At 62.1% G+C, this 54,987-nt stretch carries 61 protein-coding genes and 1 pseudogene; 36 read left to right on the forward strand and 26 right to left on the reverse strand.

The genetic code is table 11. The features are described 5' to 3' along the window. Nucleotides 1-159 (forward strand): catalase (peroxidase I)-like protein (locus BA190_RS36865; protein ID WP_202908481.1); only part of this gene is annotated, 159 nt, incomplete at its 5' end. A gap of 76 nt (nt 160-235) precedes the next feature. Here BA190_RS36865 and BA190_RS17315 read toward each other — a convergent pair. From BA190_RS17315 to BA190_RS17340, 6 genes are all read right to left on the reverse strand, one after another. Further along, nucleotides 236-2,290: a sigma-54-dependent Fis family transcriptional regulator gene (locus BA190_RS17315; protein WP_082979816.1), complete on the reverse strand. Its 2,055-nt coding sequence runs from the start codon at nt 2,288-2,290 to the stop codon at nt 236-238. Between the two features lie 173 nt (nt 2,291-2,463). After that, nucleotides 2,464-2,937, reverse strand: a complete 474-nt coding sequence (locus tag BA190_RS17320; protein WP_068290090.1) for a hypothetical protein — start codon at nt 2,935-2,937, stop codon at nt 2,464-2,466. A 405-nt stretch (nt 2,938-3,342) separates the two neighbouring features. Then, the gene (locus tag BA190_RS17325) at nt 3,343-4,311 is read right to left on the reverse strand and encodes a dihydrodipicolinate synthase family protein (RefSeq protein WP_068290092.1); all 969 of its coding nucleotides are present in this window, start codon (nt 4,309-4,311) and stop codon (nt 3,343-3,345) included. Between the two features lie 165 nt (nt 4,312-4,476). Next, nucleotides 4,477-5,835 (reverse strand): MFS transporter, encoded by a 1,359-nt coding sequence (locus BA190_RS17330; RefSeq protein WP_245314781.1) that lies wholly within the window; start codon nt 5,833-5,835, stop codon nt 4,477-4,479. Nucleotides 5,836-6,095: 260 nt separating this feature from the next. Continuing rightward, nucleotides 6,096-7,502 (reverse strand): FAD-binding oxidoreductase, encoded by a 1,407-nt coding sequence (locus BA190_RS17335; RefSeq protein ID WP_202908482.1) that lies wholly within the window; start codon nt 7,500-7,502, stop codon nt 6,096-6,098. Next, nucleotides 7,492-8,319 carry an HpcH/HpaI aldolase/citrate lyase family protein gene (locus BA190_RS17340; protein ID WP_068290095.1) on the reverse strand — a complete coding sequence of 276 codons (828 nt, stop codon included), beginning with the start codon at nt 8,317-8,319 and terminating at the stop codon, nt 7,492-7,494. Before BA190_RS17340 ends, BA190_RS17335 begins: the two co-directional genes overlap by 11 nt. A gap of 221 nt (nt 8,320-8,540) precedes the next feature. Between BA190_RS17340 and BA190_RS17345 the strand changes: the two genes are divergently transcribed. Further along, nucleotides 8,541-9,248: a GntR family transcriptional regulator gene (locus BA190_RS17345; RefSeq protein ID WP_068290096.1), complete on the forward strand. Its 708-nt coding sequence runs from the start codon at nt 8,541-8,543 to the stop codon at nt 9,246-9,248. A gap of 136 nt (nt 9,249-9,384) precedes the next feature. On the opposite strand, the gene BA190_RS17350 is transcribed toward BA190_RS17345, so the two are convergent. Beyond that, nucleotides 9,385-10,290, reverse strand: a complete 906-nt coding sequence (locus tag BA190_RS17350; RefSeq protein WP_068290098.1) for an SMP-30/gluconolactonase/LRE family protein — start codon at nt 10,288-10,290, stop codon at nt 9,385-9,387. A 144-nt stretch (nt 10,291-10,434) separates the two neighbouring features. Between BA190_RS17350 and BA190_RS17355 the strand changes: the two genes are divergently transcribed. The 4 genes from BA190_RS17355 to BA190_RS17370 are packed head-to-tail and all read left to right on the forward strand — an operon-like array spanning nt 10,435 to nt 14,867. Continuing rightward, complete coding sequence (locus BA190_RS17355) at nt 10,435-11,454, forward strand: ABC transporter substrate-binding protein (RefSeq protein WP_068290100.1); 1,020 nt, start codon at nt 10,435-10,437, stop codon at nt 11,452-11,454. Between the two features lie 30 nt (nt 11,455-11,484). Next, nucleotides 11,485-12,945, forward strand: coding sequence for a sugar ABC transporter ATP-binding protein (locus BA190_RS17360; RefSeq protein ID WP_068290472.1), 1,461 nt, complete (start codon nt 11,485-11,487; stop codon nt 12,943-12,945). Further along, on the forward strand, nt 12,942-13,907 hold the full coding sequence (locus tag BA190_RS17365) for an ABC transporter permease (protein WP_068290102.1): 966 nt from the start codon (nt 12,942-12,944) through the stop codon (nt 13,905-13,907). Before BA190_RS17360 ends, BA190_RS17365 begins: the two co-directional genes overlap by 4 nt. A gap of 3 nt (nt 13,908-13,910) precedes the next feature. Beyond that, nucleotides 13,911-14,867 carry an ABC transporter permease gene (locus BA190_RS17370; RefSeq protein ID WP_068290104.1) on the forward strand — a complete coding sequence of 319 codons (957 nt, stop codon included), beginning with the start codon at nt 13,911-13,913 and terminating at the stop codon, nt 14,865-14,867. Here BA190_RS17370 and BA190_RS36590 read toward each other — a convergent pair. After that, nucleotides 14,840-15,064, reverse strand: a complete 225-nt coding sequence (locus BA190_RS36590; protein ID WP_068290107.1) for a hypothetical protein — start codon at nt 15,062-15,064, stop codon at nt 14,840-14,842. The genes BA190_RS17370 and BA190_RS36590 overlap by 28 nt on opposite strands. A gap of 43 nt (nt 15,065-15,107) precedes the next feature. On the opposite strand from BA190_RS36590, the pseudogene BA190_RS35335 reads away from it, so the two are divergent. Beyond that, nucleotides 15,108-15,351: pseudogene (locus tag BA190_RS35335) on the forward strand (FAD-binding protein); the annotation flags it as partial. Nucleotides 15,352-15,446: 95 nt separating this feature from the next. Here BA190_RS35335 and BA190_RS17385 read toward each other — a convergent pair. Beyond that, nucleotides 15,447-16,322, reverse strand: coding sequence for a DeoR/GlpR family DNA-binding transcription regulator (locus BA190_RS17385; protein ID WP_068290111.1), 876 nt, complete (start codon nt 16,320-16,322; stop codon nt 15,447-15,449). An 864-nt stretch (nt 16,323-17,186) separates the two neighbouring features. Here BA190_RS17385 and BA190_RS17395 point away from each other — a divergent pair. From BA190_RS17395 to BA190_RS17415, 5 genes are all read left to right on the forward strand, one after another. Further along, nucleotides 17,187-18,470 (forward strand): ABC transporter substrate-binding protein, encoded by a 1,284-nt coding sequence (locus tag BA190_RS17395; RefSeq protein ID WP_068290115.1) that lies wholly within the window; start codon nt 17,187-17,189, stop codon nt 18,468-18,470. 64 nt (nt 18,471-18,534) lie between these two features. Then, on the forward strand, nt 18,535-19,476 hold the full coding sequence (locus tag BA190_RS17400) for a carbohydrate ABC transporter permease (protein ID WP_082979818.1): 942 nt from the start codon (nt 18,535-18,537) through the stop codon (nt 19,474-19,476). Then, entirely contained in the window at nt 19,473-20,306 is an 834-nt protein-coding gene (locus BA190_RS17405) for a carbohydrate ABC transporter permease (RefSeq protein ID WP_068290119.1), read from the forward strand. Before BA190_RS17400 ends, BA190_RS17405 begins: the two co-directional genes overlap by 4 nt. Nucleotides 20,307-20,309: 3 nt before the next feature. After that, nucleotides 20,310-21,398 (forward strand): ABC transporter ATP-binding protein, encoded by a 1,089-nt coding sequence (locus tag BA190_RS17410; RefSeq protein WP_068290121.1) that lies wholly within the window; start codon nt 20,310-20,312, stop codon nt 21,396-21,398. Nucleotides 21,399-21,473: 75 nt separating this feature from the next. After that, complete coding sequence (locus BA190_RS17415) at nt 21,474-22,202, forward strand: SDR family oxidoreductase (RefSeq protein ID WP_068290123.1); 729 nt, start codon at nt 21,474-21,476, stop codon at nt 22,200-22,202. 124 nt (nt 22,203-22,326) lie between these two features. Here BA190_RS17415 and BA190_RS17420 read toward each other — a convergent pair whose 3' ends face one another. From BA190_RS17420 to BA190_RS36485, 3 genes are all read right to left on the reverse strand, one after another. Next, nucleotides 22,327-24,612 carry a hypothetical protein gene (locus BA190_RS17420; RefSeq protein ID WP_068290125.1) on the reverse strand — a complete coding sequence of 762 codons (2,286 nt, stop codon included), beginning with the start codon at nt 24,610-24,612 and terminating at the stop codon, nt 22,327-22,329. A gap of 613 nt (nt 24,613-25,225) precedes the next feature. Beyond that, complete coding sequence (locus BA190_RS17425) at nt 25,226-25,888, reverse strand: hypothetical protein (RefSeq protein ID WP_156771561.1); 663 nt, start codon at nt 25,886-25,888, stop codon at nt 25,226-25,228. A gap of 264 nt (nt 25,889-26,152) precedes the next feature. Beyond that, the gene (locus tag BA190_RS36485) at nt 26,153-26,362 is read right to left on the reverse strand and encodes a DUF2171 domain-containing protein (protein ID WP_162275131.1); all 210 of its coding nucleotides are present in this window, start codon (nt 26,360-26,362) and stop codon (nt 26,153-26,155) included. 277 nt (nt 26,363-26,639) lie between these two features. Here BA190_RS36485 and BA190_RS17435 point away from each other — a divergent pair, with 277 nt between their 5' ends. Both BA190_RS17435 and BA190_RS17440 read left to right on the forward strand, forming a co-directional pair. Continuing rightward, entirely contained in the window at nt 26,640-27,035 is a 396-nt protein-coding gene (locus BA190_RS17435; RefSeq protein ID WP_068290474.1) for an avidin/streptavidin family protein, read from the forward strand. Between the two features lie 51 nt (nt 27,036-27,086). Next, nucleotides 27,087-27,878 (forward strand): Ku protein, encoded by a 792-nt coding sequence (locus BA190_RS17440; RefSeq protein WP_068290131.1) that lies wholly within the window; start codon nt 27,087-27,089, stop codon nt 27,876-27,878. Nucleotides 27,879-27,904: 26 nt separating this feature from the next. Here BA190_RS17440 and ligD read toward each other — a convergent pair whose 3' ends face one another. From ligD to BA190_RS36490, 3 genes are all read right to left on the reverse strand, one after another. After that, nucleotides 27,905-30,442: a DNA ligase D gene (gene ligD / locus BA190_RS17445; protein ID WP_068290133.1), complete on the reverse strand. Its 2,538-nt coding sequence runs from the start codon at nt 30,440-30,442 to the stop codon at nt 27,905-27,907. A gap of 1 nt (nt 30,443) precedes the next feature. Further along, nucleotides 30,444-31,328 (reverse strand): Ku protein, encoded by an 885-nt coding sequence (locus BA190_RS17450; RefSeq protein ID WP_068290135.1) that lies wholly within the window; start codon nt 31,326-31,328, stop codon nt 30,444-30,446. Nucleotides 31,329-31,487: 159 nt separating this feature from the next. Beyond that, nucleotides 31,488-31,679 (reverse strand): hypothetical protein, encoded by a 192-nt coding sequence (locus BA190_RS36490; protein WP_162275133.1) that lies wholly within the window; start codon nt 31,677-31,679, stop codon nt 31,488-31,490. Between the two features lie 118 nt (nt 31,680-31,797). Here BA190_RS36490 and BA190_RS36495 point away from each other — a divergent pair, with 118 nt between their 5' ends. Beyond that, the gene (locus BA190_RS36495; protein WP_068290139.1) at nt 31,798-32,043 is read left to right on the forward strand and encodes a DUF982 domain-containing protein; all 246 of its coding nucleotides are present in this window, start codon (nt 31,798-31,800) and stop codon (nt 32,041-32,043) included. A 75-nt stretch (nt 32,044-32,118) separates the two neighbouring features. Here BA190_RS36495 and BA190_RS17465 read toward each other — a convergent pair whose 3' ends face one another. After that, entirely contained in the window at nt 32,119-32,622 is a 504-nt protein-coding gene (locus tag BA190_RS17465) for a sigma-70 family RNA polymerase sigma factor (protein WP_068290141.1), read from the reverse strand. A 199-nt stretch (nt 32,623-32,821) separates the two neighbouring features. Here BA190_RS17465 and BA190_RS17470 point away from each other — a divergent pair, with 199 nt between their 5' ends. Both BA190_RS17470 and BA190_RS35960 read left to right on the forward strand, forming a co-directional pair. Continuing rightward, the gene (locus tag BA190_RS17470; RefSeq protein ID WP_068290143.1) at nt 32,822-33,718 is read left to right on the forward strand and encodes a DUF72 domain-containing protein; all 897 of its coding nucleotides are present in this window, start codon (nt 32,822-32,824) and stop codon (nt 33,716-33,718) included. A gap of 40 nt (nt 33,719-33,758) precedes the next feature. Further along, a complete protein-coding gene (locus BA190_RS35960; protein ID WP_156771563.1) occupies nt 33,759-33,914 on the forward strand; it encodes a hypothetical protein in 156 nt (51 codons plus the stop codon). 128 nt (nt 33,915-34,042) lie between these two features. Here the strand turns inward: BA190_RS35960 and BA190_RS17475 are convergent, their stop codons facing one another. After that, nucleotides 34,043-34,249, reverse strand: coding sequence for a CsbD family protein (locus BA190_RS17475; protein ID WP_068290145.1), 207 nt, complete (start codon nt 34,247-34,249; stop codon nt 34,043-34,045). A gap of 62 nt (nt 34,250-34,311) precedes the next feature. Then, a complete protein-coding gene (locus BA190_RS17480; protein ID WP_068290147.1) occupies nt 34,312-34,587 on the reverse strand; it encodes a hypothetical protein in 276 nt (91 codons plus the stop codon). Between the two features lie 226 nt (nt 34,588-34,813). On the opposite strand from BA190_RS17480, the gene BA190_RS35345 reads away from it, so the two are divergent. After that, nucleotides 34,814-34,969, forward strand: coding sequence for a DUF3309 family protein (locus tag BA190_RS35345; protein WP_082979822.1), 156 nt, complete (start codon nt 34,814-34,816; stop codon nt 34,967-34,969). Nucleotides 34,970-35,378: 409 nt separating this feature from the next. Then, nucleotides 35,379-36,380 (forward strand): DNA topoisomerase IB, encoded by a 1,002-nt coding sequence (locus tag BA190_RS17485; RefSeq protein ID WP_156771564.1) that lies wholly within the window; start codon nt 35,379-35,381, stop codon nt 36,378-36,380. On the opposite strand, the gene BA190_RS17490 is transcribed toward BA190_RS17485, so the two are convergent. Continuing rightward, on the reverse strand, nt 36,381-36,944 hold the full coding sequence (locus tag BA190_RS17490) for a DJ-1/PfpI/YhbO family deglycase/protease (RefSeq protein WP_068290151.1): 564 nt from the start codon (nt 36,942-36,944) through the stop codon (nt 36,381-36,383). It abuts the gene before it with no gap. 169 nt (nt 36,945-37,113) lie between these two features. On the opposite strand from BA190_RS17490, the gene BA190_RS17495 reads away from it, so the two are divergent. The 4 genes from BA190_RS17495 (at nt 37,114) to BA190_RS17515 (ending at nt 39,841) form a co-directional block, all read left to right on the forward strand. Beyond that, on the forward strand, nt 37,114-37,428 hold the full coding sequence (locus tag BA190_RS17495; RefSeq protein WP_068290475.1) for a plasmid stabilization protein: 315 nt from the start codon (nt 37,114-37,116) through the stop codon (nt 37,426-37,428). A 224-nt stretch (nt 37,429-37,652) separates the two neighbouring features. Further along, the gene (locus BA190_RS17505; protein WP_082979823.1) at nt 37,653-38,342 is read left to right on the forward strand and encodes a UdgX family uracil-DNA binding protein; all 690 of its coding nucleotides are present in this window, start codon (nt 37,653-37,655) and stop codon (nt 38,340-38,342) included. Between the two features lie 226 nt (nt 38,343-38,568). Continuing rightward, nucleotides 38,569-38,847 carry an aa3-type cytochrome c oxidase subunit IV gene (locus tag BA190_RS17510; RefSeq protein WP_068290155.1) on the forward strand — a complete coding sequence of 93 codons (279 nt, stop codon included), beginning with the start codon at nt 38,569-38,571 and terminating at the stop codon, nt 38,845-38,847. Nucleotides 38,848-38,875: 28 nt separating this feature from the next. Continuing rightward, nucleotides 38,876-39,841, forward strand: coding sequence for a DUF6328 family protein (locus BA190_RS17515; protein WP_068290157.1), 966 nt, complete (start codon nt 38,876-38,878; stop codon nt 39,839-39,841). Here BA190_RS17515 and BA190_RS17520 read toward each other — a convergent pair. The 5 genes from BA190_RS17520 to BA190_RS17535 all read right to left on the reverse strand — a co-directional run bounded on the left by BA190_RS17520 (nt 39,823) and on the right by BA190_RS17535 (nt 44,324). Continuing rightward, the gene (locus BA190_RS17520) at nt 39,823-40,680 is read right to left on the reverse strand and encodes an alpha/beta fold hydrolase (protein ID WP_068290159.1); all 858 of its coding nucleotides are present in this window, start codon (nt 40,678-40,680) and stop codon (nt 39,823-39,825) included. The two genes, BA190_RS17515 and BA190_RS17520, sit on opposite strands and share 19 nt — an antisense overlap. A 132-nt stretch (nt 40,681-40,812) precedes the next feature. Continuing rightward, on the reverse strand, nt 40,813-41,073 hold the full coding sequence (locus BA190_RS17525; protein ID WP_068290161.1) for a PepSY domain-containing protein: 261 nt from the start codon (nt 41,071-41,073) through the stop codon (nt 40,813-40,815). 81 nt (nt 41,074-41,154) lie between these two features. Further along, on the reverse strand, nt 41,155-42,702 hold the full coding sequence (locus tag BA190_RS17530) for a PAS domain S-box protein (RefSeq protein WP_082979824.1): 1,548 nt from the start codon (nt 42,700-42,702) through the stop codon (nt 41,155-41,157). A gap of 253 nt (nt 42,703-42,955) precedes the next feature. Beyond that, complete coding sequence (locus tag BA190_RS35965; RefSeq protein WP_156771565.1) at nt 42,956-43,117, reverse strand: hypothetical protein; 162 nt, start codon at nt 43,115-43,117, stop codon at nt 42,956-42,958. A gap of 79 nt (nt 43,118-43,196) precedes the next feature. Further along, nucleotides 43,197-44,324, reverse strand: coding sequence for an ROK family protein (locus BA190_RS17535; protein ID WP_245314787.1), 1,128 nt, complete (start codon nt 44,322-44,324; stop codon nt 43,197-43,199). A gap of 207 nt (nt 44,325-44,531) precedes the next feature. On the opposite strand from BA190_RS17535, the gene BA190_RS17540 reads away from it, so the two are divergent. The 8 genes from BA190_RS17540 to BA190_RS17570 all read left to right on the forward strand — a co-directional run bounded on the left by BA190_RS17540 (nt 44,532) and on the right by BA190_RS17570 (nt 49,868). Further along, entirely contained in the window at nt 44,532-44,798 is a 267-nt protein-coding gene (locus BA190_RS17540) for a hypothetical protein (protein WP_068290166.1), read from the forward strand. Nucleotides 44,799-44,832: 34 nt separating this feature from the next. Beyond that, a complete protein-coding gene (locus tag BA190_RS17545) occupies nt 44,833-45,270 on the forward strand; it encodes a CBS domain-containing protein (RefSeq protein ID WP_068290168.1) in 438 nt (145 codons plus the stop codon). A 164-nt stretch (nt 45,271-45,434) separates the two neighbouring features. Then, entirely contained in the window at nt 45,435-45,824 is a 390-nt protein-coding gene (locus BA190_RS17550; protein ID WP_068290171.1) for a response regulator, read from the forward strand. A gap of 187 nt (nt 45,825-46,011) precedes the next feature. After that, nucleotides 46,012-46,614: a response regulator gene (locus BA190_RS17555; protein ID WP_068290173.1), complete on the forward strand. Its 603-nt coding sequence runs from the start codon at nt 46,012-46,014 to the stop codon at nt 46,612-46,614. A 120-nt stretch (nt 46,615-46,734) separates the two neighbouring features. Beyond that, nucleotides 46,735-46,881 (forward strand): hypothetical protein, encoded by a 147-nt coding sequence (locus BA190_RS35970; RefSeq protein ID WP_156771566.1) that lies wholly within the window; start codon nt 46,735-46,737, stop codon nt 46,879-46,881. A gap of 229 nt (nt 46,882-47,110) precedes the next feature. Continuing rightward, nucleotides 47,111-47,323 carry a hypothetical protein gene (locus BA190_RS17560; RefSeq protein WP_068290175.1) on the forward strand — a complete coding sequence of 71 codons (213 nt, stop codon included), beginning with the start codon at nt 47,111-47,113 and terminating at the stop codon, nt 47,321-47,323. 744 nt (nt 47,324-48,067) lie between these two features. Beyond that, entirely contained in the window at nt 48,068-49,387 is a 1,320-nt protein-coding gene (locus BA190_RS17565; protein ID WP_068290177.1) for a S41 family peptidase, read from the forward strand. 118 nt (nt 49,388-49,505) lie between these two features. Then, on the forward strand, nt 49,506-49,868 hold the full coding sequence (locus BA190_RS17570; RefSeq protein ID WP_068290180.1) for a hypothetical protein: 363 nt from the start codon (nt 49,506-49,508) through the stop codon (nt 49,866-49,868). 33 nt (nt 49,869-49,901) lie between these two features. Here BA190_RS17570 and BA190_RS17575 read toward each other — a convergent pair whose 3' ends face one another. Both BA190_RS17575 and BA190_RS17580 read right to left on the reverse strand, forming a co-directional pair. Then, the gene (locus tag BA190_RS17575) at nt 49,902-50,135 is read right to left on the reverse strand and encodes a cold-shock protein (RefSeq protein WP_068290182.1); all 234 of its coding nucleotides are present in this window, start codon (nt 50,133-50,135) and stop codon (nt 49,902-49,904) included. A gap of 741 nt (nt 50,136-50,876) precedes the next feature. Continuing rightward, nucleotides 50,877-51,038 carry a DUF1328 family protein gene (locus BA190_RS17580; RefSeq protein ID WP_068290184.1) on the reverse strand — a complete coding sequence of 54 codons (162 nt, stop codon included), beginning with the start codon at nt 51,036-51,038 and terminating at the stop codon, nt 50,877-50,879. Between the two features lie 307 nt (nt 51,039-51,345). Here BA190_RS17580 and BA190_RS17585 point away from each other — a divergent pair, with 307 nt between their 5' ends. The 5 genes from BA190_RS17585 to BA190_RS36500 all read left to right on the forward strand — a co-directional run bounded on the left by BA190_RS17585 (nt 51,346) and on the right by BA190_RS36500 (nt 53,878). Then, nucleotides 51,346-51,648 (forward strand): YMGG-like glycine zipper-containing protein, encoded by a 303-nt coding sequence (locus tag BA190_RS17585; RefSeq protein WP_068290186.1) that lies wholly within the window; start codon nt 51,346-51,348, stop codon nt 51,646-51,648. 294 nt (nt 51,649-51,942) lie between these two features. Next, complete coding sequence (locus tag BA190_RS17590) at nt 51,943-52,917, forward strand: ABC transporter transmembrane domain-containing protein (protein ID WP_068290188.1); 975 nt, start codon at nt 51,943-51,945, stop codon at nt 52,915-52,917. Between the two features lie 108 nt (nt 52,918-53,025). After that, a complete protein-coding gene (locus BA190_RS17595; RefSeq protein WP_068290190.1) occupies nt 53,026-53,253 on the forward strand; it encodes a DUF982 domain-containing protein in 228 nt (75 codons plus the stop codon). Nucleotides 53,254-53,313: 60 nt separating this feature from the next. Continuing rightward, complete coding sequence (locus tag BA190_RS17600) at nt 53,314-53,556, forward strand: DUF982 domain-containing protein (RefSeq protein WP_068290191.1); 243 nt, start codon at nt 53,314-53,316, stop codon at nt 53,554-53,556. A gap of 76 nt (nt 53,557-53,632) precedes the next feature. Then, nucleotides 53,633-53,878, forward strand: a complete 246-nt coding sequence (locus BA190_RS36500; RefSeq protein ID WP_068290194.1) for a DUF982 domain-containing protein — start codon at nt 53,633-53,635, stop codon at nt 53,876-53,878. Nucleotides 53,879-54,987: the final 1,109 nt, after the last annotated feature.

A 54,987-nucleotide genomic window follows, 5' to 3' on the forward strand; every position in this document is an offset into this window, starting at 1 on the left:
TGGACCGGCACCCGGGCCGACCTGGTGTTCGGCTCCAACTCCCAGCTGCGCGCTCTGGCCGAGGTCTATGCCAGCGATGATGCCAAGGCCCAGTTCGTGACCGACTTCGTCGCTGCCTGGACAAAGGTCATGAACGCAGATCGCTTCGATCTCGCTTGAGCGCAAGCAAAGGCGGCGCTTGGATACACATCAAAGCGCCGCCTCTTCCCTGCAGACGGTATAGCCTCAGCAGAATTCAGACGAAACCGCGGCGGATGCCATACTGATCGAGCTTGCGGTAAAGAGTGGGACGGGAAACGCCAAGTCGACGCGCCGCCCGGCTCAGATTGCCGTCCTCGGCGGCCAGGACCTGGCGGATCGCCTGTCGTTCGGCTTCCTCCAGCGTTCCCGAAACCACCGGCAACGACGAGGCCTGGGCATGCCCATCGCGGCACGTCGAGCGGATGATCTCCGCCGGCAGGTCGGCAAGCCCGACGCTGCCGCCATTGCCGAGCACATGCAGCTTCTCGACCAGATTGCGCAACTCGCGCACATTGCCCGGCCAGCAATAGGCGATGAGATGGTCCAGCGCCTGCGGCGTGAATGCCAGCGGCTCCATCTGCATGCGGGCTGCGATCTTCTGATTGAAGTGATCGAGCAGCAGCACGATATCCTCCCCGCGCTCGCGCAGGGGGGGCACACGGATCGAGACCGTGCTGATGCGATAATAGAGATCCCGGCGGAAGCGCCCGGCCTCCACCTCCTGCTTGAGCTCGCGATTGGTCGAGGCCACCAGCCGCACGTCGACCGGTCGACGCCGGCTGTCGCCGATGCGCGTCACCACGCGATCTTCCAGCACGCGCAGCAGGAAAGGCTGGATATCCAGCGGCATTTCCCCGATCTCGTCGAGGCTGAGCACGCCCCCATTCGCAAGCTCGAACACACCCGGCTTGCCTTCGCGGCTGGCGCCGGTAAAGGCGCCGGGTGCATGTCCGAACAGCTCGCTGCCGAACAATTCACGGGTGATCGCCCCACAATTGAGGGCAATGAATGGAGCGCTCGTGCCCGCGCGGCTGCCTTGCTGGAGCAGCCTGGCGAACAGCTCCTTGCCGACGCCGGTCTCCCCTTCGATCAACAGGGAGGTGACGTCATTGGATTGCGACACTCGGCAAGCGATGTCGACGGCTGCCCGCAAGGCGGGGCTTTCGCCGACGATGGCAGCCCGAGCTTCGTTGAGACGCGTGGATGCCGGATTGACGGCCGGCACCAAGCTCGGTGCCGAGACGGGCGGAAACACCAGTGCCGCCCCTCGCAGATCTCCATCCAGCTCCAGCCGATTGACATGGCAGGTCTGGAATTCCTGCGGCAGTTGATTGACCAGTCCATCCAGGCTGTCGGCCGCCGTCAGTTCAACCAGCCTCCGGGCAGGAGCCCCCGAGAAGGAGGCGAGAAAACCGCCCTCGATCGGCCTGGGCAGATTGGCCTTGTAGATCACCCGGCCATGGCGGTCGACGATCATCAATCCGTCGGACCGGCGATAACGCGGCGCCGAGGTGATGAAGGCTTCGAGCAGGCGTGTACGCTCCTCGCTCTGCTGGTCGGCCAGGGCCTTCTCGATTTCCCGGGCCGCTGCCGCGACCAAAGCGGTGTTGTGCGGCCTGAAGATGTCGGGATGGCCGGATAGGTCGACCACGCCGATGATGCGCCCGTCGAAGGGATCGCGCACCGGGGCACCGGCACAGGTCCAGGCCTTGATGCCTGCGCAAAAATGCTCGGCCGCATGCACGAAGACCGGTTCACCGGCCCAAAGCGCGGTGCCGATGCCGTTGGTACCCACGACATCCTCGGTCCATTTGCCGCCGACCGCCAGATGGATATCCATGCCGTCGTGCAAGGTGCGTTCGTCCCCGACCGCATCGATGAGAGTGCCCTCGCCATCGGCGAGAACCAGCATGGCACCGGTGCCCTCGAGCAATCGGCCAATCGTGAAGAAGGACCGGCGCGCCGCTTCCAGGAGCTCCCGGTTGAGATAGGCCAGATGCTCGACCTCGTCCCGCCCTCCCCTCAGGGGAGCCTCATTCTGCTGGGCGTCGATGCCGCCGGTGGCGCAGCGGTGCCAGGAGTCGTGGATGAGGGAGCGAACCGGCGAACGCGCACGATCCTGATCCGAAGCACCGGAGAGCAGGTTCTCCCAGGCCCGCATGGTTCGTCGTTCGTCGTAGTCGAGGCTCGCCATGGACAGGTTTTGTGCCTGTCGACCGGGTTGGGCAACGCTGGTGCGGATGTCGTCCAGATCGATATCGCGTGTCATGCGTGCTTCACATTGCTTCCTCGAGTAGCATCTCTAGTTCATGGGAGTTCCAATCGGGCGGCGGCGATCATGCGAAACGCAGAATGCCGGCGCCATGCAGCAGGCGGAAAGATCGTCGTGAATGCGCCACCCTCGCAAGGTCCATCGACATGGCGAGAGTGAAGCTCCGGCGTTCATTTGAGATCCAGCCGGCGGCCGATCTCGGCAATGAGCCACTCTTCAGTATGGACGCCGGATACGATCTGGTTGTCGAGATCGGCGAGCAGCGTCGCGATCGGCTCGTCGAGAGGAGCAAAGAAACCATTCTCGCTCGTCGCCAGCACGAAGGTCTCCTCGCCGTCCCGGGCCGTGATCTGGCCGAGATGATGGAGCTGGCGGCTGGTGTTTTCATCCACCATGATGACGCGGCCGTTGAGGCTGACGCGTATGCGGGCGAGCGGCTCCCCGGCGGGAGCGCTCGTGCTCATGTCGTGGAAGATGAGCCCCTTGGGCTGCGGTTTCGGCTTGTGCGCCTTGCTCGCAGAGTAGCTGCCGCCGCTGAACTGATCGGCAAGACGCGTGATGGTCGCACGGTTTTCCGAAAGAAGCCTGCGGAACGCAGCATCCTCCCGGCGTGGGCCATCCCGCTTGGAAATGATCTCGACCACGAACTCCTCCCAGATTTCATTGGCCAGAACGGCGGCATTTCATGCTCTGTCGCGAGCATATTCTTTTTCCAGCCACCTCACCAGCATGACCTTATAGGCCCGATTTTCTGGCTTGGGGTAGTAGAGGAGTACGACAAAGACCGGCAGGTTCGTGCTGCGACATCCAGGGCGGGCTCGCTTCCAGCGCGGACACCTTCGGCAAGCCGGCAGCATTGGAAGACACCCCGACATGCGGAGCGTTCACATCTTCAAAGACCGCTTTCGTCAAAGGCCACGCGCCGGGCCGCCAGGCCGGATTCCTTTGGAAACCGAAAGGATGTTGCAGCCTGGCGACGACGAGGCCGAGAAAGCCGGACGCACGACTATATTCGTGTATGAACCGCGTCGGGCCAGATGCCGTGAAGGTCAGGAACGCGCGTCGCTCCCAATCCCGTCTTGAAGAAGCTCGGCCGCCGCAATACGCCCGCGGTAATGTTCGGTCCCCTGGACGATTTTGTCCATAAGCGCATCCAGCGCCCAGAATCGCTCGCGAATATCGAAAGTCACGGTCCGGCTATCGGTACAGGAGAAAGTACCAATGCGCTGATGATAAAGCTTTGCCAGTTTTGGATACCCCATCGACTCGGCCATCGCGGCAAGTGCGAGATAGACCGAGAGCTCATCGGCGAGGGCTGGATCATCCGAGCTCTTGGTCAGCAGCCATTTGTAGAGATCGGGATGGAAATTGGTAAAAACCCCGGTGAAACCGCGCGAGCCAGCCTTGATCGCGTCGAAAGCAATCGCTGCATTGGCATTGATGACGGAGAGCGGCGTATCTTTGGTGAGCTCGATGCGCCGCCTGACCGTATCCAGGTCGCATGACACGTCCTTCAAGATGACAAATCTGCCGCTATTGGCGCAGAAGATCAGCTCATCATCCGTCAACAGACGGCGATAGGGTGCAGGACATTCGTAAAGACCCAATGGCATGTCCTTCGGCAGCCGGAGCAACAGCCAATTGAGATCGTCGACGAATTTCGTGCCGCCCTCCTTCTTGGCATCGAGGCGGTTTGTGACGAGAACGATGCCGTCGACCCCCGTGGCCGCGATCGCGGTGAGTTCGGTGAGCTGATCATCGAGATCTTCGCTCACATGGCCCGAGGCGATGACGGGGATCCGGCCTGAAGCCGCCTTCTTGATGAAGGCTGCGAGCTCGACACGCTCCTCCAGGCTCAGGAACTGCATTTCGCTGGATTGGCAAACGGCAAACAGGGCATCCGAGCCGTTTGCGATATACCATTCCACCAGATTGGCCACGCCCGCATAGTCGATCTTCCCGCTCGAAGTGAACGGTGTGATCATCACGGGAATGATGCCCTCGATTTTCTTCATCATCGTGTGTCGGCCTGAGTGTTTATCTTGGAATCAACGAAATTGAACGGCCATCCTGGTCGTCCGGCAAGCCGGCGGTACGGCCGGCGGGCACGAGCGACGCAGCTTCCAAACGGCGCGGCGTCGGCGGCATGCGGTGAGAACTGTTCAGTCTCCCGGCTGTCTCGTTCACGTCCGAACAGGGGAGATCGTCGCGCTGAGCGGCTGGCTGCCCGATACCCGTTTGATGAACAGCACCAGGACGAAGGCAAGAAACGCGGCTGCAGCGATGGCATACAGGCCGTAAGCGTCGATGCCGGACCAGGTGATCGCACCAGTGCGGATGTTGGGGGCGACGAAGCCGCCCAAGGCGCCCAGGGAATTGATCACCGCAAAGCCTCCGGCTGCCGCCGCGCCTCCCAGATATTGCGTCGGGAAGGTCCAGAAAATCGGCTGCGCCGTCATGATGCCCATGGTGACGAAGCAGAGCGCGGCAATCGCCAGTGCCGGGCTGGCATGTGCGGATGCGACCAGGCCGAGCGCGATCGCAGCCAGGGAAAACAACAGACAGATCTGGCGCCGGCCGGAGCGCACCGCCCAGTCCGGATAGAAGAAGCCCGCGATCAGGGCACAAATCCACGGAATGGCCGATATGCATCCCACCAGCAGGCCGACCTTGACGCCGAGCAGGGCCGCAACCTGCGTCGGAAGATAGAAGGCCACACCCAGGCCGGTGATCTGGATCAGGAAATAGATGGCGGCAAAATAGAACAGGCGCGGATTGCGAACGGCACGCGCAAAGTCGATCTCCCCGCTATGGGCCTTTTCGGACTGCTCGGCGGCAAGCGCAGCCGTCAGGGCCTGGCGCTCGTCGGCAGGCATCCACTTGGCGTCGGCCGGCGTGTCGGTCAGATAGAAATAGGCCCAGACGCCGACCAGAACGGTGATGCCTCCCTCGATGAGGAACATCAATTGCCAGCCATGGAGCCCGAACAGGCCGTCCAGGTCGAGAAACAGGCCGGAAATCGGCCCACCAAAGATCAAGGCGAGCGGACTGCCGAAATAGAAGATCGCAAGGATTTTTCCGCGGACTTCCTTGGGAAACCAGAGCGTCAGATACAGGATGGCGCCAGGGAAAAGGCCGGCCTCGGCAGCGCCCAGGACGACGCGGATCAGCGAGAAAGTCGTGTCGTTGTAGGCAAACATCATCAGCGCGGAGATGACGCCCCAGGTCACCATGATGCGGGCCAGCCACCTGCGAGCCCCGACCTTGTGCAGCATCAGGTTACTCGGCAGTTCGAAGAGGGCATAGGTGAGGAAGAAGACACCCGCGCCAAAGGCGAAGGCCGCTTCGGTTACGCCCGTGGTGGCCTGATAGGATTGCTTGGCGAAGCCGATGTTCACGCGGTCGAGATAGGCCAGCAGATACATCAGGATCAAAAACGGCAGGATGCGCCATTTCGCCCGAGATACAGCGCGATCGAGCGATGCCCGGGCGGCCCCGTCGAGGTCGGCCAGGCGGGCCTGGCCATTGTTGATGGTCATCATAGTCTCCGTCCCATTGGCCTTTCCCATCTGGCCGGTTCTGTCTTAAGTCGGGTGATCTTCCGAAGGTCTGTTTGGGGGCCACCCTGTCAGGATGTGCGGTCTGGCCCTTCCCTTCAGCCAGACGCTCCACGACTGGAAAGGGTTAAGGGCGGCCGTTCGCTTCGGCCGCAACCCAATCACCGCCTCGCGCCCCGTCCGACGGATGGGACGCGTGCGAAGCGGCAACCCTCGTGGCTGCCACGGTCCGGTTTCGCCGGGCCTCAAACAACCTTTCCAGGGTTCAGCAAACCGCGAGGATCGAGAGCTGCCTTGATCGAGCGCATGAGCTCGAGCTCGACCGGCGAGCGCGTATAAGGCAGGAACTTCTTCTTTTTCAGGCCAATACCGTGTTCGGCTGAAACGGTACCGTCGTGGCTGCGCACGAGGTCGTAGACGATGTCGTCGATCGCGTCATAAGGCTGCTGCGGCGCGCCGGGAACGCAGGCGATGATGTGCATGTTGCCGTCGGCAATATGGCCGTAGAAATAGCTTTCGCACCCCGGCAACTCACGCGCCAATCGCGCGCGGCACGCGCGGGCATAGATATCCATGTCGGCAACCGGAAGGCCGATATCGAAGGAACTGTGCGGCCCCAGCACCTGCCTGAATTCGGCCGCCGCGTCTCGCGCGCCCCAGAATGCCTTCACGTCGCCCAGCGATTGCGCCACTGCCGCATCTTCGATGACGCCGGCTTCCATCTGGTTCTCGAGCAGGGCATCGAAGCGCGCTCTTTCGTCCTCATGGGTGCCCATGCCCTCGACGAGCACGTAGAAGGCATGCTCGCCGGAAATCGGACGGCGGATATTGGGAACGCGCTGGGTCGCCACCTGCCAATAGTCTGGCCACATCACCTCGAAGGCCGACAGGGTCGGCCCCAGCCAGCGACGGGTGCTGGCCAGAAAGGAGAGAACCTTGTCGTAGCTGCCAAGGCCGCACAGGGCTGCCATGACGCAATTGGGCTTGGGATGCAGGCGCAGCACGGCCCGCGTCACGATGCCGAGAGTGCCTTCCGACCCGATGAAGAGCTGCTTGAGATCGAAGCCCGCATTGTTCTTGATCATCTTGTTGAGGCTGGTCATCAGCGTGCCGTCCGGCAGCACGACCTCGAGCCCGAGCACCATGTCGCGAGTCATGCCGTAGCGGATGACGCGGTTGCCGCCGGCATTGGTACCGATATTGCCGCCGATGGCGCAGGACCCGCGGGCCCCGAGATCCAGGGCAAAGAAGAAGCCGGCATCGTCGGCCGCCCGCTGGATCGCCTCCAGCGTGGTGCCGGCTTTCACGGTCATGGTCGCGGCCGCAGGATCGATCTCCTCGATGCCCACCAGCCGTTCGAGCGACAGGGCGATGGCACCGTCGACAGGGCGGCTGCCGCCGGCCAAACCGGTGAGCCCCCCTTGCGGCACGACTGCCACGCCGTGACGAGCGGCAATCCGCATCGCCGTCGCAACGCCCTGGGCGTCGGACGGCCGGACCACGGCAAGCGGGCGGACGGGGCCGAGCGTGCTCCAATCCTGGAGATTGCGTTCGGGAATATCGGCCCCCGCAAGCACCGCGGCAGGACCGAGTGCCTCCTCCAGCGCACGGATCGCCTCTGCGGAGGTATTTGTCGACATCTCAGTAAGCATGGGCCCTATCCATCGGCAGGGCGGAGTGAACCGCCGCGCCCGTCCGCTCCTCGCGGAATTTCACCTGTTCGCGCACCACCGCCAGAGCGGCGTCGCGCATCAGGCCGACATCGCTCGCCACCGGAACAAGCCGATAGCCGGCATGGATGAGCGACTGCCAATCCGCACCGGCGCTCGGCACGGTGCCCATCGGCTTGCCGCTGGCAAGCATCGCCTTCTCCGCTTCACCCACCAGGGCGCGCACTTCCGGCCGGTCGAGCTGCTCCAGCATGCCGATCGAACCGGCCATGTCGTTGACGCCGAGGAACGGCACGTCGACGCCCTCCACGGCACAGATCTCGGCGGCACGGCGCACGGCATCGGCGGACTCGAGTTGGATGACGATCAGGAGCTCCTCATTCGCCCGCGTCATGTAGTCGGCAGCCTTGCCGAAGGTCGAGGCACGCACCAGCGGCGCCGCATAGCCGCGCCGTCCCTGCGGCGGGTAACGGCAGGCGGCGACAGCTGCCCTGGCCTCCTCGGCCGTTTCGACCGATGGGATCATCAGGCTGTTGGCGCCGGCGTCGAGCAGGCGCTTGAGGATGATCGGATCGTTCCATGGCACGCGCACGATGCAGGGCGTGCCCCCTTCGGCCGCTCGAAGCATGTCGACGGCATCGCGCAACTCGCCCAGGCCATGTTCGAGATCGAGGATGAGAAAGTCGAAACCCTGATGCGCCAGGATTTCGACATTGGTGGCGCTTCCCGTCTCCACCCAGGCACCGAACAGGGCATCCCCTGCTGCGAAGCGCCGCTTCAGCTGATTTGGCTTGAACACTTCCCCCTCCCGTCGGGTGGCACGAGGCCTGTCGATGGCCTGGCTTCCCGGATGCTGAGCCCACCAAGGCTGCCCGCAACTTAAACGCCTCCCTATCTGAAGTACAGTACTTCAGATATTTTTCTTGCCTGCGCATGCATCTCGGGGAAATTCACTCCCCATTGCCGGTTCGAGCTGTATCTTGCATACTGGAAAGCTGGAATCTGGGAGAACCGCCCATCGTGTCGCTCGCTTCATCCTCAGCCCTGTCGATCGACCGACCGCGCTCGCTGACGACCACCGTGGCCGAAAGGTTGCGCCAAGCCATCATCGATTCTGAATTGCCGCTCGGCAGCGAGCTTTCCGAACTCGGCCTCGCCGCCAAGCTCGGCGTCAGCCGCACGCCGGTGCGCGAGGCGCTCTCGATGCTGCAGCTGCAGGGAATGGTGAACATCGTGCCGCAGAAAGGCAGCTATGTTTTCTTCCCCACGGAGCAGGACCTGGTGGACCTTTGCGAATATCGCATCCTGCTCGAATGCCGCGCCGTCAGTTTCGCGCTGGCCCGCCGCCGTGCCGAGACGATCGAGATGCTCAATGGCGCCAAGGCTGCCATGGACGAGGCCAGGGCCAAGGCCGATCCTGTGGCTTATTCGCGGGCTGACACCGTGTTCCACGAGGCGTTCATCCGCAATTGCCGCAATCGCTTCATCGAGGATGGTTACGCCCTCGTCTCCGGTCCCATTGCGACGTTGCGCACCCATCTTTCGGTGCCGCTCGCCGGTGTGCAGGACCGCTCCTATATCGAGCATCAACAGATGATGTCGGCCTTCGAGAGAGGCGACCTGGTCGAGCTCGATTCGATCCTGGTGAACCACATCCTCAACACGCGGCACTCCTATGTCCGTGCTTTGCAGGAGGGGCTGATCGGCACCGGCGCCCGACACGAATAGGGCGCCGGCCACCCATAGCGTTTTGCGATTTGACCGAGTCACCAAAAATCGCAAAGACGCTCGAGCCAATCCTTCGGATTGGCTTGGAAACAAAGAGTTAGAGCAAATGAGCGTTCACACTTGAACGCGTTTTACTCTAGAACGTCTTGTCGCCGTTGACCGGCAGGCGGACGCCGTAGAGCGACGTCGTCCCGCAGATGTAGAGATAATTGCGCTTCGGCCCGCCGAAACAGACATTGGCGACCACCTCCGGCACGAGGATCTTGCCGATGAGGCTGCCGTCCGAATCGTAGCAATGCACGCCGTCGCCGGCGCTGGTCCAGATGCGGCCCTGCGTGTCGAGACGCAGACCATCGAAGAAGCCGGCCGTGCAGTCGGCAAACAGCCCCTTATCGACGAGCGCCCCCTTCTCGCCCACGGCGAAACGGCGGATATGGGCCGGACCATCCGGCAGATGGCTGCGGCCGGTGTCGACGATATAGAGCAGCTTTTCGTCCGGCGAGAAGGCGAGACCGTTGGGCTGGACGAAATCGTCCGCCATCACGCTCAGCTTGCCCGACGCATCAAGGCGGTAGACCCGGTTGGCGCCCTGCTCGCTCTCGGCCTGGTGGCCTTCATAGTCGGAATCGATGCCATAGGTGGGATCGGTGAACCAGATATCGCCATTGGACTGCACGACCACATCGTTGGGGCTGTTGAGGCGCTTGCCGTCATAGTGGTCTGCCAGCGTGATCACGCGGCCATCGATATCGGTGCGCGAAACGCGGCGCCCGCCATGCTCGCAGGTCACCAGCCGGCCTTGCCGGTCCACGGTGTTGCCGTTTGAATGGCCGGCAGGATGGCGGAATACCGAGACCGAGCCATTGCATTCGTCGAGGCGCAGCATGCGATCGTTCGGGATGTCGGACCAGACCAGCGAACGGGCCGCCGGGAAATAGGCCGGCCCCTCGGCCCAGCGGCAGCCCGTATACAACCGGTCGAGCTGCGCGGTGCCCACGAACAGGCGCCGGAAACGGTCGTCGAGACTTTCGAAGCAGGACATCGTCACAGTCACCTCCGCTAGGGCGCCACCATCGCGTTGTGGCTGGGCGCTTGACCACGTGACATATTGTACCTTAGGTTCATCATCAAGCAGCCTGCGCTGGCGGGCAAGAAAAACATCAGAGCACCGAACCGGAGGATTCCCATGAACTCGAAACTGGCCTTTGCCATCGCGCCGATGCTGGCGCTCCTGATGGCGAGCCCCGCCCTTGCCGAAACGTCGGGCAAGAAGATCGCCCTTTCCAACAATTATGCCGGCAATTCCTGGCGCCAGGCCATGCTGCAGAGCTGGGACAAGGTCGGCAAGAAGGCCGTCGCCGACAAGCTGATTGCCGCCGCAGACGCCTTCACCACGGCCGACAAGGAAGCTCCGACCCAGGCCGCCCAGATCCAGAATCTCATCCTGCAGGGCTATGATGCCATCGTCATCGATGCCGCCTCCCCAGAGGCCCTAAACGGCGCGGTCAAGCAGGCCTGCGACGCCGGCATCGTCGTCGTGGCCTTCGACGGCCTCGTCACCGAGCCCTGCGCCTACAAGGTGACGGTGGACCTCGCCGAGACCTATGGCGCCGAGCAGGTCCGCCAGGTTGCCAAGCGCCTGCCCAATGGAGGCAACGTGCTCTATGTGCGTGGCCTCGCCGGTACGAGCATCGACGCGGATATTTCCAAGGGCGTGGAAGCCGAAATCAAGAAGCACCCGAACCTCAAGATCGTTTCCGAGGTCAACGGCAACTGGGACCAGACCACGGCGCAGAAGGCGGTGACGACGGTCCTGCCCTCGCTGCCCCAGATCGCTGCGGTGATCGACCAGGGCGGCGATGGCTACGGCACAGCGCAGGCCTTCAAGGCCGCCGGCCGGCCCCTGCCGCTGATCATGCTCGGCAACCGCCAGGACGAGCTTGCCTGGTGGAAGGAGCAGGGTGGTGCCAGCGGCTATGATACTTGGTCGGCCTCCGAAGCGCCGGGCATGGTGACCTTCGCCTTCTGGGTGGCCCAGCAGGTCCTCGACGGCAAGAAGGTTCCCAACGAGGTACCGATGGGCATCCTGACGATCGGAGCGAGCGAGCTCGACAAGTATCTCGCCGATACGCCGGCCGGGGGCGTGGCCAATCGCGAATACGGCCAGGACGAAGTCGCCAAGGCCATCGAGGCAGCCGCAAAGTAAGCGGCCGCGATGCAGGGCGGAGATTCATCGGTGACGCAAAGGCCTTCCGATATCGTTCGCCTCGACGGCGTGACCATGCAGTTCGGCACTGTACGTGCGCTCGCCGGGGTCGATTTCACTGTCACCCCCGGCGAGTGTGTCGGGCTTGTCGGCCATAACGGCGCCGGCAAGTCGACGCTGATGAACGTGCTGGCGGGTACCTTGCCGCCCACCTCCGGCACCATCCGGATCTCGGGCCGGCAGCAGAGCAGCTATACGGTGGCGGCCGCCAATGCGCTCGGCATCCGCTGCGTATTCCAGGAATTGTCGCTCTGCGCCAATCTCACCGTGGCCGAGAACACCCGCGTCAATCACGGCGCGCTGCGCGGCCTGGGTTGGCGACGCCGGGCCGGCGCCCTGATCAAGGCCAAGCTCGACGAGATCTTTCCCGGCCATGGCATCGCCGCCGGCGACGTGGTGGAGGATCTCTCGATCGGCCGGCGGCAGATGGTGGAAGTGGCCCGCGCCTTTACGGTGACGGACGCACCGCTCCATCTCATCATTCTCGACGAGCCGACTTCCTCGCTCGACAGCCACACGGCGGGCCAGCTCCTCGCCTATATGCGCGCCGCAGTGGCAAGAGGCCTGAGCTGCATCCTGATCTCCCACATGCTCGGCGAGATCCTCGACAATGCCGACCGCATCGTGGTCATGCGCGACGGCACCGTGGTCGCGAATGGCCCGGCCGGCGAATTCAGCCGCGACAAGCTCGTCAATGCCATGGGAGCGGAGCATCGCGAGAGCGGCGCCAGGATGCAGACAGCGACCGAGCACGGCGAGATCTGCGTACACGCCCGGCCTGCGGGTGCGGGATCGGCCATCGAGTTGGTGGCACGCCAGGGCGAGATCGTCGGGCTTGCGGGCCTGGCCGGACACGGCCAGACCAAGATGCTCATCGACATCTTCGCGGCGGGACGCCGGCGTAAACCCGGGATCGAAGTCACCGCACCGGCCGCCCTGGTCGCGGGCGACCGGCAGCGCGACGGCATCTTTCCGCTCTCCTCGATTGCTCGCAATATCGCCATCGGCTCGATGCGTGCCCTCAAGCACGGCCTGCTGATTTCCCGCCAGAGCGAAGCCGAACTCGCCGAGACCTGGCGCAAACGCATGCGCATCCGCACGCCGGCCATGACCGATAACATCCTGACCCTCTCCGGCGGCAACCAGCAGAAAGCCCTGTTCGCGCGGGCGCTCGCCTCGGATGCCCGGATCGTATTGATGGACGATCCCATGCGCGGCGTCGACATCGCCACCAAGCTGGAAGTCTACGATCTCCTGCGCGAGGAGGCTCGCAAGGGGCGCACCTTCCTGTGGTACACCACCGAAACGGAGGAACTCGAGAACTGCGACCGGGTCTATGTCTTCCGAAACGGCAGCATCGTCGCCGAACTCGCCAGCCACGAGATTACCGAAGAGAAGGTCATCCAATCTTCCTTCACGGAGGCCGCATGAGCCTTGCCTCCCCTGCCCCCGCTCCGGCCCGCATTGCCGGCTGGCGCCCGCTCCTGCGGGCAGTGCTGCCCGCGATCTCCCTCATGCTCGTGCTCGGTGCGATCGGCTGGCTGAACCCGCGCGCCATCAGCTATCTCGGCTTCAACCTGATGTTGAACCTAGCCGTGCCGCTGGTACTCGTCACCATCGGCCAGATGTTCGTGATCACCGTCAACGATCTCGACCTGTCGCTCGGCTTCTTCGTCAGCTTCATCGGCTGCGTCACCGCCACCTGGCTGGTGCAGACCCCCTTGCTGGGTGCCGTCGTGATCACCGGCGCCGTCGTCGTCTATGGCTTGATCGGTGCTCTCATCCATCTGCGCAACCTGCCGTCCATCGTGGTGACGCTCGGCATGAGCTTCTTCTGGCAGGGCGCGGCCATTCTGCTGCTTCCCACGCCAGGTGGTAAGGCACCCGACTGGCTCCATGCAGCGATGACCATCAAGACGCCGTACGTGCCGATGCCGATCGTCGCAGCTGTCATCATCGCCCTCATCGTGCATTACGGGCTGAAGCGCACCGCCTACGGCGCCATCCTGCGCGGGGCCGGCGGCAATCCCGCTGCCATCCGGCGGGCGGGCTGGTCGCTTCTGAAGATCAAGGTGGCGGCCTTCATGCTGGCGGGCGTCTTCGGCGTGCTCTCGGGCTTTGCGCTCGTCGGGCTGTCGACGGCCGGCGATGCCAATATCGGCAATGGCTACACCCTGCTCTCGATCGCCGGCGTCATCCTCGGCGGCGGCGAATTCGTGGGCGGTCGCGTCTCGCCCATCGGCGCAGTGATCGGCGCCCTGACACTCTCTCTCGCCTCCTCCTCGCTGCTCAGCTTCATGCATGTCCCGCCCGATTGGCAGGTCGGTGCCAACGGCGCCATCCTGATCGTCATTCTGGCGGCGCGCGCGCTCATCGCGAAACGGGAGAACTGAGCGATGGACCCGGTCCGCAAGCTCTTCACCCTGCCCTGGATCTGGTCCTTCATCGGCGCCGGCCTCGTCTATGCCGTCACCATCCTCGCCACCGGCGGGGGCGGCGCCGCCGGCATGCTCGACGCTGCCTTCTCGCTGGCGGTATTCACCGTCGTGGTCGGCATCGGGCAGATGTTCGTCATCACGCTCGGCCCCGGCAATGTCGACCTGTCGCTGCCGGCCAATATCGGCCTGGCCAGCGCCGTTGCGATGAAAGTGATGGGCGGCTCGGATGCCATGATCCCGCTCGGCCTGTGCGCCGCGCTCGCCTGCGGCACCGCCATCGGCGCGCTCAACTATCTCCTGATCGCAGCCCTGCGGATTCCTCCGATCATCGCCACCCTCTCGGCCAGCTTCGTCATCCAGTCCGTCGACATCAGCTATGGCCGCGGCCTGCAGATCAAGCCGCCGCCCGCCTTTGCCGCCTTCACGGATCTGCGCCTTGCCGGCCTGCCCCTCTTCGTGCTTGCCGCGGTGCTCGTCAGCATCGGCGTCGCGGTGCTGCTGCACCGCTCGATCTTCGGCTACAGCGTCACTGCCATCGGCCAGAACCAGCGGGCCGCCTGGCTGGCTGGCATACCGGTCGTCGCCATCCGCTGCCTCACCTACATGCTCTGCGGCGGCCTGGGCGGCCTCAACGGTGCCTTGCTGGCTGGCTATTTTCGCGGTTCTTCGGTCGACATCGGCAATGAGTATCTGCTTGCCTCTATCGCGGTGGTGGTCATCGGCGGCACCGCCGTGGGCGGCGGCCAGGCCAGCGTCGCGGGTGTGTGGGGGGCATCATTGTTCCTGGTGTTTCTGCAGATCATGCTCAACACGCTTGGCGCCGACGCGGGGATGCGTCTGATGGTGACCGGGCTCGTCATCGTCGCCGTGATTGCCGTTGCAGGCGGTCAGGCCAGCACCGGTCCACGGCGCTGAAGAGACATATGCCCTCCCGGCGCCTTGTCGCGTTGTCCACCGTCGGCCCGCGGCGAAGCTTGCAGCATGGGACAGCCGGCGTCCTCGGATCGGAAACGGGGTGTCCTGGCTTCGACCGCCGCGCGGAAGGGTTCGGAATTGTCGAGCAGTACGAAGCCAAAATGGTCGGCGCCACTGTTGTCGACCATCTTGACCATATTGTCGGAAATCCCGAACGAGATGGTGTGGCCGACGCGCGGCGCCGCCGTCGATGCGGGCTATGCCCCCAATGACTGGCAAGTCGACCAGATCGGCAAGGTGGTCGCCCCCGCGACCTCTACATCGCCGTCGGCATCTCCGGGGCCATCCAGCATCTGGCCGGCATGAAGGATCCGAAGGTCATCGTCGCCATCAACAGGACGAAGAGGCCCCGATCTTCCAGGTCGCCGATCTCTATATCGCCCTGCCGGAGCTCAAGGACGAACTCGCCAAGCTCGGCAAGTAGGGAGAACGGGCGGCATGGCTGATTGATCGAAACAGCCATCCCTGCATATGACGCGATCCCCCTGAAGATGGAGAGGCCCTCTTCTCGGACGTTCTCTACCGAAAAGTTGGCGCTGCCATCGCTTCGCTCATCACACCGCCGGCGCGACGAAGGGGCCTGCCGTCCAAGCGTTGCACCGGTACCAGCGTTACCGGTTTCTCGGCTGTGCGCAGCGGCGCCAGGGCTTCATCGCCAACCGCGTCATCGGTGATGATTTCGTCGATCTCCGAAACTTCGCAAAGAGTGCAGAAGCTCGGCGAGGTAAATTTGGAGCTGTCCACGAGCAGGATCTTGCGCCCCGCCGAGGCAATCATGGCGCGCTTCAACGACGCCACTTCCAATGACGCCTCGGTCAAGAGGGTGCCGGTGACGGCCGATGCCCCCATGAGACAAAGATCGGCGTGCAGCGTGCGAATGAAGCTCTCCCCTGGCTCTCCGGCAAGGTGCCTGTAGCCGGCGCGAATGCTTCCGCCAGGCATGATCGTCCGCCAGGACCTGATGTCAGCGGCGAAATCCGCGATTTCGAGGCTATTTGTCACGATCGTCAGCGGTAGGTCACGCTCGGCCGCAGCCCGCACAGCCTCCATCACCGTCGAGGAACTGTCCAGGATGACGCTGTGTCCGGCGCTCAGCCGCGATGCAGCCTCCCGCCCGATTGCCAACTTCTCGGCGCGTTGCAGCTGAGCATTGAGTGAATTCTCGCGCTCGAAGGTTGCTCGCGCCGGCTGAACCAGATGGGCGCCGCCATGGGTTCTCTCAAGGTAACCCTTTTCCATCAAATATTCGAGATCGCGCCGTGCGGTTGATTGGGATCCGCCCGTCGCATCAGCCAATTCCTGTACGCTGGCTGCACCATTCGCCCGCAAATGCTCCAGAATGATCGCCCTGCGCTTTGCAGGAACCATGTCCACTCGTTTGGTCGCTGATTCCATGGCTCTACCTTGGTTATTCCTGCCGCCTTCCGACAAGCGCGCAGGCATGCGTGCTTGTCGCTGCCACCATCAGATCACGTACCTGCAATCTACGATCAGACCAGATCCGGTCACTGCGCTCGATCCTTCAATTTCTATCATTATCGATCAACTGGGCAATCGAACTCTCGTCTACGATATCGCCGTCTTTGGCGGAAACGCAATAATCTGGGTCATTTGATCCGACGCGCATGCTTTTTATCGCTATTTGATCATGATTTTCTGAAGATGGGCAAAAAACACATAGTCAAAAATGGAGATAGCTCCGAAGCCGAATTGACTCTGGAGAGAGCGAGGCATCGGCGAATTCATTAAATTTTGCTCCAAACCACCGGAAAACATTGAAGGATGTGGCCGCATTCAATAGCTCGGGCGCGAAGCTCGCTCAATCTTTCTGCGCTAATTAGATAGAGATTGACAGAGTTTGGAATTTTGCTTTTATGACGAGCAAGCCAGAGCAATGCCCTCCAACGAGGTCCATCCGGTGTCAACCAGACTCGATCAGAAACCGGCAAATCACCGCGCTGGCTGCAACAAGGACCGCGATGTCGGCGCGGACGCGCGAGACATCGTCGACATCATCCCAGTCTCTCAATCGGGCTTGGAATGGCTGGCCGAACAAGAGGCATTCGCCTGCAATCCTAAGAGGCCAGTTGATCAGGCCATGCGTGAGACTGGGCCGGACCGAGTGTTCGACCAAGCACCGGCACTGCAGCGCCCTCGCTCCCTTGTCTTGATACGACCATAGCGAGGGAGGTTTACGCGCAAATACAGCGCAGCGCGTGCGCACCATAAACATAAAAATATCCAGGAGGAGGAGACGTTATGCGACGCAGAGCATTTCTTGGCACAAGCATGCTTGTGCTTGCCTTGTCGACGGTGTCGGCGTTTGCACAGCAAAAGGAAGTCACGGTATGGTCCTGGTTCATCCAGAGCACCATGCAAAAGTCCATAGATGCCTTCGAGAAGGCACATCCCGGTGTCAAGATAACCTATACCTACTATAATTACTCACCAGAATACATAACGGCGCTCAAGGCGGCTGCGGCCTCCAACAGCCTGCCTGACGTCATTGGCCTGCAGCCGGGCTCCCTGACCCAGCAATACCGCGACAATCTGGCCCCGGTCGACGAACTCGCAGCAAAGACATGGGGCAAGGACTGGAAGGACAAGGTGTTCTCTGTCAATCGCAAGCAGATGCAGATGGGAAATCCGGCGGGAGACAACAACACCTACATCGTACCCCAGGAATCACAGGTTCTTTGCATTTGGTACAACAGAAAACTCTTTGAAAAACTCAAGATCTCAGTTCCCAAGACATATGCCGATCTGAAGGCAGCTTCGAAGGCCCTCACCGATGGTGGCTACATCCCGATGTTCCAGGGAGCTGCCGACGGCTGGCAGAACGAGAACGTATTCCTGATGCTCGCCAATCAATTCTCACCGGGGATCGTCGACAAGGCCCAGGCTGGCCAGATGCCCTGGTCGGCACCTGAACTGGTCTCCGCGATGAAGGCCTGGAAGGGCCTGTTCGACGACGGCATCTTCCAGCAGGGTGCCCTGGGCGCGCATGCCTATCCCACCGGTGCCCAGTTGTTCGCACAGGGCCGCGTCGGGATGATGGCACTGGGTTCGTGGTGGATGCAGGAAAGCAAGTTTCCGCCGCCGCTTTCCGAATATGTCCAGAACATGGATGGCTTCGACTATTTCTATCTCCCGCCTGTCAAGGACGGCGGCTCCGCAAGCCCGCCGATCGGGGGCATCGACATCGGCTATGGCCTGACGAAGAACGGCGCGAAGAATCCCGAGGCCTGGACCTTCCTCTCCGAGCTGACCAATGGCGTCGGCCTGCAGCAGGCGTTGAACGATCTCAACGACCTGCCGGCTTTCGAGGGGCATGAACCCAAGGGCGACATCACCGATCACGTCAAGCAGATGTCGGCCCGGTTCATGGCCGATCTGCCAAAGGCCGAGAACCAGCGTTTTGCCTCGCCCGCCGTCGCCGAGGCTTTGGACAATGCGCTCGCCGGCGTTGCGGATGGCAGTGTGCAGCCGGAGGCGGCATTGGCCTCCGTGCAAGCCGCGACGGACAAGGCGCTCGGCAAGTAACCCGGCAAGTCAACAGCTGAGGGGGCCGGGTGCGGTGCACCCGGTCCTTCCCGGAGAAGAAGACATGGCAGTAGGAACCGGGATGGCTGGACATGCGATCGCGACGACGAAATATTCCTCCTCGAGGAGAGCTCTGGGTCGCTACGGCTTCGTGATCCCGGCAGTGGCGTTGTTCATCGTCTTCATCGCCTATCCGATCCTCTGGGTTCTCGGCCAGAGTTTCTATACCAAGGATGCGGCTGGCGCACCCTCGCTGAGCCTGTCGGCAAACTACATCGGCGTACTGCGCGACCCGACATTCTGGGTGGTGGTGCGCAACATGACGCTCTGGGCCGTGATCACCATCCCGGTGCAGATGGTGATTGGCGGCTTGCTCGCCTATTTCATCGAACGCCATACCCATCGTTTGCGCGGCTTTTTCCGCACGATGTTCTTCCTGCCCGTGGTGACATCGGTTTCCGTCGTCAGCCTCGTCTGGGTCCAGATCTACGCGCCTTACTACGGCATTGCCCAGGAATATCTGAAGCATGTCGGAATCGTGATGTCGACCTCGCCCATCGGCGATGCCAAGACGGCGATCTATGCCCTCATCATCGTGAATATCTGGCAATGGACCGGATTTTCGATGCTGATGTACATCGCCGGCATTGCGAACATGCCGAGCGAAATCCTCGATGCGGCCCGTATCGACGGCGCCACCGGCTGGCGTCTGGCCGTGAATGTCGTGATACCGATGCTCGCGCCGGCGACCAAGTCGCTGTTGTTGCTCGGCATCATCGGTACGCTACAGACCTTCCCGATCGTCCATCTGATGACCGGCGGCGGGCCCAACCACGCAAGCGAAGTCTTCGGCACCTATATTTTCAAGCAGAGCTTCATCCTCAACGACAGCGGAGGCGGAGCGGCGCTCTCGGTTGTCGTCCTGCTGCTCGCCCTGGCGCTTTCGCTGATCCAGATCGTTCTCCTCGGCACCCGCCTCACGCCAGCGTCGAAGGAAGGATCATGACCAGCCTCACGCGAAACCAGGTCCGCTCGTTCATCATCCACCTCGTGCTGTTCATCGTGCTGGCGCTCTGGATGGTTCCGCAGATCTACATGCTCTCGATCGGATTGCGGACCCCGGCCCAGGCCTTCGATGCGTCTCTCATCACCTGGCCCGTCACCTTCGACAATTTCGTGACGGTGATCCGGGACAATCCTCTCAGCAGGATCTTCCTGAACAGCCTTATCGTCACGGTCGCGACCGTGGCGATCGTCGTGGCGATCTCTTCGCTCTTTGCTTTCGCCTGTGCTGTGCTGCGCCTGAGGGGGACGCTTTTCATCTATACGGCTCTCTTGACCACGCTGATGGTACCCCTCGCCTCGCTGGTTCTGCCCCTCGCCATCCTTCTGAAGAATTTCGGCTGGATCAACACCTATATCGGCCTGATCATGCCCTATGCCGCGCTTGGCGTGCCTTTTGCGATGGTGATCCTCAAGGCCTTCATGGAGGATTCGCCGCAGGAGCTCTTCGAAGCGGCGCGCATTGACGGGTGCACTCCCTGGCAGACCTATTGGCACGTTGCCCTGCCGCTGGTGCGCCCGGCCCTGGTCTTCGTGACCATCTGGCAATTCATCGTGACCTGGAACGAATTCTTCCTGGCCCTGATCGTTCTGACCAAGGCCGAAATGAAAACGCTTACCATCGTTCCAATGCAGTATTCCGGCCTCTACATGGCCAATCCGGGCGCCTTGTTCGCGATCCTCACCTTGATCGCTCTTCCCCTGATCTTCCTCTACGTGCTGGTACAGAGAGCCTTTGTCCGAGGTCTGCTGGCCGGCGCGGTGAAAGGCTGAGGCATGGCCACGCTATCGATCGACAACATTACCAAGCGGTTCGGAAACTACTCGGTCATACCGGAGCTTTCGCTGACCATACCCGATGGGGAGTTCTGCGTGCTCGTCGGGCCCTCGGGCTGCGGGAAGTCAACCCTGTTGCGGATCATTGCCGGGCTCGAGCCGATCTCCTCGGGCCGGATCCTCATCGACGGTACCGATATGAGTGCGGCCGAGCCGACGGAGCGCGGCGTGGCGATGGTCTTCCAGTCCTACGCACTCTACCCGCACATGGATGTCAGCCGGAACATCGGCTTCGGGTTGGAAATCGCCCGCACGCCGCGCAGCGAGATCTCGGAACGGGTCGCGACGGTGGCCGACAAATTGCGCCTGTCCACCTATCTTCGCCGCCGGCCACGGGAGCTCTCAGGGGGCCAGCGCCAGCGCGTGGCGATAGGGCGGGCGATTACGCGCAAGCCCAAGCTCTTCCTCCTGGACGAGCCCCTGTCGAACCTCGATGCGGCGTTGCGTGTCGGCATGCGGCTCGAGATCGCCCGGCTCAAGGCCGAACTCGCATCCACCATGATCTACGTCACCCATGACCAGGTCGAGGCCATGACTTTGGCTGACCGCATCGTGGTGATGAATGCCGGCCGCATCGAACAGGTGGGCCCGCCGCTGGAGCTCTATGAGAAGCCAGCCAATCTCTTCGTCGCGGGTTTCATCGGCTCACCTGCCATGAACCTGCTGAAAGGCAGGGTCGAAACCGTCGACGGCGGACACCTATCCATTGGGTTGGAAATCGGGGCTCATATGCGCGTTCCCCTCGCCACGGGGCTGAAACCCGGAGATGCGGTTACCCTGGGCATCAGACCGGAGCATGTGACCTATTCCCTCGACGGGGGACCTGCCGATTACGTCGGCCAGGCCCACATGGTCGAGATGTTGGGCAGCGACACTTTCATTCATCTGCGTTGCAACGACGAAGCCCTGGTTATCCGCGACAGTGCCGGCCGGCGCGCCCGGGCGGGGGACCAGGTTGCTTTGTCCTTCCCCAGGCAGGCCTGCCATTTGTTCAACGCGGAAGGCCTGCGCGTTTCGCAGGCGAACTGACGAACCGGCTTCGGGCTGCCTATGACACCGCGCAGACACCTCGGACACCACAAAGACTTGCAAAGGAGACGACAAATGACCGACTTCAACGGGCGCACCATTCTGGTCACGGGCGGCAGCGGTGGCATCGGAGGCGCCACTGTACGCCATCTCGTCAAGGCCAATGCCAAGGTCATCGCGAGCGGACGTTCGCAAAGTGCGCTGGACGCCATCGCGGAGGAAACAGGCTGCCGCACCCTGGCGTTCGATCTTGCATCCGAAGAGGAGATCCGAAACGCGCTGGAAGGGCTCGACCTGTGGGGCGTCGTGAATTGCGGCGGCTTCGGCGGGGAGATCGCCACCCCGATGGACACCGATATCGCTATTTTCGACAAGGTGATCAGCATCAACGCCCGTGGGGCCCTGATCGTCACCAAATATGCCACGCAGTCGATGGTTCGGCTCGGCAAAGGCGGCGCGATCGTCAACGTTTCCAGCCAGGCGGCCCTGGTGGCTCTCGACGGTCACATCTCCTATGGCTCATCCAAAGCAGCGCTCGACAACATCACGCGTGTCTCGGCGCTCGAGCTCGGCAAATACAATATTCGCGTCAACAGCGTGAACCCAACCGTGGTCATGACGCCGATATCTTCAGGACATTGGAGCCAGCCCCACGTCGCCGAACCCTTCCTGAAGAACATGCCACTGGGCCGCTGGGCAACGGAGGACGAGATTGCTGCCCCCATCGTATTCCTGCTGAGCGATGCGGCATCGATGATCACCGGCGTCTCGCTACCCATCGATGGCGGCTATACCTGCAGATAGGGTGAAAGAGACCGTACAAATGAGCGCGAGGGCCAGCCACGCCACGGCCACGTCGAAATCTTGCCAACGTGACACTGTTCCCCGCACTCATCTTAATTCCATCGCCAGCCTTGCCTGAATTCCGTCAGCAGGTCCGGGCCACCGCAATCTGCACGGAGCCGGAATAGGTCTGGCCCATGGACCCCTCGTAGCAAACCGGCGCGGTCAGGGTGTAGTTGCCGGCCTGATTCAGGCCATCGGCCCAGACATCGCCGACGACGATGCCGCCGGGATGCTGGTGCGTCGAAAACTGGGCGACGAAATCGCCCGCAGTCGGGCCGGCGGACGGATCATAAAGCGTGAAGGTGATTGCCTGCCCCTTGAGATTGCTGAGGCACTGTCCCAGCAGCAACACGGTACTGTATGGCGCCAGTACGGTGTTGGCCGGGGAGAGCAGAGAACCTTCCGTGCAGTCGGCCGTGATCGTCAGCATGTTGGGCGTGAGGTTGGTGATCGCCACCGCCAGGATGTCGAAGGGCGGGGCGCCGGCCGGTTCGTAGACGGCCTTAGGCAGCCCCCAGCCATTATTGCCGGCGAAGAAGTCGTTTTGCGGCACGCCTGCGCCCCAGATGACATCCATGGCCTGGCTGGACGGATAAGTGCCATAGTCGTTCGCGTCGGCGATCCAATAGCAAACGCTGCTTCCATCGGGCTGGGACGATGCGTATTTGCCGTAGCTCGGAGCATCATCATACTGGCTGGCAAAGCCCGATCCGCTCGCATTGCTCGTCGAGTATTGATAGATGCGGAATTTGGCCTGCAACAGCATCTGCATCACCGAGGCGACGTAGCTCGGCTTGGCCTGCTTGACGAGTTCCGCAGTCGTGAGGGGCGGCCACGCCAGCCCATTTGGGGCAAACGATATGCCCAATTTGGCCGTCGCCTGGAGCTTGGTCCAATCGGTGAGGATCGTGGTTGCCATATCCCCGACCGTCGTCAGCAGGGTTTCGAGGGAATCGCTGAGCTGGCCCGCAAGTTGGGCGGCGGTGACCTGGAACGGGCTTGCGGTAATGCTTTGCGTACCGACATCGCTCGCTGCCAGGGCAACATTCACCGCGCTTTGGATGATATTGGCCGCCACCGCGGTTGCCGGGTCCGCCGAGAGCACGGTGTACACGATCGAGGAGAGGATATTGATGATGACGCCCCAGACCCCCGTGGTCTGATCGTCCCCGGTCTCGAAACCGGCCAGGGCCGTGAGTTCGGACAGCAGGTCGCTCTGATCCGCAAAGAGAGCGTTGTGGAAGGTGCTATAATTGTTGAACAGGTTGTGCACGACGATGACAGCCGTCATCTCACGATTGAGCTGCTCGACAACCGGCTTCCAGACGTCAGGGTCGAAGGAGTCGAATCTCATCCCGAGTACGCTGGTTTGATAGCTGCCGATGGCAGCATTCAAATTGGTGTACTGCTCCCGCAAGGTCGAAGGCGCAAGGTTCAGCCGCTGGTTGATCACGGCATAGACTTGTTGCTGCTCCGTCGTGAAAGCCGGAAAGGACGGGTTTGCCGGGGGCAGCGCGATGACCGCCTGCAGCGGATTGGCCGGCATCAGGAACCATTGCCGCGCATCCGCACCAGTAAGCGATTGCAGTTGCACTGATGTGCAGTCGCTGCCGACGCCGAGGACCAGGCCTGAATCCAGGGCCGTGATGGAAGCAGCCTCCAGCGCGCTGCTGAAGACCCAGATCTGCGCGCCCGCAGGGGGCATGGTCTGGGTGGCGAGGACCAGGCTGGCCGAGCCGTCGCTGGCGGTCTGCTGGGTCAGCACCTCGCCTCCCAGCAAGCCGCTGAGCAAGCGCCCGTCAGGGGTGAACTGCCACATCTGCGAAGGCGCCGCCGTCTGCGCCGGGGTAAGCGTCAGGCCGCCGCTGCCTGCGGTAAGGACCAGGGGCGCCTGCCCTTGCTCGGACAGACTATACTGGATGTAGCTCCAATTCGACTTGGGCCAGACCTGGCTGTCATTCGTATACGTTGCCCATAGCGCCGTGAGCTGCGCGGAGTAGAGCACCAGGTTGCCGTCGTTCTGCACAGTCAGATTTGCCGCTGGGAGACCGACCGTGCCGGACGACCAGACCGGGGAACCGTCACCGTCATAGACAACCAGGTTACCGTCCATCTGGACGGAGAAGGTCTTGCCGCCATTGGCGTCGGTGCCGGTCCACCACAGCGCGAAGCCGGTAAAGCTCCCCCCGCTCTCCGGAGGTGTGCCGATTACCTGGTACAGCACGAGATTGCCATCCGTCTGCATGGTCAGCAGGTAGGTATTGGCCGTGCTGATGACCCATTGACCTTCGGTCAGGGTGGTCCCGACCGGAATATTGCCGCCGGAGACCTCGACCTGGTCGCCGACTATCACAGGAACGTAGCCCATTTCTTGCTCCTCATGGCCGGGAGGGAGGTTGAGTGGGCGAGAGTTTGCCGCACCGCACCGTCCAACGGAGTCACCTCAATGCCCCCGGCGGCTGTCGACAGATTATTGGAGATCAGGACCGGTCATGGCTGTGCCGGCCGCTGACAAAATCCACGCGCTGCATCGCGGTGGATGAGCAGCAACATTCCCAATAAATCTTCAGCTGACTATTACCCAAAGGGGTATGATTGCATCGGCATTCAGATTTATCACTACGAACTACTGCAGATAATAAGTTCTTCAATTGGTGAAGCGACACGAAAACTGAGATCGTGCCCTAAATTTTCCCGCAAGATCCCACGGGCCTGGACAGGGGCAGCGAGTTCGATACTGAAATCATGCATCTCCAAAATCATGCATCTCCAAGAAGCGGAGCCGAATCTGCAGACGCGTCCCACTTCATTGCCCCATGCTTTTCTGATCGTCCTGGACCGACATGCGGCCGCATACCAGCCGAACTTGGCATCGTCGTTCAGGCAAGACGGCCAAGCACAAAAATGGCTTCGTTGTCGTTTCGACTTCTCGACATGCGGCGCTGCGGCGTTCGCCAGGTCGGCGCGCCCTTCACAGCCTCTCAATCTGCCAGCATGTAATCCGCCACGCTGTAGCAATGGCTCGCCTGGTAGGCGTTCCGACCCCGGTTCATGTGCGTCAGGTTGAACGCCCGAATGGCGCGCAAGACGCGGCTGTTCGCGAGAAACTGGCGTATCGAGGCGGAGCTGCGCACATTGATGCCGAACATGTCCGCGCCACGCGGGAAGAAATAACTGACGTCCTCCGGCGCCGCGACGCTTTGCTCGAGCAAGGGTTCGTCCACCTGGCTCGGCGTGGCGGAACGATCTTTGGTGAAATCCGAAAGATGCACGATGAATCTGGCGCGGACGTCCTCGCCCTGGGCATAGAGCGTAAAAAGCTCCATCCAGCTCGCATTGACGCGTATCAGCGGTTTGTCAGAGGTCGACGGCAGACAGGAAACCGACCAGTAGTAACGCTCGGTCTTGCGCAGGATCGGAATACAGTTTGGACCGTATAGCCTGAGAATCTCCAGCACTTCCTTTGCCTGGGGACGGCAAAGCAGCTTTGCAAAGCGCGCAGCATATTTGAATCGATGCTCCAGGGACTCCGAGCGATCGGCTGTGTCCGGCAAGTCGATTCTGCCCTCTATCCATTCGCGCTGCTGCTCAAGCTCAAGGAATTGCCGCAAGCCAGTGGTTCGCAGGCGAGGCATAGGGCCCATGTCAAGCATCCTGTAAAATTCGCATGCTCGGCATCGGCCGGCTCCTATGGTCTTGCTCGAGCGGTCCCGAGTGCTGGCACCGCCCGATGCACCTGCGAATGATATGTCGCAGACGAACAATTGAGAACATCTCGGCTGTCGCGAGGAGAAACAGCTTCACCATGCGCCGTCGGAGGCACTGAAAATACCATGGGAGCCTCTCGCGACCTCCCGTCGCTCGCGGAAAGCAAAGGGCTTCACTTGACGCCTCGCCCCTTTGAGCATCTATCCCTCGGAAGACAGGAAAGCTCGCGTCGAAACAGCCGACACCTTCTGCCGCAACTTCACCTTGTTGCCATCGACGGCGGAAACTTGAGACATGTCGAGAAAGGGCTTCCGGGGATCCAGCATTTCATGGCTGCTCAACTTGATCGAGGTGCCTTCCACCTTTTCGACGATACCGACATGTTGGTCATTGGCATCGACGACTTCCATATTCTCTCGGATATCCATCATTGGGTGCGCTCGCGTTAAAAACGAGCCCCTAACCACCGGGCAGATGCGAAGTTCCTTCAGTATCGCGGACCGAAGACATTGGCTGGCCCGTCGATGCCCGCCCGGAGGCAGCATGAAACAATCCTTGTCCAGTCTGGTTCTCCTTCAGGAGAGATTTTTCGCAGGCGTGCCGAACGCACGCCATCCCGCCGGCATGGCGCTCTGCTCTCAGCGGGACTGCGCCGGCGGCAGCGGAAGGGCCAATATGGAGGATGGCATGAGCTGGGTAGGAAAATGGAAAAACCAGTATGGCTCGATCCTCACCATTACCGAGGACGGGGATGGCCAGGTCACCGGCACTTTCAAGACGGCACTGCTCGATAGCGGTTTCTACGGTACCGAAATCGCGGTCTGCGGCATTCATCTGGGACATTGCATCAGCTTTGCCTTTACGTCTTCAACCGCGGGCGGGGACCTGTTGTGTTCCTATAGCGGATTGTTGCGCGACGACCGCCTCCACACGGTCTGGCACGTCATCTCCGACGGCCGGCTCGATCCGGACGCCCGCATCGCCGAGCGCCCCTGGCCGCATGCCGTGACGACGAACGCCGATACCTTCCTTCGGGAGGCCCAGGATGAGCCCGACGTGAAGATCGGTCGGGACAGAATGTAGGAAAAAACAGGCGTCCTGGCATGAATGTGCCCGCCTTCAGGAGAAAGCCCCATGGTTTCTCGTCCGTTCTGGAAAGGTTACCTCAAGCTCTCGCTGGTCACCTGCCCTGTGGCGTTGACGCCGGCGACCTCGGAAAGCGAGAAGGTCCGTTTCCACACGCTCAACCGGGCAACCGGCAATCGCATCGTCAGCCAATATGTCGATGCGGTCACCGGCAAGCGCGTCGACGAGGAGGACGAGATCAAGGGCTATCAGCGCGGCGAGGACGATTATGTCATGCTCGATGACGAGGAGATCGAAGCAGTCGCCCTGGAGAGCACCCGCACCATCGACATCGACCTCTTCACCCCGCATGACGACATCGAATGGATCTGGCTGGACAAGCCGCATTATCTGACGCCGGACGATCCCGTCGGCGAAGAGGCTTTCGCGGTCATTCGCGACGCCATGGTCACCACGAAGATGGTCGGGATCGCCCGCCTGGTGATGTATCGGCGCGAACGCGCGGTGATGCTGGAGCCACGTGGCAAGGGCATCGTCGTATGGACACTGCGTTTCGGTGACGAGGTCCGTGACCCCCACGCCTATTTCGGCGAGTTCGGCGATATCAGCCCTGATCGCCCCACGATGCAACTCATGCAAAAACTGATCGACGGGCGCACCAGACCCTGGAACCGGAACATGGTCCGCGACCCCGTGCAGGAGCGCCTTCTCGAGATTATCGCCGCCAAGAAGAAAGGACGGCGTCGGCCCGCGGCCCGGCGCAAGAGCGAGGAGCCCGGCAAAGTCGTCAGTATCATGGATGCCCTGCGCAAGAGCCTGGCGCGCGAGGCACGGCACTGATTCCAGCAGGTATGGCGCTCGCCTGGTCAGGCTGCCTTGCGCGCCGCGCGGGCCTCGAATGGCACGGCCGCCTCGCGGAAATGCGCCCAGGGATCAGCGGCAAGCGCCGATAGGCGCGTCGGCGTGTTCGTCACCGTGAAATAGGCAGGGCCTATCGCCGGCGCCAGTTCCTCCCAGGCAATCGGCATGGAGACGGCGGCACCGGGCCGCGCCCGCGTCGAATAGGGCGCAACCGCCGTGGCGCCGCGCTGGTTGCGCAGATAATCGATCAGGATCTTGCCATGGCGCTTGGCCTTGGTGATGGTCGAGACGAAACGATCCGGACTGTCGGCGGCCATGGCGTCGGCAAGGGCCTTGGCGAAGGCCTTGATCTTCGGCCAACTGGCTTTCGGCTTGAGGGGAGCGACCACATGCAGCCCCTTGCCGCCCGATGTCTTCACGAAGGCGGCAAGCCCGGCTTGTTCGAGGCGCTCCTTCACCTGTTCAGCCGCTGCGATCACCTCGCTCCAGGCGACATCATCGCCCGGATCGAGATCCATGGTGATCATGTCCGGCCGCTCCCAGTCGGCGAGCGTCGATCCCCAGGGGTGGATCTCCAGGACGGCCGCCTGGACCAAGCCGATCAGGCCGTCGAGATCCTCGATCGCGATCAGGGGCTCGCCATCCCGGTCCTTGGGATCGCTCACCTGAAGGATGTGTTCGTTCACACCCTTCCAGGCATGCTTCTGGAAGAAGCGCGGCCCGTCGATGCCATCAGGGCAGCGCAACAGGGCGAGCGGCCGGCCGACGACGAAGGGCGCCATGACGCGCCACACCTCGGCGTAATAATCGGCGAGTCCTTCCTTCGTCACGCCTTGCTGGGGCCAATAGAGCCGGTCCGGATGGGTGAGCTTCACGGTACGGCGCGGTGCTGCAGCCATGGTTCCTGCCTTTTTCCTGGTCTCCCTGACGACCTCTCTCGCCGGCTTGTCCTCACGAAGACCGCGAAAGGCAGCATGGCGCAGATGACGATCGGCCGTCCAGGCCCGGAACTCCACCTCGGCCACCAATTCCGGACGCGTGAAGCGCACCTGCCGGCCTTCCTCGGCCGTGAGCGGCCGGCCGAACGGGCTTTGCTTGATACGCATGCCCTCCAGCCGCCGGAACAGGTCTTCGGCGACCGAACGGGTGAAACCGGTGCCGACACGGCCGACCGGCTCCAGCTCGTCGCCCTGATAGACGCCGAGGACGAGCGATCCGATCGCCATTCGGGACGTAGTGGACGGGACATAGCCGCCGACCACGAACTCCTGCCGCGCCGAGCATTTGGACTTCACCCAACTCCGGCCGCGCCCCGACTGGTAGGGGGCGGAGCGAAGCTTGGAGACGACGCCTTCGAGGCTCAACCGGCAGGCATGACGCAGGACCATGGCACCGCTTTCCTCGAAATGATCGGAAAAGCGAATTTCCTTTGCGGCCTGAGCCAGCAATTGCTGCAGGAGCGCCTTGCGCCGAATGAGCGGCAGGGTCCTGAGATCATAGCCGTCGAGATAGAGGAGATCGAAGCCGTAATAGACAAAGCGGTCAGAGCGGCCTTCGCTCAGATCCGCCTGAAGGGTGGAAAAATCCGAAGCGCCCGTGCCTGTCTCGACCACCAGTTCGCCGTCGAGGAGTGCCGAACCTGCCGGCAAGGCCTGCAACGCCGCGCCCACCGGTTCGCCGAACTTTTCGGTCCAATCGAGCCCGCTGCGGGTCAGAAGCTTCACTCGCTTTGCCTCGATGCGCGCCTGGAGGCGGTAGCCATCGAATTTGATCTCGTGGATCCAATCGGAACCTGCCGGCGCCTTGGCGACCAGCGTCGCGAGTGTCGGCTCGACGAAATCCGGCATCGGCGCCTTCCTGGCGCCCTTGATCGAGGCCGGATCGGAGATCGCGCCAGGCTCCTGTCGCCCCTCCGATGGCTGAGCTCGCCTGCGTTTGGGCGCGATCCTGCCGGTCCTCGACGACCAGCCCGGCTCTTCGCCAGCGACCTCTGCAACCTGGCGGCCCGTCTTTACCGATTCCGGCCGTTCCTCGAGGATGTCGGGAGCGTCCGGCGGGCGAGCGGCCTCGTCATCACCCTTGATCAGTAGCCAGTTCTCGCGCTTTTCACGCGGCTTGCCGCGCATGCGGATCAGATGCCAGTGGCCAGTGAGTTTCTCGCCCTTCAGCTCGAATTCGAGATGCCCCTTGTCATAGCCCCGATGCGGATCCCCGATAGGCTGCCAGGTCCCGCGATCCCAGACGATCACCGTGCCGCCGCCATATTCCCCCTTGGGGATGGTTCCCTCGAAATCTCCATAGTCGAGCGGATGGTCCTCGACATGCACGGCAAGGCGCTTTTCGCCGGGAACCAGGCTGGGACCCCGGGTTACCGCCCAGCTCTTGAGCACGCCGTCCATTTCGAGCCGAAAATCATAATGCAGCCGCCTGGCGTCGTGCTTCTGGATCACGAAGCTGTTGCCGCGCCTGCGCCCGGCGCGTCCCTTCGGTTCGGGCGTCACCTTGAAATCGCGTTTGTGGTGATAGGGCTCGAGCGCGCCCATGTCAGCTCGCCTTGCGCCGAGCGGTGCGGGTCCTGCTCGCACGCGTCTTGCGCGCTGCGGTCTTGCGGGCGACCTTGGCCGGCGCCGAGGACCGCTGCTCCGTTTTGCCCCCTACCAGCCCGGCGCTCTCCCGCAACACGGCCATCAGATCGACCACCTTCTCGCGCACGGGCTCCCTGCGGATAGGAACCGGTTTTCCCTCGATCTTGGCCTTGACCAGGTCGGCGAGAGCCTCTTCATAGCGATCCTCGAATTTCGATGGATCGAACCGGCCCGACTTGGTTCGAATGATATGCTCGGCCAGATCCAGCATCTCGCCTTTGATGGTGAGGTCCGGAACCTCGTCGAAGACCTCTTCGGCCGCACGCACCTCATAATCGAAATTGAGCGTGGTCGCGGTCAGGCCTGGTCCCTGCGCCCGGATCAACACCGTCCGAACCCGCCGAAACAACACGGTTCTGGCCAGCGCCGCGACCTGGCTGTCCCTCATGCCGTCGCGGATCACGGCATAGACTTCCGCAGCCTCGCTATTGGCAGGGGCGAGATAATAGGGATTGTCGAAATAGATATCATCGATCTCCCGGCATCGGATGAACGCGTCGACCGCGAGCGTCTTGTCGCTTTCCGGTACGGCCGAGGCGACTTCCTCGGGCTCCAGCACGACATAGTCCCCAGGCGCGGTCTCATAGCCCTTGACCTGTTCCTCCCGGGGCACGGTCTTGCCGGTCTCGCCATCGATGAAGATGCGATGGACGCGATGGCCGGTTGCACGGTTGAGCATGTGGAACACGATGCGATCGGAGGCCGATGCGGCCGTATGGAGCGCAACCGGACACGTGACCTCGGCGATTTTCAAGAACCCCTTCCAGTTCGCTCGTGGTGCCATGGATCCGCCTCCGGTCTCGACGATGAACGTCGCGAGAAGCCTTGAGCCGGTGCCCGCGACCGTTTCTCAAACCGGGCGTCGGCGCTATTGTTCCGGCAGGCCATCGATGTCGGCATCAACGCCAAAGGCAGCCCCCTGCGACGAAGCCAAGGGGCCTGCCTATCGGACATATGTCCAGATCATGTAGGCAACGAAACAGGCCAGGGCCGCACCTGCCATTCCCAGGATCAGGACGTAGAGAACCCGCCATCCCGCCGGCCCCTGCCGAACGGTATCGGTCGTGATGTTCTGCGTCTCTCGCCCATCGGGCGGTGCCGGCTGGACATTGTCCTTTTCGACCGTGGGGGTCATGTCAGCCTCCTTCTCTCGATCTGCCTGCGCCCCCAACTTCTTTCCGGACGATACGTTCCTGTTCCGGCCGTGCAGGAACCATCCGATCCCGCTCGGGTTGTTGAGCAGGAGATATGATATGGACACCCAGCCCTGGAGCCGCCCGGTCCAGTTTGGAACCGAGGGCGGAGACATCAGGATCCTGACTTCGACGGAAGAGGCATCCTACTATCTGCAGAACGACTGGCCTGCCGACATCGGACCGAAGTTCATCGAAGCCCAGCGTACCTGCCTGGATGTTCTGGCAGGTATCGGAGGCCCCGACGATGCCCGGGCCGCCTTCCTCGAGGCTTGCAAGGAAGCCGAAATCGACGTCGTGCCTTGAGGGGAGGACTCATTTCTTCGCCCGCAGCAGGCGGAGCGGTCCTGCTGCGGCAAGCAAAACGCATGGCGGCCGCAGTTAGCTCGCCTGTCTGTAGTCATCCTCGCCCATTTCACAGCTCAGGCGGGCCCTCGCCCGGTTGAGCCTGCTCTTGACCGTGCCTACGGCACAGCCACAAATCCCCGCCGCGCTTTCGTAGGATTCTCCCAGAACCACGATCAGGGCGATGATCTCCTTATATTTGTCGGGCAGGCTCTGGAACGCCCGGCCGACCTCGCCGATCCTGACATTCCATTCCTGTTCGCCCGGCATCGCAGCACTGTCGAACAGCGTGTCGTCACCACGCAGCACTTCGCGGCTCCGCTTCTTGGCCTTCGTGCAATAGCTGTTGCGCATGATCGTGAAGAGCCAGGACTTCAAACGGGTTCCCGGTTCGAACTGATCGATATTGGCGAGAGCCTTGAGAAGCGTTTCCTGAACCAGGTCGTCGGCATCGGCGGGTTCCTGACAGAAGGTGCGCGCAAAGGCCCGCAAGGCTGGGATCAGCTTTACGATGTCGGCCCGCTCAGCATTCTCGGTCACGTGATTATCCTGCAAAGGAAATCCCCTTCGTTTGACGGCTGAAATGATGGGATGTCCTGGGTCAACGCGAAGATAACGGTGGTTGTTCCGTCGCCGGGTCGAACTTCGTGATGAATCTCCCCTCTTCATCGGCAGTCTGGAACAGCATGGGCCGATGCAGGTTTGGTCGACACCAGCTGTGTCCGTCAACGGAGGCTGCATGCGCCACGCAGATATTCGCATCGGCATATCGGGCTGGGCCTATCCGCCCTGGCGCGGCGACTTCTATCCACAAGGACTGCCGCACAAGGACGAACTTGCCTACGCCAGCACCATGTTCCGGACGATCGAGGTCAACAGCACTTTCTATCGTCTGCAGAGCCCGGCGACCTTCGGGCGATGGTTCGACCAGACCCCGGTGGATTTCACCTTCGCCGTCAAGGCCCCCCGCTTCATCACCCATGTCAAGCGGCTGCGCGATATTTCGGCGCCGCTCGCCAACTTCTTCGCGTCCGGTGTCTTGCGGCTAGGACACAAGCTGGGCCCGATCCTCTGGCAATTGCCGCCCAATTTCCGGTTCGATGCGGATCTGCTCGCTGACTTCCTGAGACGACTACCTCGGAACACCACCGCTGCCCTGCATATCGCCAGGCAGCATGACGACAAACTTCGCACCGAACCCTGGCTGAAAACCGCCGGCGAGCAGCCGATACGGCATGCTCTCGAAATCAGGCATGAAAGCTTCCTCGTCGGCGATTTCATCACCCTGCTGCGCGAGGCCGATGTGGCGCTGGTCTGCGCTGACAGTGTCGATTGGCCGCTCGTCATGGACGCTACCTCGGACCTCACCTATTGCCGGCTGCACGGATCGAAGGAACTCTATCGCAGTGCCTACGGCGCCAAGGCGATCGATCTCTGGGCAAAGCGGGCCAAGGCATGGACCCAGGGCAGGAAGCCAGTCGAAAGCCGGTTCATCGGGCCGGCCAGGGACATATCAGGACGGCGCGATGTCTTCGTCTTCTTCGACAATACCGACAAGTTGCAGGCGCCCCATGACGCCCGGGCCTTGATGGAGCGGCTGGGGCAGCCGGTCAGGCGCCTCACTTCCGCGGCTTGAGGCCTCCAGCCGGGCCGCGTCTACCCGAAAGGAACAGGCCATGACATTTCATATCGTACAATTGGGCCCCGGCTCGAACGAGCGGATCGTGCGTGAAAAAAGCTATGCAACGCTTCAGGAAGCTCACGGCCGGGCCAGCAAGGAAATCGAGGCCTTCGAAGGCGAGCATGGCTACGATGCGCTGCGTGGCTATTGATGGTGCCGGGATAGACGGGGACGGACGCGCTTCGTCTATGTCGTGGATTGACGCGTTCACTACCCATGGCACCACCCCAGGACATGGAACGCCCCGGCTCACACGAAGGGCGAGCCGGGGCGGTGGTTTTACTGCCACTTCTGGCTGGCGTACCAGGAGTCGATCTCTGAGCGAACCCTGTCCTTGGTGAGCCCATAGCGCTCTTGGAGCTTGCCTTCGAGCTGGTCGCGCCGACCCGCGATGACATCCAGGTCATCGTCGGTAAGCTTGCCCCACTGCTCCTTCACCTGTCCCTTGAGCTGCTTCCAGTTTCCTTCCACGCGGTTCCAGTCCATGTCGTCCTCCTGTTTGAGACCGCTACCGAACTCTCCAGGAGCCGAAATGTTCTGTCGCCCGGCTATGTCGTGCTGCGGGTATTGAAGGCTGGAGGATCGCTGGCGGGAAAGGATTCATCCGCCGCCTCATCAACCTCATCCCAATGCCGGGGAGGATAGCGCATCGCCTCGGTTCCGGCGTGGCGCTCCCCACCCAATCCGCGCCTGGCCTTCCCATCCAGGGCCAGTTCCCGAGCAATGCGAGCCTCCAGTTCCGCCCGCAAACGGCGATTTTCGTCCAGCAGCTTGGCGATGGTGAACGCAGCTGCAAGCGACGCCAGAAGACGAAGACCGGACATGACATCCTCCTCAAACGGGAAAGTCGCTGGCTGAGCTGAGCCGGTATCGACCTATGGCAAGCCTTGCCCACCGTCGGTTGTCGGCATTCGCCAACCCTCACCAGGGACGATCGAGACACCTCAATATTTTTGATTCATAAATCAGAAATATATCAGTAACCAATAAATTCATGGAACCGATATCGGCACATACGAGTTATATGACGCCAATATAAAGGAGATTTCCATGCTATACACAATTCTCCTCATCATACTTATACTTGTGCTTGTTGGCGCCTTGCCAACATGGCCTTATTCCGCCGGTTGGGGGTATTGGCCCAGCGGCGGCCTTGGCCTTGTCGTCGTCATTGTGCTTCTACTCGTCCTACTCGGTCGAATATGAAGCTATCGAGGCTGGGAAGATGGCGGCGCCCGCTTGCGTCTCGTGCCGCCTTCTTCTGCATTGCCTTGCCCGGAAGCCGATCTGTCGACCGCCTCGGCCGCGCGTGCCGGCGTGACGCCACGCCGGATGGAATCTGCCAAACTCTCGGCATTTCCCCGGCCACCGGGGCCTAGCGTGCGGATTTCACGCCGGGATTCGGCCGCATAGGGAGCCATGCCGGTTCCGTCTTGCCTGGATCTCATGGGATCGCTCCTCCGAGCATTACGACCTGAACCGCGCTACGGCGCGGCGTTCCTCTCCGAACCTTCGATGCCCGCAAGGGTTCCGGGCGCGGCAAATGGATTGATCCGTTCCCAACCTTCGGAACCCGTTCGTTTTTCTGCCGTTGCCCTGCCGCAGGGAGGAACCCGTGCCAAGATTGAAGATCGTCTCGCCCGATCAACTCGAGCTGCGCCGGCGTCGTTGCGGGCGCGGATTTTCCTATGTCGACGCGGCGGGGGAACGCATCACCGATAAGACAGCCCTGGCCCGATTTCGCGCTCTTGCCATTCCGCCGGCCTATGCGCAGGTGCGCATTGCATCGGACGAGCGGGCTCATATCCAGGCGATCGGCCGGGACGAAGCCGGCCGGCTGCAATATCGCTATCATCCCGAATGGGAACGTCGGCGAGAAAACCGCAAGGCCCTGAACATGATGAAGCTCGTGCGGACGCTTCCCAGGATCCGGGCGGCCATCCGCCGCGACCTCGCCTCCCCGAAGCTGGATCGGAACAAGGCGGTCGCCTGTGCCGTCGCCTTGATCGACAGCACGCATATCCGGGTCGGCGGCGAAGCCTATGCGCGGGACAATGGCAGCCATGGTGCGGCCACCCTGCTCAAACGGCACGTCACCATCACGGCAAGCCGGGTGGAACTGCGTTTCCGCGGCAAGGGCGGCAAACCCATCCGTCGCAGGGCGGAGGATGCCGCCCTCGCCCGTGCTCTCGCCCGCTTGCGCACCCTGTCCGGTCCCAGGCTGTTTCAATTCGTGGATGCGGAAGGGGCACGCCACACGATCGAAGCCGACGACATCAATGCCTATCTACGCAGCATCTCCGGCATTGACGTCACGGCCAAGGATCTGCGCCTGCTGGGCGCCAGCAAATGGGCCGTCCAGGAACTGGCCGCCCTAACCCCGGCCCGCAGCATGGCCGGCCGGAAACGCCAGATTGCCGCCGTCATGCGGCAGGTTTCGTATCACCTCGTCAACACGCCGGCCGTCGTCCGCAAGAGTTATGTGCCGGCGCTGATCATCGATTCCTTCAAGACGGGCCGGCTGCACGCAGCCTTCATGAAGGCCCGCTCGAGCGGCTATCGGCGCCGCGCCGAGGCGGCGCTGGGTCTTCTGGCACCGAAGGAACCGACGGTCTGATCAGATCCCTCGCGCGCGCTTGTGCCGGCCTTCCTGGATTTCCTCGACGATCTTCGCCACGAAGGCTGGAATGTCCTGCGGTCCGCGACTTGTCACGATGCCGTTGTCGGCGACGACGTCCCGATCGATCCATTGGCCGCCGGCATTTTCGACATCCCTTCGGATGGATTGGTAGGACGTCACGTCGCGCCCTCGAATGGCATCGGCCTGGACCAGAAGCCAAGGGGCATGGCAGATTGCGCCGACAACCTTGCCGGTGTCGATAAAATTGCGGACGGTCTCGATGGTCGCATCATCCGTCCTGAGCTTGTCGGGGTTCATCACGCCGCCGGGCAGGACGAGAGCATCATAATCATCCGGCCGGGCCTCTCCTATCTTGAGATCCGCTTCGACTGTTTCTCCCCAATCGGTTCTGTTCCACCCACGGATGGGCAGGCCGTCGGGCGTTGCAAGGTCGACCTCGGCCCCGTTGCTGCGTAGCTGACTGCGCGGCTCGACCAGTTCCGATTGTTCGAAGCCATGCGTGGCGATCATGAGTATCCTGGCGTGCCTGATATCGGGCATGGAAACCTCCTGTCGGCGGGCTTGTCCATGCTCATCGAACCCCCGATGCCGGCACCGGTTCCTCCCTCCCTGACATCGACGGCAAGCCATGGCGGCCGTCACGCCGAGGAGGCTCGGGAACCCAGTGCGACCGTGCCGGTTAGGAAGGCCAGCACAAAGGAGGCTCATGATGCCCCGTGGAGACAAGTCGAAATATACCGACAAGCAGGAACGCAAGGCCGATCACATCGCCGAGGGCTATGAGGCGCGCGGCGTATCCGAAAAGGAGGCCGAAAGGCGCGCCTGGGCCACCGTCAACAAGGATGATGGCGGCGGCAAGAAACCAGGCGGTTCGGGACGCGGAAAATCCACCACCCATCCGGCATCCCACAAGGGCGGCAAACTCGGCGGTGAGGCTTCCGCCTCGCGCTCGGCAGCCGCGCGCTCCGCTTCAGCCAAGAAGGCAGCCGCCACGCGCAAACGCCACGAAGCCCACAATGCCTGAGGCGATGTCTGCAGCATGAGGGAGGAAACCATGGCCCGAAAGCCGAAGCGGACGGAGAGGGAGCACGACCAGCCCTACGCCACCGAGCGAGAGGAATATCGGTTCGACAAGGTGAAACCGCCGACCGATCCGGAGGAACGGCAAGCCCACAGCAAGCCCGGCGGAGGCGTCAAGCGCCCGCCGGACAAAGGGCCTCCTCCGCGCCGATCGGACGGTCCGGACCGATGACGGCGCGGCAAGCTCGAACGGGTGCCGACACCCACTCTCCAACTGAGGCGGAAACCTCAGCTTCGGATCGCGAGGAGATCGCCACGCTCGCTGATATCCGGCGACTCGCCGGCGGCTGCCGGCGCTGTGATCTCTACGAGCACGCCACCCAGGTCGTAACGGGAGAAGGCAGCGAGCACGCCCGCCTGGTTCTGGTCGGTGAGCAGCCGGGCGATCAGGAGGACCTGCAGGGACGCCCCTTTGTCGGGCCGGCCGGCCGATTGCTGGATCGATGCCTCCAGGAAGCAGAATTGGACCGCGACGAGTGCTACGTCACCAACGCCGTCAAGCATTTCAAATTCGAACGCCGCGGCAAGCGCCGGATCCACGAAAGGCCCAATGCCGGCGAAGTGCAGGCCTGCAAATGGTGGCTCGACAGGGAATTGAAAATCCTCAAGCCCCGATTGGTGGTGGCCCTGGGAGCAACGGCCGTCCAGGCCCTGCTCGGGCGCGCCGTCGGCGTGATGAAGCAGCGCGGCCAGGTTCTGCCCGGCCCGGACGGACTGCAGGTTCTCGTAACCGTCCATCCCAGCTATCTGCTACGCATCCCGGACTCGGATGCCGCCGAACGCGCGCGCTCCGCCTTCATCGAGGATCTGCGCAAGATCCACACCGTCCTCGGGAAACAGTTGTCGACGCGAAGTTGAACCAGCCAGATCTGCTTTGCCTCGAGACAATCTCGCATTGTGGAGGAACAAGCTTGCCGTAGCCGGCTTAGGAATACGACCGGCGACGCGATACCGGCCGCGGCCTGTGTGGCTAGCCCGTCAAGCTGGAAGAAGCCTCGCGGCCAACCATGCCTCGCCCCCCGGATCGCAATCTCGCAGGTGAAGACCAGGCACAGGGTTCCAGTCGTCGATAACGGAGGTAACAATGATGCAACCGGAGAGAAAATCCCTCGATTTCGCCGAGCATCGTCAGGCTTATGATGGCTTCATACGCCTGACGCTGATCGTTATCTTCCTGCTGCTCTCCCATCTCGTCGCGCTTGCCGTGGGGGGAGTGGCCCATTTATGGATTCTGGCCTGCCTGGAACTGGGGCTGTCGATCCTGGCCGCTGTGATCGGGGCTGCGGTCCCGGGCCTGGATTGGAAACCCGGAGCAGCCGTACTGGCCTTTTGCCTGCTCACTCTGGCGATCGCCACCGGTTGAGTCTGCTCGCCGCGGCCGCGAGGAACAGATGGGCAAGATCAAAGCTGCTCTCGACGAATCCCGCACCCTGATGCTCGGGGCTCAGATCCTGCTCGGCTTTCAATTGCAGGCTCCTTTCCAGAACGCCTTCGAGCATCTCACGCCCGGTGAAAAGACCATCGAGGTCGTCGTGCTCTGCATCATGGTGCTGGTTCTGGGTCTGCTCGTCTGTCCCAGTGCGTACCACCGCATCGTCCACCGGGGACATGCTGCCCCGAGTGTTGAAGGGATAGTCAAATGGGCCATGGCTGCGACCCTGCTGCCCTTCGCGGTGGCGCTGGGGCTGGACCTCTACATCGCCGGAAACCGCGTCGCCGGCTTCACGACCGGCGTGGTGGCGGCGGCGGCTGGAACCATCCTTGCATTGGGCTTCTGGTACGGCCTGCCGCTCCTTCATGACCGGCAACAGCGAGAACAAGCCATGCCGATCGCCAAGGAGACCCCTATCGGTACCAAGGTGGAGCACGTCCTTACCGAGGCGCGCGTGGTCCTGCCCGGCGCGCAGGCGCTTCTGGGCTTTCAGCTGGCCATCATCCTGACCGATGGTTTTGAGCACCTTCCGCCATCCACCAAGCTCGTGCACGGCTTGGCGCTTGGTCTGGTGGCGCTCTCCACCGTTCTGCTGATCGCACCGGCGGCCTACCACCGACTGGGCTACCAGGGGCGCGACACCGAAGGGTTTCATGCGATGGCGAGTCGGCTCGTCCTGGCGGCGACCGTCTTTCTCGCTCTCGGCCTCTGCGCGGACATCCATGTCGTCGTGCAAAAGATCACTCTGAGCGACGGGCTCGCCAACCTGCTTGCCGGCCTCTCGGCCATGCTGCTGCTGGGCCTGTGGTATGTCCTGCCTCTGTGGCATCGCCACAGGCAGCTGGACAAGGAGCAATCAGCGGACATCCAGCCACGGCACCAGGATCGGCGGACCGAGCCTGGCTCTCACAACCTTCCGATGTGAATGACGGACGTCTGCAGCAGGATTTCCCGCGCGATCTGCGGCCAGTCGTCGGGATGCAGTTCGTGGCCTCCGCCTTCGATGGCGACCAGGCGAGCGCCCTTGACGGCTGCTGCCATGGCATCAGCATGCGCGATCGGAAAGACCGGATCGGCCGTGCCATGCACGATCAAGGTGGGTACCTGGATATCGGCGGCCTTGGCCTGCACGGGCGACGGCGCTGCCACTGCCAAATGATTCTGCAGGCTCGAAAAGGACGATGAGAGGGCCAGATCCCCCTCGATGAGGCGACGGGCTGCGTCGCCATCGTGCGGGTGGCGCGTGCCGGCAGCTGCCTCGGCGTCGCGGGCCAGGAATTCGACCACCTGATCCTTGTCGTTCCAATCGAGATGGTGGAGCGTGGCCATGTGCTGCCTGTAATCCTCGCGAGGCGGCGGCAACCACTCGACGCCGAGCGGCGTGGAGCTGACGACGGTGAGTGTCTTGACCCGATGCGGCCTGATGAGGGCTGCCAATTGGGCGATGACGCCTCCCATCGACATGCCGACCAGATGGCCTGCCTGGAGGTTGTAACCGCTGAGCACGGCCATGGCGTCCTTGGCCATGTCTCCAAGCGCATACCTGGCCGTTCCGGGCGCATAGGCTGTGGACGCACCGGTATCCCGGTTGTCGTAGCGGATGACATAGCGCCCGCCCGAGGAAAGCAACTCCACGAAGTCTTCCGGCCACCAGAGCATCGAGGCGAACGCACCTGCGATCAGAAGGATCGGCGGATCGTCGAGATTGCCGAAGGCCTGCGTCCGGATCCTCACGCCCTCGCCGTCAATGATCCGCTCTTCCATCGCATTAGTGTCCTCGTTGGTGAGGCTCTTGCGCCGAGCAGCATCCCAGCGGGGAAACCGCGCACAATGACGGCGCCCGACCCGCCGGGGTTCGGCATAGTCCTCAGCCGTGGCTCCGCCGGCGCATGCGCCCTATCGCGTGGCGCCGGACATCGGATCGAGATGCAGCTCGACCTTGGCCTTGTCGGTGGTCATGTAGGTGACCTCATAGTAGCCACTCTGGCTCCATTCGATCTCCGAAATATAGGCAAAACCATCCCGGGCTTCGACCTTGGCGATGATTTGCGACAATTTCAGGCTGCCCTGCGGAGGTAGAGCGGTGCTGGTGGTCTGAGCACTGGCCACGCCAGCAAGAAGCAGAAGGCCGGCAAGGGCCCCGACTATTCTTCCCATTGCGCATCCCTCATGTTCCGAATGCGCAAGAAGAACCCAACAGAAGGCTTTAGGTTCCCCAAGAGGCCACACAGCCGGGATTCAGGCGGCGACGCGGCTCAGATCCATTCTCAGTTCGATGACCAGCCCCTCGGGATGCCATTGGCGTGAAAATCCGCCGAATTGGCTCGCAGCCAGCCGCACGAGACGGCTGCCGAAACCTTCCGCATCCGATGGCTGCACCTTTGGTCCGCCGATCTCACGCCAGACGATCACAGCATCACCGTCCTGTCGCCGGCATTCGATCGCCACCCGGCCTGTCGACGTGGAGAAGCTGCCATATTTCGCAGCATTCGTCGCGAACTCATGCAGGAGAAGGGCTACAGGTGTCACCACATTTTCCGCAAGTTCGATGTCAAGCCCTTCAACCGTAAACCGCCTGCGCTCCCCCTGCGCTCCTTCCACATAGGGAGCCAGGATCGCCTCGATCAGCGCGTGCAACGTCGCCGTTTTCCTGAAGCCGCTATCGGCCGTTCCGGAAGCCAGGGTCAGGGCATGCGCCCTGGACAGCGCCCCCAATCGATCGGCGACGATCGAGGCAAGCATCGCCGGCGTGTCGGCGGAAGCCACACTCAGATTGACGATGCTGGTAGCAAGGGCGAACAGGTTTTTCACCCGGTGATTCATCTCATGCAGGAGGAGCTGCTGCTGCTCCTGGGCCCGGCGCCGCTCGGTGATGTCGCGCGCGATCTTGGACGCCCCGATGATCACGCCCTCGGCATCCTTGATCGGCGAAACACTCAGCGAGATATCGACAAGGCTGCCATCCTTGCGCCGGCGGATGGTCTCGTAATGGTCGATCCGTTCACCTGCCCGGATCCGCGCCAATATGGCCGGTTCCTCATTATGCCGGTCAGGCGGGATCAGCATCATCACGGATCGGCCGATCGCCTCGGAGGCGGCATAGCCGAAAAGCTGCTCGGCACCGGCATTCCAGCTCGTGATGATTCCTTCGAGACTCTTGGAAATGATGGCATCGCCGGAAGATTCCACCAGCGCCGCGAGGCGGCGGGCGGTCTGGTCGTTGTGATGGCGCTCGATCGCAAAGCCCAGCTGGCGGGCAACGATCAGTATCGTTTCACGCTCCTCGTCGGTGAACGGACGGGGTGTGTCGTAATAGAGCACGAACTCGCCGGCCACACCGTGGCTGACCATGATCGGAATGAAGACCAGTGCGCCGATGCCCTCGTGCCGGATCAGGGTTGCAAGGTCCGGCGGCAGATCGGCCTGGCCGATATCACCTATATAGATCGCCGCCGGTTCCTCGTCGTCCGGCCGCCATGGCGAATGCCCCTCGGCGCGGGCTCGATATTGTTCGGTAAGTCGTCGCCAGGCCGCAAAGCGCAGGACACCCTTGCCATCGAACCGCAGGATCGCTGCCCGCGTGCAGCCCAGCATGTCGCTGATGACGTCCAGGGCCGCATCGTAGATCTGCTCGAGAGTGCGCGCGCGATAAAGAAGATCGGTGAAGTGGAACAGCCCATTTTGCTGGCGCATCCGATGCGCGAGCGGCGCCTGTTCATCCAGCTCCGGATCTGCCACGCCGGAGACGAGCGCCGGCCTACCGCTCGGCTCCTTCTTGGTTTTCAACGCCGACACAGCCCTGATTGCTTCAAAGACCCGGACCTATTGCCTGAAATGCGCCCCCAGACCAATCGGCAGATGAAATGTGCCGTACGCCCGAAGCGTGGAGAATATCACGGTCACAATAGCCAAGCCGTTTGGATAAAGACAATCCAAAACTCGGTCGGCCAAATCTTCGGCCGCTTCGGCAGAAGCCGAGACTGCCTTCATCGATATGACAGCCGAAGCCGGGGAGGACCCCTATCCGGACCCAGCCTGTTCACGACGTGGTCTCGCCGGCATTGCTGCGATTCCTGCCTTTGGGCGCACCGGTCTGATCCTTCGGCGTTTCGCCATGTTTGAGCTTCTCCGCTTCCTCGTTCCGTCCATTGTCGTTCGGGCGTCCCAGCGGCTCCTTCGTCCTGGTCTTTTTCTCGGGCATCGTACTCCACTCCGTTGCGGTATGGATTTCCCGAACGGTCCGGTGACAATTCGGTTCCAACGCCAGATGCCAGCCGGCATCACCGGGCGGAGGCCCTGCCCTCTTCCTTCTTCCTGTTGGTAAAGCGCGCATTGCCCAGCCCCGTGCCGATGGTCAATATGCCCCAGCGCTTGACGTCGCCCATGCGAGGCACCTCCGACAGGCCCTGGACCACCGCATCATTGTGCAGAACGATGTGGGTCGCCTGCCCGCCGATCTTGGGCACGAATTTGAGCAAGGCCGCCGGCAGGTTGAAATTGGCGCCTTCCCAGTTGGCACCCGGCAGGTTCTGGCCTCCGCGCGCGATGGAGCCGTCGGGCCTGATGGCGCCCGGACAGCCCACGCCGATCACCGGGGTGAGCCTGATCTTGTTCTTCTCCGCGCGCGAGCGCAGATCCTGCAGCATCTCGCCGAGGCGACCTATCGCCGCCGTCCGCGCCGGCTCGTCATCGGCATGACGCCAGATCACGAGCTTTTCCACTTTGGCGCGACCGAGATCGGCCTGCTTGTCCACCTGGCTCAACACGATTCCGGCGCGGATGTTGCGCCCGCCGATATCCACCGCCAGCATGCCGTCGTGATTGGCCAGCACATAAGGCGGCAGCAGATGTAGGCTACCGATCAGCCCCGCTTCGTCGGGGTGAAGGGTGATCGGCACCACTTCCACCTTGACCCCTTCTCCGCTGAGCAGGGCCTGGGTCCGTGCAATCGCCAGCCGTCCCACACGACTTTCCCGAAAACCGCCGCCGATGACGATCCGCTCGGTGCGCTGCCAGGAGGCGGTTCGCAGGAAACGGCGGATGACGCCGGAAAGAGACCGCGCAAACTCCTCCAGCGCGCCGTGCACCAGCGCGGCGGCGTTCAGATCGTCGCCAGTCAACATTTCGTCGATCTGCTTGCGCTTGATTTCCTCGGTGGCTTCCTCCCCCAGGGGATCATTGCCGGCCTTGCGGTAGAGCAGGCGCAATTCCTCCAGCTTTTCGAGAAAGGCGCCCGTATTTGCCTTGTCGCCGACAAAACCCTCCTTGTCACGCAGGCCGATATTATAGCCGTCGACGCGGACGGACGGCAGCACCTCGCCCCCATGATTGAGAAATTGCCAACCCGCCTGCTCGTTCATCCCCGAACCCGCCGATCCCCTGCGAACACTGCTGCTGGCGACAACCATTCGTACCGCCGAAGGTTCCGCCAAGACCTGCCACGAGGTCCACCGGTATCCAGCGGCCCGCAAAAATGGCTCGCGGCCGTTGGAACCCTCTTCCACGGGTGTCGTTCGGTAGGCGAACAGGCATCGCAACGGGCCGTAAGCCATCGAGACCGACACGATGGGCCCGCGGCTCGCCTTTTTGCAACCGATCCGACAGGGAGGTCGACGATGCCTCAAGCATCCTATCGCATCATTGGCAGCGCCGATGGCTGGGTCATCGAGCATGATGGCAAGCGCGGCGGCGGATACGAACTGCCGGAAGCGGCTTTCGAAACCGCGGTCGCCGCGGCCTCCCTGGATCTCAAGGAACGCCGGGACGTCACCATATCCGTGCAATTCCCCGAAGGCCCCGAAGATACCGAAGCCCTGGCGAGCGGATCTGAACCTGCGCGCCAGCGCGCCGAATTCGACAGCCCCGTCGGCAAGGCGAGGTGACGCCGCCGGGCGTTCAAAGGCAAAGGAGGATGTGATGATTATCAGGCAAGCCATGACGGCCGAAGTTTGCGTCGCCACGCCGGACGAGACGATCCAGAAGGCAGCCCAGCTCATGCTGGGCCTCGATATCGGCATGATTCCGGTTGCTCACGAAGACCGGCTGGTGGGCATGATCACGGATCGCGATATCGCCGTGCGCGGCGTCGCCGCAGGCCGAAGCGCGGATACGCCGGTTCGCGATGTCATGACAGAGGATGTCAAATATTGTTTCGATGACGAGGAGATAGAAGACGTTCTTGATAATCTGGGCGAGATCCAGGTCCGCAGGCTTCCCGTCGTCAATCGCGACAAGCGCCTGGTCGGCATCGTCTCTTTGAGCGATCTCGCCCGCTCCAGAGCGCCCGACAAGGCCGGAGCCGCCCTCGGTGAAATTGCCCGGCCAGGCGGCGAGCACAGCCAGGCAACGTTCTAGATTTTCCTTCTCGCTTCCCTGCCGTCGGCTTCATCGAGCCGGCGGCGCATCAGGAGATTCCTCATACGCTCCGTCCAGGCAGCTGCACCATTTTCAAATTGTCTTCTTCGTCGGGGCACAGGAACCTGAGCGAATCCCTGCTGGCCACGCGGAAGGAAAGTACCATGACCAAGACCGAGATTCCCGCCGACGCCATCCTCCAGGGCCAAACGATCCTGGTCGCCGACGACGAAATCATCATCGCTCTGGACATCGAAGACATGCTGGTATCGGCCGGAGCCCAGGTTGCCGGCCCCTGCCTGACCCTGGCCTCCGCTTTGGAGACCGCCAGCCTGCAACCCCTCACGGCGGCTGTTCTGGATATCAGCCTCGGCAGGGACACGAGCGAGCCAGTCGTCGACCTGCTCGCGGCGCGCAACATTCCCATCGCTTTCTGCACGGGCAAAGTGCTTCCCGAGACCTTGCGGCAGAAGGTTCCCGACGCGCCGGTTCTGGTCAAACCCGTTCAGCATCAGATCTTGCTCGAAACCCTTGCGCGCCTGATCAAGGAGTAGCGGTCTTCCCTATTACATCGCAAACCGCCCCAATCGCGGCAGGGAACATGTGCAAGTTTGCATCGTTACACAGAAGTGCCGGGTGAGATGAAAGCGGAGTGACAATCCGTCCGAGCGTGAAGATTCACCGGAACGGAAGATACAGCATCCGCATTCAACCAAGCCGGCTCAAAACGAGTGACGATTCATGCAGCAACTCCAGGGCATGCGTATCCTTATCGTCGAGGACGAGATATTGCTCGCAGGCGATCTGGCTGACTATTTCGAACAGAAGGGGGCGGTAATCCTCGGACCGGCGTCGACGATCGAGGCTGCGCAATGCCATGTGAACTCGGCCAACGCAGCCATTCTCGACGTCAACATCAATGGCAAGATGGTCTTTCCGATCGCAGACCGCCTGCTCGCACTGGGCATCCCTTTCGTCTTCTTCAGCAGCTACGACGAAGACGTCATTCCCACCCATCTCAGGCATGTCGACAATGTTCGCAAGTCGGGTGGCCGTCACGCCCTGCTTGAAACCCTATTCGTGGCACACCGCAGGACGCAGGACGACATCAAGGACATTGGCGGGGACCCGAGCGCCGACATCGCGGGGCTTCTCCCCGAACTCAGGCTCAGGGCCCGCCACTATCTTGACGGCAGGGCCGCTGCTGACCGACTGGTCGAGCAAACGCTGCTGGCCGCTATCGATCTTGTAGACCGCAAGCCGCCGGACCGCGATACACTCCCATGGCTTTGTGACCTCATGGACAGGACCTTCAAGGCCGTCGGCCACCAGTTGCTCGACTGAACGGTGCGCCCGAGTTTCTCTCGCAATTTTCCTACCCGACCCTGCAGTCCACGAACACGGCGGAACCGGATCGGACGAAGACGCGTTGATGTTTCATGGTCAACTGCATCGGAAGAAGATATGAGCCGCAACATTCTCTTACTGCTGATTGTCGCAATCGTGGCGGTAGCCGGCATTGGCGCCTATATCTACCATGAGCAGAATAAGAATACTGTGCAGATTACCATCGGAAACCAGGGCGTAAAAATTAAAGGGCCGTCCGACTGAGCCACCGACACTGGCGCATCAGCGTTTGCCTTCCGTCTGCCCTTGATGTGGCCTGCTCCCCTGGAACACCGCTTCTCCTGGAACATTGTCGTGCGAGGGTGGTTAGCAAGGCCATAGCAATTCCCCGCCCCCGCCGCATGCGCGGGCAATAAATGGGACAGGACCTTTGCAAGTGACTTCCCGGCACAAACCTCCTAGTCTGTCGGCAGGCGAGCGAGGAAACTGCGTCTTGATCTTCCTTGGCGCGTGCAGATTGCCTCCGACCAACGGCGAGACGAGCAGTTCAGTGGACAACGATCAGAAAAGCGACAAGGCCAGATCCGCAGACAAGGAAGTGGCGCGCATTCTGGCCCGCGTCGAGCGCGAACCCATTCCCCAGCGTCTGCTCGAACTTGCCTTCAAGCTCCAAAAGGCCCTGAGGGACGCCAAGAAGGCCGACTAGAGACCGGGAAATCCGCTCGCCCTCCTTCTCCCCCTGAAGTGCAGAGCTCAAGCCTCGACCATCCTGTCTATCGCCTGGCTAAAAATCGCCCGACGAGCCTCCTTCATGCAATGGCCTTCCAGCGGCCAGAATGTGGTCGGATTGATATGGCAGCATGGCAAGACAACTTGTGAGTCCCGGCCCACGGAATGGGATCCGCGCCTCCAGGGTGGCAACGGCGTTATGACCTTCCCAGGTCCTCGGCAGACATCCGATTGGTCGCCTTTACGGTGGCTGCAGCATGGGAGTTCTTCCAATGAAGCTGTCGCCCACGCACGTCACGCAAACACTGAATCAGATCAGGGCCGAACCCGTCGCCGAAAACCATCCCGTATACAGCCAGTTCGCCCGACTGTTCGGGGAGCATACATTCTTTGTCGATGATGAGGGACTCAACATCGTCGAGCCGATGGCGTCGGACAAGGATGGCGCCCAGAAGATGGAGGTGGCCCCGGCTGGTGAGACTGGCCCATTGGCGCGACGAATATCATTCCAGCCTAGTGCCGCAACTGCCGCAAGAGACCGATACCGTGGTCATGCTGAGCAAGGCGGCCTGACGCGAAGCGTCTCGGCCACGAGCCGGCGAGATAAGCGCGGCGCGGATTTCTCAATAGGCCGGCGCAGCAGGCCGACGTCATCCGCACCGCTGTTTACACTCGACTACTTGCGAAGCGTAGCCTTCGCATTTCCGGGAAGAGGTGTGCAATGTATGGCAAAGTTTCCCTGTTACTGAGCGGCATCGCAATGGGCGCGGCAACCGCATTCGCTGTCACGCATTCCGACCTGCTCGGCCACGCCAACGCCTCTGCCAGCGATGCCTACCGAGAGCTCAATCGCTTTGGTGACGTCTATGAACAGGTACGCTCCAGCTATGTGACCGAGCCCGACGACGCCAAGCTCGTCGCCGCTGCCATCAGCGGCATGGTCTCCGGCCTCGATCCGCACTCGCGCTATGTCGATGCCGCTGGTTTCCAAGACATGCAGGCTCAGACTTCCGGAGCATTTTCGGGAATTGGCCTCGAGGTAACCCTGGAGGGTGACCGTCTCAAGGTCGTTTCCGCCATCGACGACACGCCTGCAGCAAAGGCTGGCATTCTGTCCGGCGACATGATCACGGCCATCGACGGCAAGTCTACGCAGGGCATGCCCCTGCAGCAAGCCAGCCAGAAGATGCGGGGGCCGGAGAACAGTACGGTCACGCTCACGGTGCGCCGTGGGGGCGATGCACAGCCCGTGGACGTCAAGCTTGTCCGCGATACCATCAAGCTGTCTTCCGTGCGCGCCAGGAAGATCGGCGGCGACATCGCCTATATCCGTATTGCCCAATTCAGCGGGAATACGTTCGACGACTTCCTCAAGGCCATGATGGAGGCTGGGGTGGACAAGGGAGGCCGGAACCTTGCCGGTTTCGTCATCGACCTGCGCAACAATCCTGGCGGCCTGCTAAGCCAGGCCGTCGAGGTGGCGGGTGCCCTGATCGGGCGGGGCGAAATCGTCTCCACGCGCGGACGAGGTCCCGACGATTCTCTGCGCTATAGCGCGACGGGAGGCGGGCTCGTCCATACCAAGCCCATCATCGTGCTCGTCAATGGAGGTTCGGCCTCCGCTGCCGAGATCGTGGCAGGCGCATGGCAGGACCATCGCCGCGCGACGATTTTGGGCACGCGCTCCTTCGGCAAGGGATCGGTTCAGACCGTCTTTCCGCTTGGCGACAACGGCGCCCTGGTCCTGACGACTGCCCGCTACTACACGCCGTCGGGCCGATCCATCCAGGCCAAGGGCATCGATCCGGAAATCGTGGTGAAGCAGACCCTTCCAGCCAATCTGAACAAGCAGGATGCCGTTGGCGGCGAAGCCGGCCTCAAGGGTCATCTCGATAGCCAAGGCGACACCGAGCAGGGCGGCTCGTCTGCCTATGTTCCCGACGACGAGAAGGAGGATATGCAGCTCAATGCCGCGGTTGAATTGCTCCATGGCGTCCGCAAGGACCCATCCTTTCCAGCCGGCGGAGCGGCACGCCGCTAACCGTTCGGGACAGGGTGTCGATCCCACAAAATTGCCACCCGAGCAGCAAACGATCGAACCCTTTCCGTGCGAGGCTTACCTGTGATGATCCCTGACCACAACGCGGAAAGGAGACATCATGCGCAAGCTCATGTCCGCAACGTTCGCAATGATCATCCTGGCTTCGGGCATTGCCACTGGCTTGGCCCAGCCCGCGACCAACCCGGCGGATACACCCAATGACGGCGTCATCGAGCATGCTCCCGGGGAGATCCGGGCCGTCACGGTGTCAACCCTCGACGAACTCTCGATTCCGCAGCGGATCGCGGCCAAACAACAGATTGCCGAAACAGGCCCGAGCGAACTGCAGCGTATGAGACAGGTCATCGCCGACACGCCCCGCCTGCAAGCCGCACTCGAAGACTATGGTTCGGCGCCGTCCTCGGTGATCGCGATGACGTTCGATGACACGAACGAGGTCACGCTGGTCATCGCCTCGTAAACCGCCCCGGCCCCTTGATTTGGCAAGGCGCGCTCAAGATCCTGCAATTCCCTCGGACGGCAGGATCTTGAGATTGCCGGCCTTTGACTTGCCGGTCTTGGAATCGACCACCAGCTCATAGCCCATTCTCTGGCCCTCACGCACCGTACTGATGCCGCTGCGTTCGAGCTCCCTGATATGCACGAAAGCATCGATGCTGCCGTCATCGGGCGCGATGAAGCCATAGCCCTTGTCGTAATTGAACCATTTCAGGCTGCCGGTGATCATTTCCAATCCCTCCATGGCAGGAACGCCACATCAAATTTGAACGCAAGCCGAGGACATTCGTTCCGATCCGCGTGCGGACGGGCCATCGATCGATTGGTGGACAAGCCAGCGATGCCGAGAAGCACCGCATGGAACGATCTGGCTCAAACCGGGTTGGGAAGATGCGAGCCACGGAACGCCAGACGTTCAGGCTTCGTTCGGCCGACGCAAGCGTTGGTCGCGGCGGCTCGGCTCCTACAGATCGACCCGAGATCCCCCGGGGTCGGGCCGTTCGGCCATCATTCATGTGGTTGGGATCGGCCAATGGATCGGAATCTTCGATACAAAGGAGAATTCGAACGATGATCCGAAAATTGAAATCAGGAGAATACCGCATCTACTCGCGAAAGGCGGATCCCAAGACGGGCAAGAGGCGCAATCTCGGGACTTTTCAATCGAAAGAAGCCGCCCAGAAGCACGAACGCGAGATCCAGTATTTCAAGCGGCACTGAGGCTGGGCGGCCAATGGAATCCATCCGCACCGGCCTGTTCTTCCAGCCGTGCTCGATAACCACATGAGCCGCCTGCCGCGTTCGTTTACGCTCACTACACTCAAATCGCATATGCCGGACAGGACCTCGGCCTAAGCAGAACCTTCGCTGCCTCGTCGGCATCGGCAGAACGATCGTCGCCCGTCACGGCGAGGGCAAGCCCCTCGTCCTCGCCAGTCGATCTTGCCGACGCCCATTGACCATGTCGGGCCTAGGCAACGGTGAGAACACCCAGCAGCACCAGCAGGAACACGATCAGGGCGATTCCGATCAACACCCGGGCTCCCGTCGCGGCCGCTCCTGCGAGCGCAGGCATTCCCAACAGGCTCGCCGCAGCCGCAATGATCAACAGAATGAGGATCCAGTGAAGCATGGTGGCACCTCCTTGATGTGGCGCTATCGAACCTTGACGGCCGACCTTTGTTCCCGCGCCCGGCGACGAGACCGGACCGATCCTGACAGCTGACTTGGGTTCAGCCGATCGAATGCTGACGGGATTTGCACATCCAAGTATTTCGGCCAGGGAATACTCTCCGGCCCGGGAAGCTGGCTCCGATTTGCCTGCTCTCCTCGATCAGAAACCATCCCTGACACTCTGGACGCGTGACTTCGCAAATTCGAAAGCGGAACGATCCGCCGGCTGCGCAGTTTTTGCATTGTTGCAACCAGGGATAACGATCATGGCTGATTTGCTTAGAATATTTGCGGCGGCCGGTATGGCGATTTCCGTCGCAGCCTGCGCGAGCGACAATCCGGGCGATCGCGCCGCTGGCGGAGCGGTTATCGGCGGCGTCGGTGGCGCAGCCGTGGGTGCTGCCGTCTCGAACCGGCATCCCGGCCGCGGTGCGCTCATCGGTGGTGCCATCGGTGCCGTCGGAGGGGCGGCGGTGGGCGCCGCGACGACACCGTCCAGCGGCGGCAGCGCATGCGCACGGATCGGGTATGATGAGTATGGCAACCGTGTATGCACGGCCTATTACTGATGCCGTGGTCCGGAGCTGCTCCCAGCTCCGGATCGCGACGCGTCCAGCCACCGCGCGCCGTGCCCTTTGCTCCGGCCGGGATTGGAAGGTCTCGATCACGAGCCATTTCCCGGATGCGCGCCGGCAGATCGTCTGGCCTTGATGCCGATCAACAGCGTGCATTCCGGTGACGTTGAAAGACGCAACAGTCTGGGTCGCAAAGCATTGCTTCGACGATTCTTGGTATTGATCTACAGGCGAGTTACGGCACAGGCCGGCCCGCATGAGAGCCCGCATACCTCCCCGAATGCTCAAATGCCGCCGACCCTGGTCGGGTTCATCATCTGGGTCTCGGGCCGGCACCAGATCTGGATCGCCCTGTGCGCCATTTTGCTGTTCGTTGCGGATACCGTGCCGCTCGAGGTGCAGCGGCGCCTGGTCAACGCCGCCGTGAAGGGCGGAGATATCCATAACGTGCTGATACTGGCGATGATATTCGCCGCCCTGACGTTTCTGCAGGGCCTGATCAAGATCGGCCTCAATCTCTATCGCAATTGGATCGGCGAGTCGGCCGTGCGATGGCTCCGAAACGAGATCTCACATGTTGCGCAGCGTCCCGACTCCAAACTGCCCTCGGGCAAGGCCGGCGGCGTCGAAATCGCCATGGTCGTCGCCGAAGTCGATCCGATCGGTGGCTTTGTCGGCGCGAGCCTTTCTGACCCGATCCTCCAGATCGGCATCTTGCTGTCGGTGTTCGGCTATCTCATCTATCTCCAGCCATTGATGGCCCTCGTCGGCGTGCTTGTGTTTCTGCCGCAATGTTTCCTGGTCCCGCTGATGCAGGGGGCGATCAACCGGCGGGTGGGGGCTCGCATCTGGGTGCTGCGCAAGATCAGCGTGATGCTGGTCGACACGCTCCAACGCGACGAAACGACCAATCATTCCCAATCCAGGCGCGTCGACCAGGTATTCCGCCTGAACATGAGCATCTTCAGGCTCAAATTCGTGCTCAGCTTCACGATGAACTGGCTCAACTCCCTGGGGACGGCGGTCATCCTGGGAATTGGCGGCTACTTCGTCGTTCAGGGTCGGACGGAGATCGGAACCGTCGTCGCCTTCGTCGCCGGGCTTGCAAAGATCAACGATCCCTGGAGTGACCTGGTGAACTGGTATCGCGATTATCGGGTGATCCAGGCCCGCTATCACCTGGTTGCCAGTGCGTTGCGCAATGCCGGCACGAAAGCAGACAGTCTCGAGCGGCCGAGCTCTCTTTCGCAACCGCGGGAATGATGGCCGCGCATCCGAATGATGAGGCCGGTCTTCCTGGCCAACGAGCCATTCGACAGCCCGCACCGGAACCATCGCCCTCCCCTCGTGTTTCTCGCAAGGAGGTAGGAGATGACATCTACAACGTTCACCCATCCGATCAATATCGACGGCATCACCATCGGCGACGCAAGCGAGGCCGCCGACTATCTGCTCAACAATTGGCCCGCCGACATCGGCGAGCGGTATGACTTCGCCAAGCGCGTCTGCCTCGAGGTGATCGAAGGCAAACGCGATCCCGAAGACGCCAGGGCGGCTTTCCTGCTCGCCGCGGAGGAAGCCGGGGTGATCCTCACATGATCATGCCCTTCCATCGGAACGAAATGTCCCCGCCGCAGTTCGGTTAACCGGAGGGTTGACATGTACAACCGCGCTTGGCAGCGCCCGGTCGAGCTCCAGACCTATATTGGTGACTACCGCATAGTCGGCTCGACGGATGAAGCTGTCATCTTTCTGCTCAAGCATTGGCCCATCGACTCCGATGGCGAACCGGCCGCAGGCCGTCAGGGATTCCTGGAGGCGCTTGAAGGAGCGGAGGCCGGAGATGCCCGGGCCGTATTCATCGAGGCCTGTCTGCAACTTGAAATGCACGTGGTCGGATGATCGGAGAGGAAAAGCCCGAGGCCATGGCTGCAGGAACCGTCGTGCACTGACGATGTTTGGGTTTCGGAGATGTGCCATGGCCATGAAAATCTGGAGCAGCCCCGTGAAATTCGAGATTGGCGCAGGTCAGTTCCGAGTGGTTGCCTCCTGCGAGGAAGCCTCGGACTTCCTGTTGAACCATTGGCCAACCGAAGGCGGAGACAAGCACCTGCTTGCCAGACGCGCTTGTCTCGATGCCTTGGCCGGATCACTCCCGGCCGATCACGCCCGGAGGGCTTTTATCGAAGCCTGTGAAGAAGCCGGCATGCATGTCGTGCAATGAGGGAGAGTACGATGCCCGATCCGAAAGAACCCAAGCCCCCGTCTCCAGCTCCGACGGAAAGCCCTCCACCCATGCCGGAGCCGAACCCGAGCCCCCCGAATGAAGTGCCCATCGTGCCTCCGCCGCCGGGGAATACACCGATCGCGCCGGATGTACCCAATCCGCCGGAGATGCCCCCTCTGGTCGATCCCAACCAGGTATGACCGAAAGCGCCCCTGACCGGGCCTGCAAGGAAGACGATATGCGCGCAATGCCGTGAAGGAGGTTCGGATGGCCGCTTCGAAGCACCGGAAACCACTCGAGGATCCGCCCAGCGGGACCAGGAAGAAAGGCCGCGACGTCGAGGAGGTTTCGCCAGACGAAACACCGATCGTACGACCAAAGGTCGACTATCCTGCACAGGCAGACGATAGACCTGTCCTGGATCCTCCTCCGCGCCCCGCCAAGAGAAGGAAGGGTGGAACTGATCGGATGCATGTTCTCTGACAGCGGTCCGACGCGCCGGGATCATGCCGACGCCATTTCGAAGGCAGCGGGCAGCTTCCTGTCTTCTGCCCGCTGCCTTCGAAACCAGGCCGGATGAAAGCCTCCCGGATCTGAGCGGCTCGGCCGCCGAGGTCGGTGTGATCGACATTGGCCGAGCCGCCTCGACTGATCTCACCATCAGCCGAACGATACGTCCGATGCTTTCGCATCGGTCGTCTCGCGCCTTCCAAACAGGTGTCTCGATTGTTTGTTCCCTGCTCGTGCAACGGCCCGGCTCTCGGACCTGGGGGAAAGGTCGGCAACGAGGAACCGGACCGCCGGACTCTACACTGCGAGGCCGGTCATTGGGTGACACAAGGCATTCCACGACCTCGCCCCTTCCAAACCATGACGGACCACGACTGTTCCCGCAAAAATGGATGAAACACACGGCCCGGCGGAGCTTTCTCCAGGGGGAACGCTGGCTGGGCCGCCTCGTCGGCAATACCTCATCGCAGAGCAGCCCGATTGGCTCCGGCGCCGACGGCCTCAGTCCAGCGGCATTGTCGATCGAACCGTCCAGGCCCCTTTATAGTCGAGACTTCCATGCTCATCCAACGTCGCTGCGAGAGGGGTCAGCACCA

It is taken from the genome of Labrys sp. WJW, assembly GCF_001676615.1.
Lineage (GTDB): Bacteria > Pseudomonadota > Alphaproteobacteria > Rhizobiales > Labraceae > Labrys > Labrys sedimenti.

Excerpts from the sequence above, each read along its gene's own strand:
- BA190_RS17415 (WP_068290123.1), top strand. The coding sequence starts at position 21,474 with ATGACCGACTTCAACGGGCGCACCATTCTGGTCACGGGCGGCAGCGGT.
- BA190_RS17545 (WP_068290168.1), top strand. The coding sequence starts at position 44,833 with ATGATTATCAGGCAAGCCATGACGGCCGAAGTTTGCGTCGCCACGCCG.
- BA190_RS17495 (WP_068290475.1), top strand. The coding sequence starts at position 37,114 with ATGCCCCGTGGAGACAAGTCGAAATATACCGACAAGCAGGAACGCAAG.
- BA190_RS36495 (WP_068290139.1), top strand. The coding sequence starts at position 31,798 with ATGGACACCCAGCCCTGGAGCCGCCCGGTCCAGTTTGGAACCGAGGGC.
- BA190_RS17335 (WP_202908482.1), bottom strand. The coding sequence starts at position 7,502 with ATGCTTACTGAGATGTCGACAAATACCTCCGCAGAGGCGATCCGTGCG.
- BA190_RS17535 (WP_245314787.1), bottom strand. The coding sequence starts at position 44,324 with ATGGTTGTCGCCAGCAGCAGTGTTCGCAGGGGATCGGCGGGTTCGGGG.
- BA190_RS17355 (WP_068290100.1), top strand. The coding sequence starts at position 10,435 with ATGAACTCGAAACTGGCCTTTGCCATCGCGCCGATGCTGGCGCTCCTG.
- BA190_RS17580 (WP_068290184.1), bottom strand. The coding sequence starts at position 51,038 with ATGCTTCACTGGATCCTCATTCTGTTGATCATTGCGGCTGCGGCGAGC.
- BA190_RS17315 (WP_082979816.1), bottom strand. The coding sequence starts at position 2,290 with ATGACACGCGATATCGATCTGGACGACATCCGCACCAGCGTTGCCCAA.
- BA190_RS17490 (WP_068290151.1), bottom strand. The coding sequence starts at position 36,944 with ATGCCCGATATCAGGCACGCCAGGATACTCATGATCGCCACGCATGGC.
- BA190_RS17350 (WP_068290098.1), bottom strand. The coding sequence starts at position 10,290 with ATGTCCTGCTTCGAAAGTCTCGACGACCGTTTCCGGCGCCTGTTCGTG.
- BA190_RS17570 (WP_068290180.1), top strand. The coding sequence starts at position 49,506 with ATGCGCAAGCTCATGTCCGCAACGTTCGCAATGATCATCCTGGCTTCG.
- BA190_RS17330 (WP_245314781.1), bottom strand. The coding sequence starts at position 5,835 with ATGATGACCATCAACAATGGCCAGGCCCGCCTGGCCGACCTCGACGGG.
- BA190_RS17575 (WP_068290182.1), bottom strand. The coding sequence starts at position 50,135 with ATGATCACCGGCAGCCTGAAATGGTTCAATTACGACAAGGGCTATGGC.
- BA190_RS17435 (WP_068290474.1), top strand. The coding sequence starts at position 26,640 with ATGAGCTGGGTAGGAAAATGGAAAAACCAGTATGGCTCGATCCTCACC.
- BA190_RS17480 (WP_068290147.1), bottom strand. The coding sequence starts at position 34,587 with ATGTCCGGTCTTCGTCTTCTGGCGTCGCTTGCAGCTGCGTTCACCATC.
- BA190_RS36500 (WP_068290194.1), top strand. The coding sequence starts at position 53,633 with ATGGCCATGAAAATCTGGAGCAGCCCCGTGAAATTCGAGATTGGCGCA.
- BA190_RS17505 (WP_082979823.1), top strand. The coding sequence starts at position 37,653 with ATGACGGCGCGGCAAGCTCGAACGGGTGCCGACACCCACTCTCCAACT.
- BA190_RS17550 (WP_068290171.1), top strand. The coding sequence starts at position 45,435 with ATGACCAAGACCGAGATTCCCGCCGACGCCATCCTCCAGGGCCAAACG.
- BA190_RS17450 (WP_068290135.1), bottom strand. The coding sequence starts at position 31,328 with ATGGCACCACGAGCGAACTGGAAGGGGTTCTTGAAAATCGCCGAGGTC.
- BA190_RS17410 (WP_068290121.1), top strand. The coding sequence starts at position 20,310 with ATGGCCACGCTATCGATCGACAACATTACCAAGCGGTTCGGAAACTAC.
- BA190_RS36485 (WP_162275131.1), bottom strand. The coding sequence starts at position 26,362 with ATGGAAGTCGTCGATGCCAATGACCAACATGTCGGTATCGTCGAAAAG.
- BA190_RS17400 (WP_082979818.1), top strand. The coding sequence starts at position 18,535 with ATGGCAGTAGGAACCGGGATGGCTGGACATGCGATCGCGACGACGAAA.
- BA190_RS17475 (WP_068290145.1), bottom strand. The coding sequence starts at position 34,249 with ATGGACTGGAACCGCGTGGAAGGAAACTGGAAGCAGCTCAAGGGACAG.
- BA190_RS17470 (WP_068290143.1), top strand. The coding sequence starts at position 32,822 with ATGCGCCACGCAGATATTCGCATCGGCATATCGGGCTGGGCCTATCCG.
- BA190_RS17365 (WP_068290102.1), top strand. The coding sequence starts at position 12,942 with ATGAGCCTTGCCTCCCCTGCCCCCGCTCCGGCCCGCATTGCCGGCTGG.
- BA190_RS36590 (WP_068290107.1), bottom strand. The coding sequence starts at position 15,064 with ATGGTCAAGATGGTCGACAACAGTGGCGCCGACCATTTTGGCTTCGTA.
- BA190_RS17370 (WP_068290104.1), top strand. The coding sequence starts at position 13,911 with ATGGACCCGGTCCGCAAGCTCTTCACCCTGCCCTGGATCTGGTCCTTC.
- BA190_RS17525 (WP_068290161.1), bottom strand. The coding sequence starts at position 41,073 with ATGGGAAGAATAGTCGGGGCCCTTGCCGGCCTTCTGCTTCTTGCTGGC.
- BA190_RS17595 (WP_068290190.1), top strand. The coding sequence starts at position 53,026 with ATGACATCTACAACGTTCACCCATCCGATCAATATCGACGGCATCACC.
- BA190_RS17590 (WP_068290188.1), top strand. The coding sequence starts at position 51,943 with ATGCCGCCGACCCTGGTCGGGTTCATCATCTGGGTCTCGGGCCGGCAC.
- BA190_RS17555 (WP_068290173.1), top strand. The coding sequence starts at position 46,012 with ATGCAGCAACTCCAGGGCATGCGTATCCTTATCGTCGAGGACGAGATA.
- BA190_RS17405 (WP_068290119.1), top strand. The coding sequence starts at position 19,473 with ATGACCAGCCTCACGCGAAACCAGGTCCGCTCGTTCATCATCCACCTC.
- BA190_RS35960 (WP_156771563.1), top strand. The coding sequence starts at position 33,759 with ATGACATTTCATATCGTACAATTGGGCCCCGGCTCGAACGAGCGGATC.
- BA190_RS17520 (WP_068290159.1), bottom strand. The coding sequence starts at position 40,680 with ATGGAAGAGCGGATCATTGACGGCGAGGGCGTGAGGATCCGGACGCAG.
- BA190_RS17420 (WP_068290125.1), bottom strand. The coding sequence starts at position 24,612 with ATGGGCTACGTTCCTGTGATAGTCGGCGACCAGGTCGAGGTCTCCGGC.
- BA190_RS17440 (WP_068290131.1), top strand. The coding sequence starts at position 27,087 with ATGGTTTCTCGTCCGTTCTGGAAAGGTTACCTCAAGCTCTCGCTGGTC.
- BA190_RS17385 (WP_068290111.1), bottom strand. The coding sequence starts at position 16,322 with ATGGAATCAGCGACCAAACGAGTGGACATGGTTCCTGCAAAGCGCAGG.
- BA190_RS17395 (WP_068290115.1), top strand. The coding sequence starts at position 17,187 with ATGCGACGCAGAGCATTTCTTGGCACAAGCATGCTTGTGCTTGCCTTG.
- BA190_RS17425 (WP_156771561.1), bottom strand. The coding sequence starts at position 25,888 with ATGGGCCCTATGCCTCGCCTGCGAACCACTGGCTTGCGGCAATTCCTT.
- BA190_RS36490 (WP_162275133.1), bottom strand. The coding sequence starts at position 31,679 with ATGACCCCCACGGTCGAAAAGGACAATGTCCAGCCGGCACCGCCCGAT.
- BA190_RS17515 (WP_068290157.1), top strand. The coding sequence starts at position 38,876 with ATGGGCAAGATCAAAGCTGCTCTCGACGAATCCCGCACCCTGATGCTC.
- BA190_RS17540 (WP_068290166.1), top strand. The coding sequence starts at position 44,532 with ATGCCTCAAGCATCCTATCGCATCATTGGCAGCGCCGATGGCTGGGTC.
- BA190_RS17325 (WP_068290092.1), bottom strand. The coding sequence starts at position 4,311 with ATGATGAAGAAAATCGAGGGCATCATTCCCGTGATGATCACACCGTTC.
- BA190_RS17510 (WP_068290155.1), top strand. The coding sequence starts at position 38,569 with ATGATGCAACCGGAGAGAAAATCCCTCGATTTCGCCGAGCATCGTCAG.
- BA190_RS35965 (WP_156771565.1), bottom strand. The coding sequence starts at position 43,117 with ATGCCCGAGAAAAAGACCAGGACGAAGGAGCCGCTGGGACGCCCGAAC.
- BA190_RS17600 (WP_068290191.1), top strand. The coding sequence starts at position 53,314 with ATGTACAACCGCGCTTGGCAGCGCCCGGTCGAGCTCCAGACCTATATT.
- BA190_RS35345 (WP_082979822.1), top strand. The coding sequence starts at position 34,814 with ATGCTATACACAATTCTCCTCATCATACTTATACTTGTGCTTGTTGGC.
- ligD (WP_068290133.1), bottom strand. The coding sequence starts at position 30,442 with ATGGGCGCGCTCGAGCCCTATCACCACAAACGCGATTTCAAGGTGACG.
- BA190_RS17565 (WP_068290177.1), top strand. The coding sequence starts at position 48,068 with ATGTATGGCAAAGTTTCCCTGTTACTGAGCGGCATCGCAATGGGCGCG.
- BA190_RS17585 (WP_068290186.1), top strand. The coding sequence starts at position 51,346 with ATGGCTGATTTGCTTAGAATATTTGCGGCGGCCGGTATGGCGATTTCC.
- BA190_RS35970 (WP_156771566.1), top strand. The coding sequence starts at position 46,735 with ATGAGCCGCAACATTCTCTTACTGCTGATTGTCGCAATCGTGGCGGTA.